Source organism: Clostridium sp. HBUAS56017, from assembly GCF_007115085.1.
Lineage (GTDB): Bacteria > Bacillota > Clostridia > Clostridiales > Clostridiaceae > Clostridium > Clostridium cibarium.
In genome coordinates, this window is the sequence record NZ_SULK01000029.1 from 1 (window position 1) to 41,617 (window position 41,617).

The following is a 41,617-nucleotide window of genomic DNA, read 5'->3' on the forward strand; positions in this document are numbered from 1 at the left end:
GAACCGCCGTATACCGAACGGTACGTACGGTGGTGTGAGAGGTCGGTAGATAAAATAATTATCTACCTCCTACTCGATTATGTAATGAAAGACATTTTAGTTAGATAAATTATTAATTCTTAATTGAAAAATACAACAAAGTTTCATATTAAAGTCATACATCTAGCCTTTTTATGAATATATTTTAGTAAAAGGAGGGAGTGTGTATGAACTTCAAAGAATTTATAAAAAATGATAGAGAAAATAGAAACAAGGAGAAGTTTGAGGGAACTTTTTTAGATTACTTAGAAATTGTAAAGAAAAATCCAGATGTGGCAATGTTATCGCACAAGAGAATGTACGAAATTATTAAGAGTAAAGGGGTTGAAGTTTTAAAGGGGGAGGAAAACCCTAGAGTAAAAAAAATATATGGAAATGAGACAATAAGAAAATACGGATTTTTTAAAGATGATTTCTATGGAATTGATAAAGTTATTATGAAATTGGTTAATTATTTCAATTCTGCAGCTATGAAAGGTGAAGAATCAAGACAAGTGTTATATCTAGTTGGACCTGTTGGAGCAGGTAAATCTTCTTTAGTTGAAAGTTTAAAAAAGGCATTAGAGGATTGTTTACCAGTGTATTCCTTAAAGGGTTGTCCGATGCATGAAGAACCTTTGCATCTTATACCTAAACATTTAAGATCTAAATTTGAAGACTTGCTTGGAGTACAAATAGAAGGAGACTTATGTCCTGTTTGTAGATATAAATTAACCAATGAATATGGCGGAAGATATGAAGAATTTCCTGTTGTGACAAATACTTTTTCTATAAGGTCAAGAAAAGGTATAGGGGTAGTTCCACCTGTAGATCCTAATAATCAAGATACATCTATACTTACTGGATCTGTAGATATATCAAAGATGGATTTGTATTCAGAAGATGATCCTAGAATATTCTCCTTAAACGGAGCATTTAATGTAGGTAATAGAGGACTTGTTGAATTTATAGAAGTATTTAAAAATGATGTAGAATATCTTCATACAATTATTACTGCAACCCAAGAGAAATCTGTTCCTTCACCAGGAAAAGGTTCCATGATTTATTTTGATGGAGTTATAGTTGCTCATTCAAATGAAGCTGAGTGGAATAAGTTTAAGTCAGATCATACTAATGAAGCCATTTTAGATAGAATAGTTAAGATAGAAGTTCCGTATTGTCTAGAGCTTGATGAGGAAAAAAAGATATATGAAAAAATACTTAAAAAGAGTAATTTTAAAGCACATATAGCACCTCATACAATTGAAGTTGCAGCAATGTTTGCTATACTTTCTAGACTTAGTCTATCAGCAAAAGCAGATCCAATGACAAAACTTAAGATATATAATGGGGAAGAAATAGTTGAAAAAGGGACAACTAAGAGAATTGATATTATGGAACTTAGAGAAGAAGCTGGCCCTTATGAAGGAATGAAAGGAATATCAACAAGGTTCATAGTTAAAGCAATAGATAATGCGTTGTCTAATTCTGAATATGACTGTATAAATCCATTGAGTATTATGGAAAGTATAATAAAATCAATAAAGGAAATGGATATAGGTGCTGACGATAAAAAGAAGTATTTGGGATTTGTACAAGATACCATTAGAAAAGAGTATAACAAGGTTTTGGAAAAGGAAATTACAAAGGCATTTATACATTCATTTAGAGAGCAAGCTGAAAGTCTATTTAATAATTATATTGATAATGCAGAAGCATTTGTTAATAAATGTAAGATCAAAGATACTTCAACTGGTGAAGAATTAAATCCAGACGAAGAGTTCATGAGAAATATAGAAGAACAGATAGGAGTATCTGAATCTTCAAGCAAAGGGTTTAGAGCTGATGTTACTTCATATATGTTTTATTTGGTTAGAAAAGGTGTAAAGATAGAATATACTTCCTATGAACCATTAAAAGAAGCTATTGAGAAGAAACTTATGGCCTCAGTTAAAGACCTCTCAAGAATAGTAACAAAATCTAGAGTAAGAGATAAGGAACAAACTGAAAAATATAATGCTATGGTTGATGAGATGAAGAGTAAAGGCTACTGCTTACACTGTTGTGATGTTATATTAAAATACGCTGCAAATAATTTGTGGAAGGATTAATAGGATAATGGCAATCTTTAGGGATAATAGTGAAAATATAGTTGATCACGATAGATCCATTGAAGATAGAAGAAGACATAGGCAGTTAGTAGATAAATCAATCAAAGAAAATTTAGGAGATATTTTATCAGAGGAAAGCATTATAGGTGAAGGTAAGAATAAAAAATTCAAGATACCAATAAGAGGGATAAAAGAATATCAATTTGTTTATGGAAAGAATTCTAAAGGTGTAGTTTCAGGAACAGGTGAAGAAAAAAGAGGAGAAAAAATTGGAACAGATGACCCAAGAGCTGGAAGTGGGAATAAGGGAGCTGGGAATAAAGAGGGAGAGGACATATACGAGACTGAAATCACATTAGAAGAATTATTGGATTATATAACTGAGGATTTAGATTTACCAAACTTAGATAGAAAGAAATATTCTGAAATAGTGACGGAAACATCAGGGAAGAAGCAAGGTTATCAGAGATATGGAATAAATCCAAGATTGGCAAAAAAGAAGACGGTTATGTCTAAGATTGCTAGGAAACAAGGGAAAAAAAGAGCGTTGAAAGAAGAAAATATAGATGAAGAAATTGAGAGATTTCCTTTTAAAGAAGAGGATTTAAGATATTATAGAGTAAAGAAAAAGCCAAAGCGGGAAAGCAATGCGGTTATGATTTTTATTATGGATGTATCGGGTTCAATGGATAGTTCTAAAAAGTTTTTAGCTAGATCGTTTTTCTTTGTGTTATCTAAATTTTTAAGGAGAAAATATAACAATATTGCCTTTGAGTTTATTTCCCATACAACTGTTGCAAAAAAGGTAGATGAATATGAGTTTTTTCATAAGGCAGAATCGGGGGGAACATATATTTCTAGTGGGTTAAATTTAGCATTAGATCTTATAAAAGAAAGTTATTCACCTAATGTGTGGAACATTTATCCTGTTTATGCTTCAGATGGGGACAACTGGACAGAAGATAATGAAAAGGCTATGACAGCTGTAAAAGAATTAAGTAAGGTAAGCAATATGTTTGGATATGCAGAATTATTACCATCAACCTATTCTACAACAATGTATTATAGGTTTTCTAAAGAGATAAAGTTAAATAATTTTGTACCTGTTATAGTAAAGGAAAAAAAGGATTTGTGGGAAGCGTTAAAACTTATGTTATCTAAAGAGCTAAAGGAGGAGTAAAGGTGGATTATAATCTTAATGATTTGATGAAATGGAATGAAAAAATAGAAGAAAAGGTTATTGAACTAGGATTAGACTTTTATCCTCAAGAGTTTGAAATAATAGGATTTAACGAAATGTTAGGATATGAGGCATACCTTGGTATGCCTTCTAGATATCCACATTGGAGTTTTGGAAAGTCATATGAAAAAAACAAAACTTTATATTCATTTAACCTGACTGGTTTGCCATATGAAATGGTAATAAATTCAGATCCCTGTCTTGCTTACTTAATGAGGGAAAATACGTTATTATTGCAAATACTAACAATGGCGCATGTTTATGGACATAATGATTTCTTTAAAAATAATAGAATGTTTAGAGAAGGAACAAAAGCTAGATATTCTTTAGAATTATTTAAGTTGGATGCAGATACAATAAGAAGTTATATTAATACCCCTGGTATTGGATATGAGAAGGTTGAGAGAATTTTAGATTCAGCACATTCTATAAAATTAAATGTAGGACGTGTAATTGGACAAAAACAAAGGACAGATGAAGAAATAAAAAAAGATATTATTGAAAGTTATAAGCAAAAAGTTGAGAATAGAGGGGTATTAGATTCAAATAAAGTTATAGAGTTACCCGATTTAGATAAGGTACCACTAGAGCCGTATGATGATGTGGTAGGATTTATAATTGAACATGGAGATTTAGAAGAGTGGGAAAGAAGTATATTAAAGATAGTGAAAAGGGAAGCTGAATATTTTTTACCTCAAATAGAAACAAAGACTATGAACGAAGGATGGGCCAGTTTCTGGCATTATACCATATTGAAAGAATTAAATTTAGAAGAAGAATTGCATTTTGAATTTTTAAAAAGACATAATGATGTAGTTGCTCCTATAGTTGGAGGGCTTAATCCTTATTTTGTTGGATTTAAGATTTTTAAAGATTTAGATGAGCGGTATGGCAGAGATAAGATATTTGAAGTAAGAGAAATAGAAAGAGATTCTTCATTTATCAGAAGGTATCTAACAAGAGACTTGTGTGAAGAATTGAATTTATTTCAATATGGAAAAAGAAGCTTTGACTATGTAATTGAAGAAGTTTCAGATGAGGATGGATGGGAAGAAATTCGAGATAATTTAGCTTTTAATAGTGGATTAGGTATGATTCCGTATATTAGGGTTGTGGACTTAAATAAGAAGAACAATATGTTAACATTAGAGCATGTATTTGACGGACGTGAGCTTGAACTCATATATGCTAAGGAAACATTAAAGCATATACAATGTCTATGGGGACATACTGTAAGGCTAATTAGCAAATCAAAGGATGGAAAGAACTTTATAATAAATTGTGATGATGGAAAAATAACTATAATTGATAGTAACAAATCTTAAGCTAAGGGAATAATTTATAGATTAGAAGGAATACTTAGGAGAAATGTAATGGATCTAGAAGGAAGTAAAACAGAAAGATGTCTTTATAAGACATTTGCAGGAGAGTCAAGAGCAAGAAATAAATATTCATTCTATGCTGAGCATGCAAGGTGTGAAGGTTATAGATGGGTAGGAGAAATTTTTGATGAAACTGCCAATAACGAGAAGGCTCATGCGAGAGAAGCCTTTAATAGATTCTTAAGAAAAGTAGGCCCTACTGAGCAAAATTTAATGGATGCTGTAATGGGAGAAACAGAGGAGAGCAAAAAAATCTATAAGGAATTTGAAGAAATAGCAAGAGATGAAGGATTTATTGAGATAGCTGATTTTTATAAGGAACTACAAGAAGTAGAAGAATTTCATGGAGAGAGATTTTTAAAATTAGCAAATGAAATAAAAAATGATGCTATGTTTAAAAGTGACGAAGTTTCTTTATGGCAATGTATGAATTGTGGATATATCCATGAAGGAAAAGAAGCTCCAATTGTCTGTCCTTTATGCAAGTATCCAAGGGCGTATTTTAAACCTTTAGAAGAGAAAGAGTAACTATCGGGAGGTCGTATGTTTTATAGAGTTCCTGAAGAATTTTTCTTCCCTGTAGTAATTGAGGATGATTTGGATTTTTTAGATAAGGAAGATAAAATAAATTGTTTTCATGAAGATACAGGAATAAAAGGTGTTTTTGAAGAGGCGGATGAAGAGTATTTACAATCTGAAATAGGTGAATAGAGCTGTTAATAGCAGCTCTATTAATTTTCTAAAATACATATTAATTATAGGGAGAGATTTGATTTGGGATATGATAAAGTTATACATGGACATTATGAAGACTTAAATAACTTAAATACATTGCTTAGAAATTACATAGAGATATATAGATTGTTAGTTAGTAGTACTTCGGAGTTAAATACTATACCTTTAGCAAAAAAAAGTGAGGTTAAGGATGCGTTAGATAGGATAAAAGAAGTGGGAAATTTAATAGATGATCTTTTGGATGTTATTGGAAAGTGTGAGGGGTCTTATGTTAAATATTGCTTTTTAAAGAATGAAGTAATATATGAAAATACTCAAAAGGAAAATATTAAGACAGAGATACATGATGAGTTGGAGTATCATAATTAAAATAAAACTGCCTCATATCTGAGACAGTTCCTTTTCAACTGTATTTAGAGCTTCTTCAATAACATTATGCATGTCATAATATTTATATTGAGCTAATCTTCCACCAAATATCACATTAGTTTCAGAATCAGCTAAAATTTTATATTTATTATATAGAGAATTATTTTTATCGTCATTTATTGGATAGTATGGCTCATCACCTTTTTTCCAGCATGCAGGATATTCTCTTGTAATTATAGTCTTTGGACTGTAGTTATTTTCAAAATGTTTATGTTCTATTATTCTGGTGAAAGGAGTTTCATAATCTGTATAATTAACCACGGCATTACCTTGGTAGTTTTCTAAGTCAAAAACCTCATTTTCAAATTTTAAACTTCTATATTCGAGCATACCGTATTTATATTCATAAAACTCATCAATCATTCCTGTAAAAACAATCTTATTCGCGATTTTTTCTAATTCATTTCTATTATGAAAAAAATTAATATTAAGTTTTACTTCAATGCCTTCTAATAATTTGTCTATTAACAAATTATAGCCTCCAATAGGAATTCCTTGATATTTGTCGTTGAAATAATTATTGTCAAAAGTAAATCTTACAGGTAACCTTTTTATAATAAAAGGAGGTAGTTCGGTAGCTTTCTTTCCCCATTGCTTTTCAGTATATCCTTTGATTAGTTTAAAATATATATCTTCTCCAACTAATTTAATAGCTTGTTCCTCTAAGTTCTTTGGTTCTTTTATATTGGATTTTTCAATTTGTAAAGAGATTTTCTCTTTAGCTTCTAAAGGTGTTTTTGTTCCCCATAGCTGATAAAATGTATTCATATTAAAAGGTAGATTGTATAATTCTCCTTTATAATTAGCAATTGGGGAATTTATATATTTATTAAACTCAACAAAATTGTTAACATAGTCCCAAATCTTTTTGTTACTAGTATGAAAAATATGAGCACCATATTTGTGAACATTAATATCATGAATTTTCTCGCAGAAAATATTTCCGCCAGTAGTATTTCTTTTATCTATTACTAAACAAATTTTTCCTCTTTTTTTTGCTTCGTGGGCGAATACAGAACCAAATAGCCCGGATCCTACAATTAAATAATCATACTGTTTCAAAGCTTTTACTCCTTACATTTAATCTGTTAGTAGTTTTGAAAAAACATTTTCTACAGCTTTTTCAAACTTCATTTCTTCGTTAGAAATAGTTTCTCTATAGTAATTAAATTTATTCGTTTCAGTATCAAAGTTATTAAGCAGAAAATGAATTTTTTCTATTATTAAATCTATATTTTCATCTTTATCTTGAAATTTATATTCCTCTGAAATTGGAATATCCTCATAAAATTGAGCTGAACCTTTTAAATTAGTGAGAATGCAACATCCTGAAATAGCAGCCTCTCTAGGAATTCTGTCTTTACCAGGGTGATTACCAAAATCTATATATACTTTACTTTTTTGCATTAATTCAGCCATTTCAGCTGGAGTATAATTAATTAAAGGTATCCAATTAAGGTCTGGTACTTTTTTTATTAACTTTTTAGTAAATTCCAAACCTTTATTAGGATTATATAAAACATTGTTTTCTCTTATGTAATTAGAATTTTTACATTCATCAATGAAAGTTTTATTTAAGTAATCTGATAAATAATAAATTTTGTTCTTGTCAATTTCAAGTTCAGATAAAAAAGAATTTGCATATTCCGACTGAACGAAATGGATAAGTTCTGTATTTCTGTAGAGATAGGTTATTTCTTTAGAGTATGATCCGCTTGGAGTATCTTCCCAAGTTAATCTGCTTAGGAAATTATCTACGCTTAACCACCAAATAATTTTTTGAGAAAGTGGGAATATGTCCATATATGGAAAATGTATCTCGGGAAGTATTAGTATATTATTTTCGGTATCTTTGATTTTCGTAATATATTTATTATTATAAATTTCATAATTGGGGTGAATTGGATTGCTCTCGATGTCGCCAACATAAAACATTTTTGCATTTATCCCAATTTTATTTAGTTTATAGCAAAGTTGATGTAATAATTCAGGACCTCCAGTTGCAACTTTTGCTGGACATAAAATGTAAATATCTTTCATAAATTAATCCTCTCATTTATAATATATTCAGGTAAATTATAACATTGTTTCAGAAAGTATTACAATGTGAAGTATAAGAATCAATAAATTTTGTTGTAAAACTTTAAGCAGATAAAAAAAATCTTATCTGTTAAAAACAGATAAGATCTTTTGCATTTTTTATAATTTTAAACTTTCTTTAAATGTAACTTACTTACCATTAAATAAGAACCTAAAATCATTAATATTACAGCCACAAACGATGGGATAGATATCCAAATACATATAAGCGCAAATAATGCTAAAAAGCAACCAACTATTGTTATTGGAACTCCAGTGAACACACCATCAAAAGATGAAGTATTAAATCTAGCTAATCTAAATGCTCCACATATTGGAAGTGTTATTAATAGTATTATACCTAATACCCCATATGGGCCAAATGTGTTAAGATTAAAAAGAAGATATATTAACATTGAAGGTGCAACTCCAAAAGATACTAAATCTGCTAAAGAATCCAATTCTTTACCCAATTCACTTGAAACCTGTAAAAATCTAGCAACTCTTCCGTCGTATCTATCTACTAAACCAGCTATAAGTATAAAAATACTTGCTAAAATATAATTACCTTTATGTGTATATAGTAAAGAAATAACTCCACATGAAAGGTTTACAAAGGTAAAGATATTAGGAATACAACTTTTTCTCATATAATCACTCCTAAAAACATTATTACAATGAATAATTATAGCATAGAAATTAGTAGAATATAAGAGTTACATTATATATTAAGATAAACTTAATGTTATTTTTGGATAACTATGGCGAGATAGGGGCAATTGAGATTCTCGACAATATATGGTATTGGTGATATAATCCTTTTAGGATTAATTAATGGAGGTAATTTATGAAGAAGGTTAGATTCATATATAACCCTTATTCGGGAGAAAATATAATTTTACATGAATTAGACAATGTTTTTAAGCTACATCAGGAGAAAGGATATCAAATTGTTCCTTATAGAATACAAAAAGACAAGGATATTTCAGAAGCTTTTGATATTGTAGATGAATCTTACGAGTACATACTAGTTGCAGGTGGTGATGGAACAGTAGATTCAGTTGTAAATGCTATGATGGATAGAGAACTTAATATACCAATAGCTATATTGCCAGTTGGAACTGCAAATGACTTTGGTACTTTTCTAAATATACCTCAAGATATAACTGAAGCTTGTGAACAAATTTTGTCAACTGAGCCGACTCCAGTTGATATAGGTAGAATTAATAATAAATACTTTGTAAATGTAGCAAGTACAGGTTTGTTTACAGATGTATCTCAGAAGACAGATGTAAATCTAAAAAATACTATAGGAAAGTTAGCCTACTACCTTAAAGGGTTAGAAGAGATTCCTAATTTCAGAAAGTTAAAGGTAAAACTTAAATCTAAAGAATTAGAGTATGATGGAGAAATGTACTTGATTCTTGTATTTAACGGACAAACAGCAGGTAGTTTTAAGTTAGCAACTAGAGCTGATTTAACAGATGGATATCTTGATGTTATAATGATTAAGGCAGTGGCAATACGTGAAATACTTCCTTTGTTTATAAAGATACTCAAAGGTGAGCATTTAGATTCGGATAAAGTTATATACTTTAAAACAGATGACATACTAATAGAATCTAATGAAGATATTTTAACTGATATAGATGGAGAAAAAGGACCAGATTTTCCACTACATATCCAATGTATAAAGGGTGGAATTAAAGTTTTAGGAATAAAATAAAATAGAAATTAATAATAATAAGTAACAATAATATATGTTTGGAGGAACTCTTGTGAATTTGGCATATTACACTTTTTTGTTGCTTATTATTTTTTTTCTCTACCTATTAGTAAGAAAGAATATGAAACTTTCACCTAAGAAAATAAGGTTGTACATGGGCGTGGTTAGTATTTTGTTTATATTAAGATACATAGGATTATTTCTGTTATCGCTAATAAAGAGTGGGAGTTTTGTTTATTTTCTAAAACCATTATTATTTTTAAATCATTTAGCTATACCACTAATGGTATTAGCTTTATCATATGTATATTTAAGATGGGATAAACTTAACTTTAATTTTAATTATATAATAGCAGTTGTATTTTCTATCATATATTTTACAGGTATGTTTTTGGTTAAAGGAAGAATTACATTTAATTCAACCTATGGATATGTTATTAATATAAATAATGAGACGTTGCTATATTTCATATCTTTAATTATTGTAGGAACCTTATTAGTTTTTTGCGTGTATTTTTTTGATAAACCTAATAATAATAGGCATGGAATGTTTTATTTAATAGTGGCCCTTACTGTGGTAATAGTAGAGAATATATTATATCTAGGTGGAATTAGATTGTTTCCATATCCTATAATTGGAGATGGGATTTTTATAATGATAATGAATTTAGCAGTAAATACTTTTAAAAAACAAACTATAAAAGCTGTTTCAAGTAAGTAACTTGAGACAGCTTAAAATTATCTTTTTTTATTGTATCTAGAATTTTTACTATGATTTGATCTGTTGCTAGTTTTTTTAGAATAGTTAGTACTTGCATTATGTGAATTAGGTGGTTTTTTATTATTCTTGCTAAACTTAGGGGGAGTAGCAGGAATTAAGCAATCCTTACCATTACCAATCAAATCTTCTCTGCCTGCCATAATTAATGCCTTTTTTACAATTTCATAATTTTTTGGGACTGCAAATTGTATTAATGCTCTTTGCATATTTTTTTCTTCTTGAGTTTTAGGCGTATAAACTTTCTCACCAGTTAATGGGTTAACACCTGTGTAATAAATGGTTGTAGATAAACTACCTGGAGTTGGGTAGAAATCTTGAACTTGTTCTGGAGTATATCCCATCTGTTTTACATACTGTGCAAGTTCTATAGCAGCATTTAAATCTGAACCAGGATGAGATGACATTAAATAAGGAACTAAGAATTGTTTTTTATTTATTCTTTTATTTATCTCAAAATATTTATTTACAAATCTATCATATACTGCTCGTGTAGGTTTTCCCATTTGAGCTAAAACTTTCGGAGCAACATGTTCTGGAGCAACCTTTAATTGACCACTTATATGATGTTCGCATAATTCTTTGAAGAAGGATTCATTTTTATCGTGAATTAAATAATCATATCTAATTCCAGAACGGATGAATACTTTTTTAATACCATTAATAGATCTAATCCTCTTTAATACAGAAAGATACTCAGTATGATCTATTATTAAGTTTTTGCAAGGTTTAGGGAACATACATTGTTTGTTTCTACATGTTCCATGCTCAGCTTGTGTTTTGCAAGCTCTGTGTCTGAAGTTAGCAGTAGGGCCGCCTACATCATGAATATATCCTTTAAAATCAGAAAGATTAGTTAAAAGTTTTGCTTCATCTACTATAGAATCGGCATTCCTAGTTTGAATAACTCTTCCTTGATGGAAAGTTAAGGCACAGAAGGAGCATGAACCATAACAGCCTCTATGACTAGTTATAGAAAATTTCACTTCTTTTATTGCTGGAATGCCACCTTCAGATTCATATGTTGGATGGTAAGTCCTCATAAATGGTAAGTCATATGTGAAGTCCATTTCCTCATTTGTAAGTGAATCTTGAGGAGAGTTCTGAACTAGATATCTGTCCCCATGTTTTTGAATAATCCCTTTTCCTCTAATATTATCCTGTTCATAGTATTGAATTTTATATGCTTCTCCATATGAATCTTTATTATTAGCTACATCTTCATATGATGGACATATTATATAATTATCAAGTTTTTCTATGTCTTTAGTTAAATAACATGTTCCTTTAATGGAAGTCATATTTGAGATAGTCGCACCGTATTTAAATAATTCTGCAATTTGAATTATTGTTTTTTCGCCCATTCCATAAATTAATAGGTCAGCTTTAGAATCTAATAGGATACTCCTTCTGACTTTATTACTCCAGTAGTCATAGTGAGCAAATCTTCTAAGGCTAGCTTCAATACCTCCAATTACTATTGGAATATCCTTAAAGGCTTCTCTAATTCTATTACAGTAAACAATAACTGCTCTATCAGGTCTGAATCCAGATTTGCCACCAGGTGAATATAAATCGTCGTGTCTTTTTTTCTTTGCAGCTGTATAATGATTAACCATAGAATCTATATTCCCAGAGTTAACTAGAAACCCATATCTTGGTGTGCCTAGTTTTTTAAAATCATCAGTATTATGCCAATCAGGTTGAGCAATAATCCCAACAGTGAATCCTTGAGATTCTAAAGTTCTTCCTATAATTGCAGTACCGAATGAAGGGTGATCTACATATGCATCTCCAGTTACAAGGATAAAGTCTAGAACATCTATATTATGTTTTTTCATATCTTCTTTACTAATAGGTAAAAAATCTTTAGCTAAAATCATTTTCTTATACTCCCATTCCTTTTATATTCCGAAAGTTTCATCTTATAGTATCATACAAAAAGTTCATATTCAAATTAATAATATTTCTAATGTTAAGAGAAAAAGCCTTTGCCTTTTAGAGAAGTTAATTATATAATAAAAATATATAATTTATGGAGGCAGACTTAGGTCTGCTAATTTTATGACTAAATTTAGAAAAACAAGGTGGTGTAAATAATGGATGAGGGACCTCATAAACTGAAAAAGAGAAAAATGAATACAACATTTTTGAGGGAAACCATACATTATTTATTGTAGAATAATATTTGCTTCCCTCAAAAGGAAATAGGAGGAAGTTTAAATGAAAAGATTATTAGTTTTTCTTTATACTGAAATTTTAGGGAAGAAGATTTATGATGAATTTAATGATGTACTTGGAGAACTTAAGGATATATATGTAACTACTGAGGAAGGATATCCAAGAGTTATAGGCTACAAAGTTAAAAGAGAAGGTGTTACTTTTCATTATGAATTTAAAAATATAAATTTTTATGAGGATAAGAGTAAAGTTAAAATTAAAACTACAGGAAGTAGAGAAATCCTTCCAAGAACTTACTCATACCTTTTATCTGAACATTTATTGGATAGAAAGATAGTTGATATAAATGGTAAGAAAGTAGTTAGAGTTAATGATTTAAGAATAGCGGAGATTGCAGGAGAATATAGAGTTGTGGCTGTAGAAACAGGTCCAGCAGCTATGTTTAGAAGAATGGGAACTCCAAAGCTTGGAAAATTAATATATAAGACTTTTAGGAAAGAATATGAAGATAGAGTATTAATGTGGGATGATGTTGAGTCAGTAGAAATGGTAAATAATAATCTGCAATTATCTGTTCCATATAAGAAATTATCGACTCTACATCCAGCTGACTTAGCAGATATACTAGAAGAGCTTGATGATAAATCTAGAAAGCAGGTTTTTGAATCATTAGATGAGGATTTAGCTGCAGATACTTTTGAAGAGATAGAAGATGAATACAGAGGAAGTATAATAAAGGATTTGTCAGTAACAAAAACAGCAGAACTTCTTGAGAACATGGATAATGATGAGATAGTTGACCTTTTAGATGACCTAGAAGAAGAAGAAAGAGATAAAGTACTTTTCAACCTAGAAAAGGAAGATGCTGAAGAAGTAGAAGAATTATTGAAGTATGAAGATGAAACTGTTGGAAGTATGATGTCTAAGGATTTTATATCTTTTGGATTAAATTTAACTGTAGAGGAAACAATAGATATATTAAAGGAAATGCAACCAGATGAAGATGTTATGTATTATATATATGTAACAGATGAAGAGGATAAAATAGAAGGTCTTGTAATACTAAGAGATTTGATTCTTAGCAAGGGGACTGTAAAACTTAAAGATATAATGGAAGATAATATAACTACAGTAAGACATGATGAACCAATTGCAGAAGTCATTGAACAAGCAGCGAAATATGATTTGTTATTAACACCAGTAGTAGATGATGAAGGTAGAATCATTGGAGTAATACAATTACATGATATTGTAGATGAGGTATTATATCCTTTATGGAAGAAGAAAAATAGAAAAACTAATAATAATTAATATTATAAAATACTAAGTTAAATTTAAGCAAAATTGTTGACATTTTAAGAGCAAAGAATATAATAATATATAAAGGATAGTAAATTACTCAGAATTAAAAGCTATGAAAAAGGAAAGTAGCATTAATTAAGATTACAGAGAGAAAAGGTAGCTGGAAACTTTTTATCTACAATTTATGTGAAGTGCCCTTTGGAGTTGAAGCCTGAAATGATCAGTAGGGTTTTTCGGTGCCACCCGTTACAGTGGAAGAGTATATTTAGTACTTGCAAAAGTGGGATTAATTATAATCCAATTAGAGTGGAACCACGGATGTTACTTCGTCTCTATAATTATTTATAGAGGGGAAGTTTTTTATTATATAAAATGCTTTAGTTTTAGGAGGAATTAAAATGATATATTATGACGGATTAGATCTTATAGGAAATACGCCTGTATTAAAAGTAAAGAGTTTAACTCAAGAGAATAGCGCAGAGGTTTATGTAAAACTTGAAAAATGGAATCCAGGTGGAAGTGTAAAAGATAGAGCTGCTCTAGGTATGATAGAGAAAGCTGAAAAACAAGGGATTCTAAAAAAAGGTACGACAATAGTTGAACCAACAAGCGGAAATACTGGTATCGGATTAGCTTTAGTAGGCAGATTAAAAGGATATAATGTAATAATTGTTATGCCAGAAACTATGAGCAAAGAGAGAAGAGATCTTATAAAAGCTTATGGAGCTGAACTTATATTGACTGATGGAAGTAAAGGAATGAAAGGTGCTATAGATAAGGCATTAGAGTATGAAGATAAACCAGGATATTTTATACCTCAACAATTTGAAAATATAGCTAATCCTGAAAAACACTATGAAACAACAGCTGAAGAAATATATAAAGATATAAATGACCTTGATTATATAGTAGCTGGAGTAGGTTCAGGAGGAACAATAACTGGTGTAGCAAAGAACTTAAAGAAGAAAATACCGGGCATTAAAGCTGTAGCTGTTGAACCTGCTGCATCACCAGTATTAAGTGGGGGTAATCCAGGAGCTCATAAAATTCAAGGTATTGGGGCAGGGTTCATTCCAGGAAATTATGAAAGTGAATATATTGATGAAGTAATTCAAGTAGATGATTCAAATGCATTTAAAGTTGCAAAAGAATTTGCAGAGAAAGAAGGAATTTTAATTGGAATTTCTTCAGGAGCAGCAATTTATGCAGCATTAGAAATTGCTAAAAAGGTAGGAAAAGGGAAAAAGGTATTAGCAATAGCACCAGATGGAGGAGAAAAGTATATATCAATGGGGTTATACGACTAGTAAATAATTATACAAAGGAGTTGTAGGCTTTGTTCAAAAATTTGAACTATGACTTAAAAAGGGTATTGGAAGATGATCCAGCAGCACGAAGCAAGCTAGAAGTGTTTTTATTATATCCATCTATCCACGCTTTAATTGCATATAGATTTTCACATTTTTTATATAAGAATAAAGCATTTTTATTGGCTAGGATAATATCACAATTTTCAAGATTTTTTACTGGTATAGAAATACATCCAGGAGCAACTATTGGAAGAGGTTTGTTTATAGATCATGGAATGGGTGTAGTAATAGGGGAAACAGCTGAAGTTGGTAATGATGTTACTATATATCATGGAGTAACTTTAGGGGGAACAGGAAAAGATAAAGGGAAAAGGCATCCGACTATAGGTAATAATGTGGTTATAGGAGCAGGTGCTAAGGTTTTAGGTCCTATATATGTAGGAGATGGTGCTAAAATTGGTGCTAATTCGGTTGTCCTAAAGGATGTAGTGCCAAAATCTACAGCAGTAGGAGCTCCTGCTAAAAATATAGTAAAAACAGATGCCACTATAATTGAAATAAAATCAAGAAAAGGCACAAAACAAAAGTTATATAATGATATGATTATTTAATTGAAAAAACAGCAACTTTAAGTTGCTGTTTTTTCAATTAGAATATAAAGGAGATTGTACAAGTTAATATACCGCTTAGAATTAAAGAAAACTTTAAGATACTTAAAGGAAGTATATTTCTTATTGAAGAGACATCTCTTTCATATTTGGTTTTTCCAGAAGTATCAGTAGTTGTAAATTGGGTGTTAGAATTACTATTTGCTTTAAAGTATAAGCCAGTAGAACCTGTTCCAATACAAGAGAATACACCGATAATAGTTAGTATAATACCCTCCATGAACAATATGTCCACAAAAGCATATTTTTTTATATAGTTTATTATCATGCCTATTATAATAGTAAGAACACAAATGCAAATGCTTAATATGAAGCATTTGCATATAGTAATTAAATTATCTCCATTCATTAATCTATCCTCCATTAAATAAAAGTATAGTTTGGAAATTGAAGTTCTTTTACTATATTATACAGGGTATATATGTAAAGTAAAACTGTTAATGGGAAATAAGAGCGTGAAACTAGCTATACATAGACTTTTATATTGAAGTAGAATATAATATAAATGTTAAAAATCAAAAAAGGTAGGTGGAATAATGTTATCGCCATTAGCTGTTAAGTTGATAAAAATAATGCCTGAAAGTTTTGTAATTGCATTTGCAAAGAGAACTGTAAAGAGCTATTTAAATAAATATTGTAAATTTAATATCGAAGGATTTGAAGAAGTTAAGTCTATAAAAGGACCTATTATATTTATAGGTAACCATCTTAGTAATTCTGATGGATTGATTTTAGATAAAATACTAAAAGAAGATTTTGATCCTTTCTTTGTAGCAGGCGTCAAATTATCTGATGATCCTATAACTAATATAGGGACAAAAATAGTTAAGAATATTGCCGTTAAGCCTAATACAGCAGATAAAGAAGCTATAACTAATATGGTTAAGACTGTTAGGGGAGGAAGTAATCTTGTTATATTTCCAGAGGGTACTAGGAGTAGAACTGGTGCAATGATAGAAGGTAAAAAAGGAATATTGTTACTTGCAAGAATGACTAAAGCTAATATTATTCCTATAGGAATGAGCGGAACAGATAAACTTTTACCAATAAATGATTCTGGAGACATGGGAAGTGAAAAGTGGCATAATGCAGATGTGAATGTTAAGTTTGGTAAACCAGTAGTACTTGATAAACGAGAAAAAGATGAGGATAAGCACGATTATGATGAAAGATGCTTAAATAAAATAATGAGGTCAATTGCAGATTTATTGCCTGAAAGCTATAAAGGTGTGTATAAATAAATGAAGCAAAAAACAAAAAAGATACTGGAAATACTGAAGGAAACATATCCAGATGCGAAATGTGAATTAAACTATGAAACACCATTTCAATTATTGGTTGCAACTATTTTATCGGCGCAAACTACTGATAAAAAAGTTAATGAAGTGACTAAGACACTTTTTTGTGATTATCCAGATTTAGAAGCTTTTTTGAAAATTGAAAGTGATGAATTAGAAGAGAGAATTAGGCAGATCGGACTTTATAGGAGTAAAACCAAGAATCTAATTATGATGTTTCATCAGCTAAAGGAAAATTTTAATGGTGAAGTTCCAAAAACAATGGAAGGGATAACTTCACTAGCTGGAGCTGGAAGAAAGACAGCAAATGTAGTATTGTCTAATGCTTTTGGGGTTCCATCTATTGCTGTAGATACTCATGTGTTTAGAGTATCAAACAGATTAGGCCTTGCGGATTCAGACAATGTACTTGAGGTAGAAAAACAGCTTCAAAAAGAGCTTCCAAAGAAAGAATGGTCTCTTGCACATCATTTGCTAATATTTCATGGAAGAAGATGTTGCATAGCTAGAAAGCCAAAGTGCGAGATATGTTCATTGACTGAACAGTGCCAATATTATCGAGAAATAAGCAAGTAGAATAAAACCACTTTAGTAATGATTTAACAATGCAGTGGTACTTAACTAATAAAAAAAGATTGAATATAATTATATAGGATAATAAATGTTATATTAATTAGGAGGCACGGTACAGTATGAAAGTTGGAGTTATAATGGGGGGAATCTCTTCAGAAAGAGAAATTTCATTAAAGAGTGGAGAATCAATAATTGAAAATATTGATAGAAATAAATATGAAATAGTACCTATAGTTATAGATAAAAAAGTAGATGTTGTAGAAAAGGTGAAAGGTATAGATTTTGCTTTACTTGCACTTCATGGGCAATTTGGAGAAGATGGAACAGTTCAAGCTGTACTTCAAACTTTAGATATTCCTTATTCAGGTTGTGGACCATTAAGTAGTGCGGCTTGTATGGATAAGGATATGACTAAAAGCTTATTAAAGGCAGCAGGAATTAGAACAGCTCCATGGATAAATATTAGAAAAGGCGAAAGCATAGACTATGAAGAAATAAATAAACTTGGTTATCCGGTTGTTGTAAAGCCAACTCATGGAGGATCGAGTGTTGCAACATTTATCGTAAAAGAGAAAAAAGATATAGAGAAGTCAGTTAAGGAAGCTTTTGAATGGGATACAGAAGTTATGATTGAAAAGTTTATTAAAGGGGAAGAAATCACTTGTCCTATATTAAACAATGAAATGTTCCCAGTTGTTGCAATAAAGCCTAACGCAGAATTTTTTGACTTCACAGCAAAATATCAAGATGGTGGAGCTAATGAATTTGTTATTGAACTGGAAGCAAAACTTCACAAAGAAGTTCAGGAAATGGCATTAGATACATTTAAAGCTTTGAAATGTGTAGTTTACTCAAGGGTTGATATGATAATAACAGAGGATGGAATACCTTATGTACTTGAAGTGAATACATTGCCAGGAATGACTAAAAATAGTCTTTTCCCTAAGAGTGCTGCTGGAAAAAATATTAGTTTTAGTGGATTATTAGATCTAATAATAGAAGAATCTTTAAAAGAAAAGAGATAGAAAAGGTAAGGATAAACATTTCTAAATGTTTATCCTTTTTTTTAAGAAATAATTAAGAAGTTATAAAACTTTATATTAAGATGTTATATATAGAATAAAATTATCCAATCTGATAATATTTATGATATGAATATTAAGATAATGTGGAGGGTGAGTTAAATGGAAAAGATATTAATTGTAGATGATGAAAAAGAAATAAGAGATTTAGTTGAAATATATTTAAAAAGTGAAGGATACGAAACTATAAAATGCGGAGATGGTGAAGAAGCTTTAGAAATTCTCAGTTGTGAAAAAGATATTGATTTAGTTGTTCTAGATATAATGATGCCAAAGTTAAATGGAATAGAAACGTGTCTTAAGATTAGAGAGGAAAGGGAAATGCCAATCATAATGCTATCTGCTAAATCAGAAGATGTAGATAAAATTTTAGGATTAAATATGGGGGCTGATGATTATCTGACCAAACCTTTTAATCCTCTAGAATTAGTAGCAAGAGTAAAATCACAACTAAGAAGATTTTATAGGTTAAATCCAAGCGTTAATTCAAAGATTGAGGAAGATACAAAAAATTTAATCCAAATTGAAGATTTAGAGGTTAACTTGGAAACTCATGAGGCCTTTATAGATAAAAATGAAGTTAAATTAACTCCTACAGAATTTGATATTTTAGTACTCTTAGCAAAAAATCGTGGAAAGGTATTTTCTATTTCAAATATTTATGAAAGTGTCTGGAATCAGGAATTCATGGAGTCTGATAATACAGTAATGGTGCATATAAGAAAGATTAGAGAGAAGATTGAAGAGAATCCAAGAAAGCCTAGATTTATAAAAACAGTATGGGGGGTTGGGTATAAAATTGATAAATGATAGAAATAAAAAGAGACCACTTATTGAAAGAATTTTGAAGAGGATATATAGGAGCAGAATTTTTAATCCTACAAGAAAATATTTTGATATACTAAGAGAAAAGATAGAGAAAAGCATACGATTTGAGGTTATGGTAGTTGTTGCAATATGTTTTGTCTTGTCATTCATTTTTTATGGATTTCTAAATAGTGCTATGAAAAGTGAAAATAAACAAGCATCAATAAGTTATGATTCTCAAAGTGTAGAAAACTCTGCCAAAAGTTATGTAGATAGATTGCAAAAATCTGATGGGAGTGTAACTTTAAAGAATGAAGAGTTTTTTAAACAATTTTTTGCTACGATCGGGTCAAATGCTGGAACTAAGGCATATATAACCGACCTAGATGGAAATGTAATAAAAAAATCATCTAATGTTGTAGAGGATAAAATAGATTTGTTTTCACTTATGTCTGGGGTGAGTACTGTAAATTATGATAATAATTCTGGAAAACAGCTTAAGTTTGTGTATCCTGTAAGAATAGGTGAGGATAGATGCTATTTTGTATATGAAGATTCGCCAAAATCATATATTAAATACAAGTATTACGAATCTAGTAATTCATTTTTAGCATTAATACTTTCTTGCATAGTTTTTATAGTAGCATTTATTATAATAACAAATAAGAAAATGAAATATTTAGATGAAATAAGCCTTGGATTGAAACAAATTGCAGGAGGCAATTTAGATTATAAAATTCAGGAAAAGGGCAGTGATGAAATAAGAAATTTTGCAGCTAATATAAATTATATGTCTAAAGAGATTAATAAAAAGATAGCAGCAGAAAGAAGAGCAGAAAAAACCAAAACTGATCTTATAACAAATGTATCACATGATTTAAGAACGCCTCTTACATCTATTATGGGATACATAGGTTTAGTCAAAGATGGTAGGTATGATAATGAAAAAACTAAAGATGAGTATCTAGATATAGCATTTAGCAAAGCAGAAAAATTAAAAGTTTTGATTGAGGATTTATTTGAATATACAAAGCTTAATAATGATGGAATAAAGATAAACAAAAGTCAGGTGAATGTAACAGAATTTTTATTTCAGTTAATAGATGAGTTAACGCCACTATTTGAAGAAAATAAGTTATCTATAATAAAGAGTAACGTTGAAGAAAAGGTATTAGTAGATTTAGATACGGATAAGATGCTTAGGGTATTTGAAAATTTGCTTACTAATGCTATTAAGTATTCATATAAGCCAGGAAATATAATTGTTGGAGTATCAAAAAAAGATGGATATGCCACTATTTCAATAAGAAATAAGGGGGAAAATATACCTCCAGAGAAAGTTTCAAAGCTTTTTGAAAGATTTTATAGGTTAGATGAGTCTAGAAATGGGAAGAGTGGAGGATCGGGACTTGGGCTCGCTATATCAAAAAATATAGTAGAATTGCATGGTGGTCAAATTTGGGCTGAGTGTTATGGAGAAGACATAAGCTTTTATGTAAAATTGGAAAGCATAAAATATTAGAAATGTGAGTAACTTTTTTGAAAGAAATAAATATTCTATTATAGAGAGAATAATTTATTACTTTTGGAGGAAAAATGCAAAATAGAAATCCCAATAGCTTATTTGGCATAGATATCAATGAATATTCACAAAATGTAAACTTTACGACTTTAGCTACAAGGATAGATTTTTTATACTTAAGATCTTCAGGGTCAGGAACCGGACGGTTTAGAGTAGATAAAAAGTTTTTAGAGTTTGCGCGTCAAGCAAGAAATTTTGGCATACCAGTTGGAGCGTATCATTTTGGTATACCATCATATGATTTGAATACAGCAGATTTACAGTGTGATGATTTTATTGATATATTACAACGTGGTTTTGGAACTAGAGATTATGGAGATCTTTTCCCTGTACTTGATATTGAAACACCTGTTGATAAAACTATTTCTACAACAGCTTTGGTAAATTGGATAGATAGGTTTAGAAAAAGGTTTGAAAGAAAGACAAGAAGAAGATTAATGCTTTATACAGGAGCTTTTTTTATAGAGATATACGATAATTTTCAGGTTCCGGGAAGAGGATTTCCGTTAAGAAATATGCCTCTTTGGATTGCTATGTATACTAAAATTCCAGGAAATCCACCTTATCCAAAAGATCAGGGAGGATGGACTAGATGGAGAATATGGCAGTATAGTGAAGATGCAAATGTTAGAGGTGTTGGAAACCCGGTAGATGCAAACTGGGGACCAAATAATATTGATTTATTAACACAACCAAGTAATGTAACAGGGCTAACAGCAAGGAGAGATGGAGGGAACATTGTAGTTAATTGGAATAGGGTTCCGGATGTGGATTTATTAGGCTACAACTTATTTGTTAATAATTATTGGGTAGGAACTGTTGATGAAGGAGACACACAATTTGTTATTAAGAAAGGTACTCTTAATGTACCAAGTGGATCTAACATCACAATAACTATTGAAGCTTTTGATTATGATGGTGAAACATCTAAGAGGAGAGCAAGAGTAGTATTGTAAAGAAGCTTATGAGAGGAGTTTTCATAGGCTTCTTTCATTTTTAAAATTAACTATTTAAGATAATAATAATTTTAATATATGCATTTATGAAATAAAGAATTTGATATAAAAGTTTTCCTTATTTTACATAATGATATCTTATAATTTCTTTCGGTATAATATATAATTAAAAGGTAATAATATATATTTTTATATAAACAATCATAGAAGGGGATGAAGTTTTGGGAAGTCAAGTAAAGAATATATCTATGTCGAAAAGTAGAAATTTTCAAATTATCATATTAGGAATTATAGTTATTATTTTTTCGGGTTTTTTAGCATATTCCATGTCTAATCAAGGTCTTATAAAAGACTGGGAGAATAAAGTTTACCCAGGCGTTGATGTCAAAGATGTAGAATTAGGAGGTAAAAGTAAAGAAGAGGCAAGTCAAATATTAAATGATAATTTTAAAACTAAGTTAGGAGAAAAAAAACTTAATATAAATGTTGGAAAAAAGACTTTTAGTTATACCTATAAGGATTTGACAGCAAATTATAATATAGATAAGGCTGTAGAGGAAGCACTTAGCTATGGGAAAGATAAATGGTTTTTTCAAAAAGGTTCTATAATTAGAAATAATAAAAATTATGAAATTGACTTAGATCTTACTTATGATGAAAATAAAACGCAGCAAATAATTGAAGAAGTTAAGAAGAAAGTTAATGTATCGCCTAAAAATGCAAGAATTTCTGTTAATGGTGATAAGATAGAAGTAGTTCCTGATAGTAATGGGTATGAATTAAATACTGATGGAATTGAGGAAAAATTCAAGAATGCTATAAATAATGACATACATGGTGAAACTAATATTTCATTAGACATGAAAGAGAAAAAAGCAGATATTACGAAGGAACAATTATCAAAGATATCTGGAAAAATGTCCACATTTTCAACAAATTATGCTGTTGGAGATAGAGGGAGTAATTTAGAAATTGCAGCATCATTAGTAAATGGTACTATTTTAATGCCAGGACAAACCTTCAGTTATTCAGATATATCCCAAAAAGGTCGTGGAAAATATTCTTTTGCTGGTGGGTATGTAAATGGTAAAGTTGAACAAGTTGAGGCAGGTGGAATATGCCAAGTATGTACTACTTTATACAGGGCAATAATGAGATCAAATATTAGGTCTGTTGAACGTCATAATCATATGATGCTAGTTGGTTATTCAGAACCTGGATTGGATGCAACTGTTTCTTGGGGGTCTTTAGACTATAAGTTTAAAAATACTTATGATTTTCCAATATATATTGAAGGCATAGGTGGGGGCGGAACAATTACATTCAATATCTATGGAAATCCAAATGCTTTGGGTGGAAAGACTTATGAATTAAAAAGTGAGAATTTAGGAACTGATGCAGAAGGGAATATTAGAGCAAAATCTTATCAAGTAACTTATCAAAATGGAAAAGAAATAAATAGAGAACTTATATCCACTGATAGTTATAAGCAACATTCGTAGTATTAAGAAGTATAAGAGGATAATTTATGAATATAAAGATGATATGTATAGATTTAGATGGAACCTTATTTACAAACAAAAAGAAAGTGATAACTACAAATTGTAGACAAGCCATTAAAGAAGCCCATGAAAAAGGAATAGAAATAGTAATAACAACTGGAAGGATATACAATAATGCAGTACAAATATCAAAAAGCATAGGTGTAAATTGTCCAGTAATTGCAGCTAATGGAGCAGTAATAATGGATAGAGGGTTTAAGCGAGAGATATTTTGTAATAAACTTGATTATAAAAAATGTATTGATATTATGAGAATGGCAAAAAAGCATAAAGTTACGGTGCATTTTTATACAAAGGATACCATTATTACAAATGGCTTGCTTGGATATATCATAGGAAGTATATACGTAAACTTTAATAAAGATAAAGAATATGGCATAAATCTTGATAAATGTATAAGTTATAAAAAATCAATTGAAAAGTTTAGAAAGTATAGTGAAGAAATAGTTAAATGCGTCATCTACTCTAAAGATAGAAGAAGAATAATATCATTTAAAAAAGAGATTGAAGAAAAAAGTGATCTAGTTATTTTTGGTTCAGGAGAATATTCTATTGAATTAAGTTCTAATGGAATTTCAAAGGGAAAGGCAGTAGAAATATTAGCTGAAGACTTAAAGATAAAAAGAGAAGAGATAATGTGTATTGGTGACAATGAAAATGATATTTCTATGATTAAATATGCAGGAATAGGTGTTGCTATGGGAAATGCAGTTTCTAAATTAAAAGATGTTGCAGATTATATAACAGATACAAATTATAATGATGGAGTTGCAAAAGCAATAAAAAAGTTTGTTTTAGATTAAGAAGTGATATATGTAAATAAACAAAGGATATAGTGCGTTATTATATTAAGTTGCTTGTAAAAGGTTTTGACTAATTACATATTTATGTAGTATCATTTGAGTAATATTAAATAGACGGTTGTATGGAGGATAGAGCATTGAATTTAAATATAGTTTTATATCAACCTGAAATACCACAGAACACAGGTAATATTGCAAGGACATGTGTATTAACAGATTCAAAATTACATTTAATTAAGCCATTAGGCTTTGAACTAGATGAAAAACATTTAAGAAGAGCGGGTTTAGATTACTGGAAAGATTTAAAGTTAGAAGTTCATGAAAGTTATGAAGACTTTATGGATAAATACGGAGATAATAGAATATTTTTAGCTTCAACTCATGGGGGAGAACATTACGATGAAGTCTCATTTAAGGAAGGAGACTTTATAATGTTTGGAAGGGAATCAGCAGGGGTTCCTGAAGAGGTCCATAATGCACTTGAAAATATTAGAGTACCAATGATTAAGAGTAGTACTAGAAGCTTAAACTTATCAAACACAGTTGCTATAATTGCGTATGAAGCGTTAAGACAATTTGGATTTCCAAACATGAAGTAAGTTGGAGGGGAATGAGGAAAATGGATAAAATTAAAATAATCACAGATAGTTCAGCAGATTTACCCAAAGAAGTTTTCGATAAATTAGATATAGATGTATTACCACTACTTATTAATTTTGGAGAAGATAGCTATAAGGATGGAATAGAAATAAATACTAATGAATTATTCGCTAGAATAGATAGAGGAGATGTTTTTCCAAATACTTCACAAGTAACACCAAATAGGTTTGAAGAAACTTATAGAAAATATTTAGATGAAGGATATAAGATAATTTCTATCCATCTTTCATCTGGAATGAGCGGAACATATCAATCAGCATGTTTAGCTAAAAATATGGTTGAAAGTGAAGATGTACATGTTATTGATTCAAAATCAGTTACTGCAGGGGTAGCTCTATTAGCTTATAGAGCAGCTATACTAAGAGATTTAGGTAAAACCGTGGATGAAATAGTTGCAGATTTAGAGGAGAAAAAAGAATATCTTTGCTCTTCTGTATGTTTTGAATCTCTAGATAACTTAGTCAAAGGTGGAAGAATATCAAAGACAGTAAGTGTTGTAACTGGAGTTCTCGGAATTAAATTAATATTAGAAGTAAAAGATGGATTAATGACAGTAAAAGATAAGGTTAGAGGAAGTAAAAAGGCTGTTAAAAGAATACTTCAAGATTTAAATGAATATGAATGTTTGGAAGGAATGCCAGTAGTGCTTTTAAATTTAAATAATGAAGATGTTCATAGTCCTATAGAGGAATATTTTAATGAACAAGGAATTGATTTTATAAATGCAAAAGTAGGTTGTACAGTTGGAATTCATTCAGGAAACAATGTAACAGGAATATTCTTCTTTTCGAAGAAAAAAACTAATTGATAAATAAGTAGAGGAGCTAAAGTGAAGCTCCTCTATTTATTTAGAATGTGAAAATGTATACATGGGAGAAATAAGCAGAATGATTATATTGTGAAGTTGGGGTGGAGTATGTGAAAATAGATTATTCTTATAATTTGGCACAAGAACAAAAATTAGCATTGACTCAAGAAATGCAATTATCTATTAAGATACTGCAAATGTCAGCTAATGAACTTAGAGAATACATAAATGAGGAGTATGAAGAAAATCCTGTATTAGATATAAAGGATGATTTTATTTCTAGTGAAAATAAGAAAAGTACTGATTTAGATAAGTATGACTATAAAGAAATGATAAAGTATTTGGAATTTGATAATTATGGAGCTCAAAGTTATGGAAATTATGAAGAAGAAGTATCACCTTTTAATTTTATCTCACAAAAAAAATCTCTTAAAGAATATTTGCATGAGCAGGTAATGGAAATAGAGGGAAATGAATTCAAAAAAGAAATTGCTGATTATATAATTGAGAGTTTGGATAATAGAGGCTATTTGGAAATTGGAATTAATGAAATATCAGAAGAACTTAATTTAGATAGTAAACTAGTGGAGGAAGCTTTAAAACTTGTTCAAAGTTTAGAACCATATGGTATAGGTGCAAGAAACTTAAAAGAGTGCTTGAATAATCAATTAAAATATCTAGGATACAATGATGAAAAGCTGTACGTAATGGTAGATAAATTTTTAGAAGAGTTAGCAGATAATAAATTTAAAAATATAGCGTTAGCTTTAGATATATCTCCTAGAGAAGCTCAAAGATATGGAGACATAATAAAAAAGTTGGAACCCAAGCCATCAAGGGGCTTTTATACTGGAGAGGAAGTTAAGTATGTATTACCAGACGCTGAAATAAGAAAGATACAAGATGAATTTTTAGTAATAATGAATGATAAATTAGTTCCCAGTTTATCTATAAGTAATACTTATAAAGAAATAGTTAATAGTGATAAAGAGAGTGATGCTACTGCATATGTAAAAGAAAGATTGGACAAGGCGTTATTTATAATTAAAAGTATAGAGCAGAGAAGAAGTACATTATATAAAGTATTAAAAAAAATAGTTGAAAATCAAGAAGATTATTTCAAATACGGAATTAACTACATAAAACCAATGACGTTAAAGTATATTTCAGAAGAAATTGGGATGCATGAGTCTACTATAAGTAGAGCTATAAAAGATAAATATATCTTAACTGCTTTTGGTACAGTAAAAATTAGAAGTTTATTTACTACAGGAATGACTTCGACCAAAGGCGAGGATGATGTTGCGGTTTTTAGAATAAAAAATAGCATAAAGGAACTTATTAATGGGGAAGATAAGACAAAACCTTTTTCAGATCAATATATCTGTGATTATCTAAATGATAAAAATATAAATATATCAAGAAGAACTGTAGCAAAATACAGAGAAGAATTACAAATCAAATCATCAAGCAAAAGAAAAAGAATATAGGAATAATCTTCAGTAGACTCACATAAAGAGGTTAGTTTACTGAGATTTTCTTTGTATTCCAATAATAAAAATAGCATGAATCTTTATACACAATAAGAAGAATTTTTAAAAAATTCATATAAACTCTTTTAAAATCTATAATATTGCATTATAATGATACATGTGGGACGAAAAAAAAGAGAGTGGGACGTTATAAGCCCAAAGGAGTGTTTACATTGAAGGAAATATTACGACTTCAAAAGAAGATAGTTCCTGAGCTTGTAGAAGTGTTAGAAAAAAGGTACAATATACTAAGAACTATTTACTATAATCAACCAATTGGCAGACGAATACTGGCAAATGAACTAAATCTTGGTGAGAGAATAGTCAGAACAGAAATTAGCCTTTTAAAAGCGCAAGGACTTATTGATATAAATACTCCAGGTATGACTGTGACAGATAGTGGTGAAGAGATAGTTAATGAGCTTAAGGACTTTATACATGAGATAAAAGGATTATCAGAAATTGAAAGCCAAATTAAATCTTTATTACATTTAAGAAAAGTCATCATTGTTCCAGGAGATGTTGATGAGAATCCAATAATTTTAAAAGAACTAGGTAAAGCTTGTTCGAATTATGTTAAAGATATTATTAAGGATAATAGTATAATTGCTTTAACTGGAGGAAGTACGTTGAAAGAAGTTGTTGAAGCCTTTCCAAGGTTAAATAACTTTTCAAATATATTAGTAGTTCCAGCAAGAGGCGGCATGGGAAGAAAGGTAGAAACACAAGCTAATACCTTAGCAGCATCTTTTGCCGAAAAGATAAATGGAAGCTACAAAATGCTCCACATTCCTGAAAATCTTTCTTTAGATATTTTAGATTCTTTATTAAAGGAGAAGGAGATTAAGGAAGTAATTGATTGTATTCATAAAGCAGACATATTAATTTATGGTATAGGTAATGCTAGAGATATGGCAATTAAAAGAGGAGCAGCAGAGGAAGAGATTAATAGACTTATAGACTTAGGTGCTATAGGCGAGGCTTTTGGTTGTTATTTCAATAAAGACTCAAAGGTTGTATCTCAAACTACCCCAATTGGAATTAATATAAAAGAGGCAAGAAAAATTAACACACATATTGCTGTTGCGGGTGGGAAAAATAAAGTCGAGTCAATAATTTCGACTCAACGTAATAATACTAATGGTATTCTTGTTACTGATGAAGCTGCTGGTAGAGAAATCTTAGAGATTTTAAAGAAGACCATGAATAATTTAATTTAGTTTATAAAAAATAATTTTTATAAATACATTTTTAGGAGGTAATTTTAATGGCAAATGTTAAAGTAGCAATTAATGGATTTGGACGTATTGGACGTCTTGCATTCAGACAAATGTTCGGAGCAGAGGGGTATGATGTTGTTGCAATCAACGACTTAACAGATCCTAAGATGTTAGCACACTTATTAAAATATGATTCATCTCAAGGTAGATATGAAGGAACAGTAGAAGTTAAAGAATCTTCTATCGTTGTTAATGGAAAAGAAATTAAGATTTATGCTGAAGCTGATGCTTCTAAACTTCCTTGGGGAGAAATCGGAGTAGACGTTGTACTTGAATGTACTGGATTCTATGTATCTAAAGCAAAATCTCAAGCACATATCAATGCAGGTGCTAAGAAAGTTGTTATTTCAGCTCCAGCTGGAAACGATCTTCCAACAGTTGTATTCAATGTAAACCATGATATATTAACTGCTGATGATAATATAATTTCAGCTGCATCTTGTACAACTAACTGTTTAGCTCCAATGGCTAAAGCACTTAATGATTTAGCACCAATTCAAACTGGTATTATGTCAACAATCCATGCTTACACTGGAGATCAAATGGTATTAGATGGACCACATAGAAAAGGTGACTTCAGAAGAGCTAGAGCAGCAGCTGTAAACATAGTTCCTAACTCAACAGGAGCTGCAAAAGCTATCGGATTAGTTATTCCAGAATTAAACGGAAAATTAATCGGTTCTGCACAAAGAGTTCCAGTTCCAACTGGTTCTACAACTATCTTAGTTTCAGTTGTTAAAGGAAAAGACATTACAGTTGAAAGCGTTAATGCTGCTATGAAGGCTGCTTCTAATGATTCTTTCGGATACACTGAAGAAGAATTAGTATCTTCTGATATCATTGGAATCAAGTATGGTTCATTATTCGATGCAACTCAAACAATGGTTTCTAAAATCGGAGAAGATTTATACCAAGTTCAAACAGTTGCATGGTATGACAATGAAAATTCATACACTAGCCAAATGGTTAGAACTATAAAGCACTTCGCTAACTTCTTAAAGTAATTTAAGTATTTAGTTACAAGTATTTAAAGATTAAAAATAAGTCTGGTTTTGTAGTATAAGGCTATAAAGCCAGACTGTTTTAAAATAAAGAAATATTATGAGGTGAAAATAATGAGTTTTAATAAGAAAACTATCGAAGATATCCAAGTTCAAGGTAAAAAAGTATTAGTTAGATGTGATTTTAATGTGCCATTAAAAGATGGAGTAATAACTGATGAAAATAGATTAAATGGAGCACTTCCAACTATAAAGTATTTAGTAAACAATGGAGCAAAAGTAATTCTTTGTTCACATTTAGGAAAAGATGCTTCTAAATCTTTAGCACCAGTTGCTACAAGACTTAGTGAAATGTTAGGTAAAGAAGTTGTTTTTGATAGAGATGAAGAAGTTGTAGGAGAAAATGCTAAAAAAGCTGTTGCTTCTATGAAGGACGGAGACGTTGTATTATTAGAAAATACAAGATGCAGAAAAGAAGAAACTAAGAATGTTGAAGAATTCTCTAAAGAATTAGCTTCACTTGCTGATATATTTGTTAACGATGCATTTGGTACAGCTCACAGAGCTCACTGCTCAACTGTTGGTGTAACTAATTACTTAGATACAGCTGTATGTGGATACTTAATTCAAAAAGAATTAAAGTTCTTAGGAGAAGCTGTAAACTCACCAGTTAGACCTTTCGTTGCTATACTTGGAGGAGCTAAGGTTTCAGATAAGATTGCTGTTATAAACAACTTATTAGATAAAGTTGATACATTAATCATTGGTGGAGGAATGGCTTACACATTCTTAAAGGCTCAAGGATATGAAATCGGAACTTCATTAGTTGAAGAAGATAGATTAGACTATGCTAAGGAAATGATTGAAAAGGCTAAAGCTAAGGGAGTTAAGTTCTTATTACCAGTAGATCACAGAGTTGCTACTGAATTTAAGGATGTTGAAGCTACAGTTACAGCTGATGAAAATATTCCAGCAGGAAACATGGGACTAGATATCGGACCTAAGACTGATGCTCTTTATGCAGATGCTATAAAAGATGCTAAGACAGTTATATGGAATGGACCTATGGGAGTATTTGAATTTGAAAACTACAACAAGGGAACTATTGCAGTTGCAAAGGCTATGGCTGATGCAGATGCTACAACAGTTATCGGAGGAGGAGACTCTGCTGCTGCTGTAAATATCTTAGGATTTGGAGATAAGATGACTCACATATCAACTGGTGGTGGAGCTTCTCTTGAATTCTTAGAAGGTAAAGTTTTACCAGGAATCGATGCATTAAACGATAAATAATAAGACAGATATAAAATTAAATTTTGAGGTGATTTGAATGAGAAAACCTGTTATAGCTGGAAACTGGAAAATGCATTATACTCCAGAAGAAGCTGTTAAAGTTATAAATGAATTAAAACCATTAGTTAAAGATGCTACTTGTGAAGTAGTAATATGTCCAACTTTTGTTTGTTTAGATGCTGCTATAAAGGCTGCTAAAGGATCAAATATAAAGATTGGTGCTCAAAACATGCACTTTGAAGAAAAAGGAGCTTTCACAGGAGAAGTTGCTCCAGGAATGCTTGAAGCTATGGGAGTAGACTATGTTGTTTTAGGACATAGTGAAAGAAGAGAATACTTCAATGAAACTGACGAAGCTTTAAACAAGAAGGTTAAGGTTGCATTTGCACATAACTTAATTCCAATGCTTTGTTGCGGAGAAACTTTAGAACAAAGAGAAAATGGAACAACTAATCAAGTTATTTCTGCTCAAATTAAAGCTGATTTAGATGGATTAGACAAAAATTTAGCTGAGAAAGTAGTTATAGCTTACGAACCAATCTGGGCTATAGGAACTGGAAAAACTGCTACTAAGGAACAAGCAAATGAAACAATAGCTGCTATTAGAGGAGTTGTTGCTGAAATGTTCGGTGCTGAAGTTGCTGATAAGGTTAGAATCCAATACGGTGGATCAGTTAAGCCAAACACAATAAAAGATCAAATGGCTATGTCTGATATAGATGGAGCTTTAGTTGGTGGAGCAAGCTTAGTTGCTACTGATTTTGCTCAAATCGTAAATTTCTAGAATTTTAGATATTAGTAATAAAGAACCATGCAAATTGTTAAGCTGTTAAAGGTGATTTGCATGGTTTTTATTATTTTGCCATTAACTAAAGTATTCTGATAAGAAAGATAGACTTTGTATTGAGGAAATAAGTGAGTTTATGGTATACTTGAATAAAAATCAAAGGGAAAGAACCCTTTTAGATATGTGGAGGATTTATATATGAAGATATCTACAAAGGTTGAATACGGTCTTGTAGCTTTAATAGACATAGCAACAAATTCTAGTAGTGGTGAAGTTGTTACTGTAATTAGTATTTCTGAAAGACAAGGAATTTCAAAAAATTACCTAGAACAAATTTTAACGCCTCTTCGCCAAGCTGGGATAATAAATGGAACAAAAGGAGCTCAAGGGGGATATAGCTTAACTACAAAGCCTGAATATTTAAAAATTTCAACAATATTAAATGCGTTAGATAGTAATTTGATTAATGTAGTTTTTGACAACAGCATGAAGTGTGATCAAAATGCAATTAACGTAATAAAAAATAACTTGTGGGATAAATTGGATGAAAGTTTTAATAAACTTACAGATAATATTACACTTGCAGATCTTGTTGAGGAATATAAAAATGGGACTTTAGATTCGGCTATGTTTTATATTTAGGTATACCTTTACAAAGTTGCAAAGGTATTTAAAAAATAATATAATAAAATTGTGTTAAAGAATAAACAATAACAGTATAGAGATAAATATAATGGAGGTATAGGCATGGCAAAGAAACCAGTTATGTTAATGATAATGGACGGTTTTGGAATAGCACCAAAATCAGAAGGAAATGCAGTAGCATTAGCAAAGAAACCTAATTTCGATAGATTAATGAAAGAATATCCAAATTCTGAACTTCAAGCGAGTGGAATGGCAGTTGGTCTTCCAGAAGGACAAATGGGAAATTCAGAAGTAGGACATTTAAATATAGGAGCAGGAAGAATAGTATATCAAGAACTTACTAGAATTACTAAATCAATTGCAGATGGAGATTTCTTTAGTAACGAAGCTTTACTAAAAGCAATGAAAAATGCAAAAGAAAATAACACTTCATTGCACTTGATGGGATTGTTATCAGACGGTGGGGTACACTCACATGTTGATCATTTAAGAGGTCTTTTAGAGTTTGCTAAAAAAGAAGGACTTCAAAAGGTTTATGTTCATGCATTTATGGATGGTAGAGACGTACCTCCATCATCAGGAAAAGATTTTGTTGAAAAGACAGAAGCTATGATGAAGGAAGTTGGTGTAGGAGAAATAGCTACAATAAGTGGTAGATACTATGCTATGGATAGAGATAACAGATGGGAAAGAGTTGAACTTGCTTATAATGCATTAGTATTAGGTAAAGGTGAAACTGCTTCTTCAGCTGTTGAAGCTATGGATAAGTCATACCATGACAATAAAACAGATGAATTTGTATTACCATGTGTAGTTACAAAGGACGGAAATGCAACAGCAACTATAAAAAATGGAGATTCAGTTATATTCTTTAACTTTAGACCAGATAGAGCTAGAGAGTTAACTAGAGCTATAAACGATAAGGTTTTTGAAGGATTTAAGAGAGAAACTTTAAATCTTACATTTGTAACTATGACTCAATATGATAAGACTTTAGAGGGAGTTAATGTAGCATTTAAGCCACAAACTCTTGCTAATACTTTAGGAGAATATATTTCTTCAAAAGGATTGAAGCAACTTAGAATAGCAGAAACTGAAAAGTATGCTCACGTTACTTTCTTCTTTAACGGTGGAGTTGAAAAAGAAAATGAAGGTGAAGATAGAAAAGTTATTCCATCACCTAAGGTTGCAACATACGATCTTAAACCAGAAATGTCAGCATATGAAGTTACAGATGAACTATTAAATAGAATAGATGAAGATAAGTATGATATGATTATACTTAACTATGCTAACCCAGATATGGTTGGTCATACAGGAATTGTTGATGCTGCAGTTAAAGCAGTAGAAACTGTAGATGAATGTTTAGGAAAGGTAGTAGATAAGATACTTGAAAAGGATGGTACATTATTTATTACAGCTGACCATGGAAATGCTGAAACTATGATAGATTTCTCAACAGGAAATCCATTTACTGCACACACTACAGATCCAGTTCCATTTATTTGGGTAACAAACAATGTTAATGGAAGAAATCTTAAAGCTGGAAAGCTTGCAGATATTGCTCCAACAATGTTAAATGTTATGGGAGTTGAAGTGCCAGCAGAAATGACTGGAGAATGTTTAATTTCTGAATAAGATAAAGCATGTAAATTAGAAAGCTATCTCTGAAAATGAGATGGCTTTTTTATTTTGCTATAAAAAGAGCAGAGAGATATATACCATAATCAAATTATTGGGAATCTGTATTAAAAAAGTGTTGGTAATGTTTAGAAGTGATCAATATGGATAGTATTAAAATGAGGTGATTGTTTTGATACAGTTTGATCCAAACTTGATAAAATTAGAATATAAGATAGATTTGATAATAAAAAAGGATTTATTTAATAAGAAACAGATAAAGTGTTGTCCAATTTGTGGATCTACAAATTATATAAAGTATGGAAGTTATAAAGAAATTCAAAGATTTAAGTGTAAATCAAAAAGTTGCGGTAAAACTTTTTCATTAACAACTAATTCAATATGGAGTTATTCGAAGAAGAGCTCTAAAAAGTGGATTGAATTTATGGAGCTGATGATGGAAAAAAGATCATTAAGATATTGTGCAGAAAAATTGAAAATTAGTTTAGGAACTGCATTTTACTGGAGGCATAAGATACTAAATGGATTTATGAAAGAAGTAAATCCAAGTGAGCTTTGCGATAATGTTCATATTGGAAAAGGTGCAGTAAAAGAAAATTTCAAGGGAAAACGAAATATAACGACTTCAAAAAGAGAAGATATTTGGATAATAGCAGCTAGAGGAAACAAGGATTCAATATTAGTAACTCCTATATGCAAAAAAGTTTGGAATTTCCGAAGTTTTCAGGAAAAGATATATTCAAAAATATATAAGAATTCATACATTACTGCATATGGAGATAGATATTTACAAGCAATAGCTAAAAAACATAACAATGGAATGAAAAAGAAAAAGGGTAAAGTTGATAATTGCATTAAATATTTCAGAAGTAACTTAAATATATGGATGAGTTGTTTTCATGGAATAGGAACAAAATATTTAAAGAAATATTTAAGTTGGTTTATACTATTTTATTTAGAAAAAAAGATTGATTATATGGATATAACATATGAGTTATTAAAAGAAAATAATTTCCTTACAACCAAAAAAATCAGAGATATAAAAGAAAATATGTAAATGCTAAAGAAACAACATTTTTTTCATACAGAGCTTTAGTAATATTAGTAAGGTATCACTTCTTGAGGGCTTTATTACAGAATTGTAATAATTTATTATACCTTTTTGTAATATTGAAATATTATTATCTATGTATAGTAAGTAATATTTGAGAGGGGAAATAGTAATGATAGTAATAAAAACAGAAAATTTAAGTAAAGTCTATGGAAAAAAAGACAATAAGGTTGTTGCATTAGATAATGTAAATATAGAGATTGAAAAAGGAGAGTTTGTGGCCATAATTGGAGCAAGTGGATCAGGGAAAAGTACACTTCTTCACCAAATCGGAGGGGTAGATGGGCCAACTGGCGGAAAAGTAATTATAGATGGTAAAGATATTTATAGTTTAAATGAAGGAAACTTAGCAGTTTTTAGAAGAAGAAAAATTGGTTTTGTATTTCAATCATTTAATTTAATTCCAGTGTTATCAGTAGAGGAAAATATTAAGATGCCAGCACTTTTAGATCATCAAAAAGTCGATGAAGAATATTATAAAGATTTAATTAAAACACTTGGACTTGAAGATAGATTAAATCATTTACCATCAGAACTTTCAGGTGGACAGCAACAAAGAGTAGCAATAGCTAGAGCATTAATTAATAAGCCAGCAATAATATTAGCTGATGAACCTACAGGAAACTTAGATAGTGAAAATTCAAAAGAAATTATGGAGATGTTAAAAGTATCTATTAGAAAATATAATCAAACAGCAATAGTTATAACACATGATTTGAGTGTTGCTGAAAATACAGATAGGATTATCAAAATAAAAGATGGAAAAGTAGTTAAATAGGAGGAGAATGCTATGAAGAACTATAGTGAAATATCTAATAGATATATGCAAGAAAATAAAAAAAGATCAGCATTAACTATCCTAGGTATAATTTTAGCAACTGTATTAATATTTGCAGTTGGAACCTTTTTACTAAGTTTTAGAGATTCAATGATTGCAAGTGAAAGAGCTCAAGCTGATTATGAATTTAAAATTAAAAATATAAATTCAGAACAAATGGATAAGATTATCAATAATGCAGAAATTAAGGATAGTTCCATATATGAATCTGGAGATCAATATTCTATTTCAGGTAGTGATAAAATAGTTTCGTTAGAAAAAGGAAATAAAGATTATTTTGATAAGATATATACAAATAAAATTTTGGATGGAAGAGAACCAGAGAAACAAGGAGAAGTAATAGTTGATGTTAATGTGAAAAACATTTTAAAGGTTAAAGTTGGGGATAAGATCACATTAGCAAATAAAGATGGTAGGACTACAAATATTAATATAGTAGGTGTATCAGAGCAAAAACTTTATATTTCAGATGGACCATTAGTTTTCACTGGATATACAGATAGTTTCGATAGTAGTAAGAATTATAATGTTTATGTAAATTTAAAATCATCTAAAAATAAACAGGATATAATAAATAAAGTTATAAAAGACGCAAGTATAGAGTTGAAAGACGGAACTTTAGCAAATAATAATGAGTTGCTTTATCTAACAGGAAATGGAGCTTCAGAAGGCATTACTTCATCTTTATATAAGATGGCTGCATTTGTAATAGTTGTAATAATGATATGTACAATTACAGTTATATATAACTCATTTAATATATCAGTTATAGAGAGAATAAAATATTTTGGAGTGCTTAAGGCTATCGGTGCAACACCTAAACAAATAAAGAGGATTATACTAAAAGAAGGAGCAATAATGGGAGTAATTGCACTGCCTTTAGGCTGCTTAATAGGATATTTTTCTCTTGTAATAGGAGTTAAGTTATTTATCGGTGATAGTTTAATGTTTATGGATAACTTTAAAGTGCAATTTTATCCAAGCATTATAGCTGTGACAGTAGCTTTAGTATCATTAACAATATGGATTTCTATATTGGGACCAGCTAGAAAAGCGAGAAAAGTTTCAGCAGTTGAAGCTATGAGGAATAAAAATGAAATAAAGCTTGGTAAATTAAAGAGACGAAGAGGAAGACTTATAGAAAAAATATTTGGTATTGAAGGAAGTCTAGCATATAAGAATATTAGAAGAACGCCAGTAAGATTTATAATAACAGTTATAGCTTTAACTATATCAATTATAATGTTTAATGTATTTTATGGATTTTTGGATTATGCGAAACAATCTGTAAATCAAATGTATGGAGATATATTTTTTGATTCTCAATTAGGGAAAGTAAATCAAGAAGGATTTACCCAAAATGAAGTAAATGAGATTAAAGAAAAAGAATTTATTAAAGATACCTATGAATTCAATATGCAAGATACTAGAATGCCTATTTCAAAGGATTCATTAAATAAGGATTTTGAAGAGAAAACAGAATTTAAGTCTATGAATAAGGAAATAGATAATTTCAGTATACTAAATAATACTAGCACATATATATGTGGAGACAAGGAGATTAAACTAGCAGAAAAATATATATCAGAAGGAAAGTTTGATTTAGAAAAACTAGAAAGTGATGGAATAATTTTAATTGATGGTAGAAGTGTAACACATAAAGATGGGACTAAGGAAATAGTAAGGGTTACTAATTACAAAGTTGGAGATAAGATAAAGGTACCAAAATTAAAGAACTATAATAATAAAAACCCGGAAGCAAGTGATGAAAAAATAAATGAAGCTATAAAAAATAATCAATATTATGAGGTGCCTATAGTAGCAATATTGGAAAAAGACCCTTTAGAAGGACAATTTTTATATGGTGATAAAATTGAATTTATGATGCATAAAGATATTTATACTAAGTATTTTGGAGAGTTTTCACCAAATAAACTATTTTTCACTTTTAATGGGGATAAGGAAGCTAGAGAAAATGCTGTGAAGTATTTTGATGAAGTAAAAGATAGTAAAGGATATAATTATGCTGATATTGGAAATGAAATGAAAAAGGTTGAACAATTATATGGACAAATAGAATTCTTTGTATATTGTTTTATAATTATAGTAACAGTTATTTCAGTAGTTAATATATTTAATACAATTTCAACTAACTTATTATTAAGAAAAAAAGAATTCTCTACCCTTAGGGCTATAGGAATGAAGGAAAATCAGCTTAGAAAGAGCGTAATGCTTGAAGGAACTCTTTATGGAATAATAGCTTCCATAGTAGGCGGAATAGTTTCAGCACTATTACTTGGCTTATTAATAAAACTTGGAGGAGGTATTGCAGATATCAAGTATAATTTTGCAGTAATACCATTTGCAGCTTCTATAGTAGTAGCTATTGCTGTAACTTACCTTTCAACATTAGTTCCACTAAGAAGACTTAAAAAACTTACTATCGTTGAAGGTATAAGTGATGATGAATAAATAGAAATTTGTAAAAGGACTTTTTTAAGTCCTTTTTTGCTGTGAAAATAATGTATAATATTAGTAAAGAACTATAAGGAGAGGGTAAAATGAAGATTTTATTAGTAGAAGATGATATGACGTTAGCCATGGGCATAGAATATTCGTTAAAAAATGAAGGCTTTGAAGTAGTTCATGCTTCAACATTAAAAAAAGCAAGAGAAGATTTTCAAGATTTAGATATAGATATGATATTGTTAGATGTAACTTTACCAGATGGAAGTGGATATGATTTTTGTAAAGAGGTAAGAGGAAGTAATGAAACCCCTATAATCTTTTTAACAGCTTGTGATGAGGAAGTTAATATAGTTTTAGGATTAGATATGGGGGCAGATGATTATTTAACTAAGCCAGTTAGGGTTAGAGAACTTATTGCAAGGATTAATGCTGTAGCAAGAAGAAAATCAGTAGGAACAGAAGAAAAAATTACTTATAGAGATTTAATAGTATTTCCACTTAAGTATGAAGTATATAAGAGTGGTGAGAAGATTTTTTTAACTTCAGCTGAATATAAACTTTTATTATTGCTATTAGAAAATAGGGGCAACGTATTAACAAGAAAGCAGCTTTTAGAAAAACTTTGGGATATAGAAGGTGACTTTATAGAAGAGAAGACATTAACAGTTTATATAAAAAGATTAAGAGAAAAGCTTTTAGAGGATAAAAGTAATCCTTATATTGAAACTGTAAGGGGAGTAGGATATAAATGGATTCATTAAAATTTTATAGAAATCCAGAAGCTAGAAAAGTAACAGGTAAGTTCATGATTATTTTGATTATTGGGATAATTGCTATAGGGCTAGCTTCATTTATTATTGCTAAAAATATAAGTAAAACTCTCATTAGTCAGAATGCTGTTATTTTATCTAATATTTTAGAAGGTAAAAAAGATACTGATATAATAAAAAATTTCTATGAGAAAGGAAGCTCAGAAGAAATAAGTAAGGCTAAAGAGTTTTTAAGTAGTTATGGATATGATGAGAATATTACTTTAGATTCAGATGAAATAGTACAAGGAATATTAAAGAACATGTTGTTAATATTTATTCCAATATTAGTAGTGTTTTTAGTAATATTGTATTTTTGTTTTGTAAAAGAATTAAAGAGAATTTATATAAAGATAAATGAGATAGTTGAAAGTACTGGAGCTATGTCAAATGGGGAGTTTAGAGAGATTGATGGAGACTATAAAGAAGGGGAGATGGCATTATTAATATCATCCCTTAATTACATGGGAGATAGGGTAAATAATTCAATTGAACTCTTAAGATATGATAAAGAAAAGTTAAAAGACTTTTTATCAGATATATCACATCAATTAAAAACACCACTAGCATCCCTAGTCATGTTTAATGACCTTTTAAGAGAAAATGAAAATATGCCTTATGAAGATAGGGTAAAGTTTTTAGATAAGTCAGAGGAACAACTAGGAAGGATGGAATGGCTTATTATGAATCTTTTAAAGGTAGGAAGAATAGAAGCAAATGCTATTAGATTTGAAAAGGAAAGACAACCTTTAAAAGAGACTATAGAACTAGCTATTTCTTCATTATTGCAAGAGTCCAAAAAGAAAGATCAAGAGCTGATTGTGGAAGGCGAAGTAAATGCAGAAGTCATTCATGATAAGGAGTGGCTAGCAGAGGCTTTATCCAACATAATAAAAAATGCTATAGAGCATACAGACATTGGGGGAAAGGTGAAAATACAAGTAAATAAAGGACCATTGATAACAAAGATATACATTAAAGACAATGGAAGAGGAATCTCTGAGGAATTACAGAAAAAAATTTTTAAGAGGTTTTATAAAGGAGAAAATAGTAGTAATCCTAAAAGTATTGGGATTGGCTTATCTTTATCTAAGAGTATTATTGAAGAAATGGATGGAGAAATTAAACTTATTAGTGAAGAAGGAAAGGGAAGTACATTTATTGTTAGCTTTTTTAACTAGTAATAACAAGTAGGCTGCATAGGCGATATTCTTATAGCATACAAATATAATGAGAGCAATAATTAGGTATAGAGGTATATGAAGAAGTATCATTGTTATTCTGCTCCTTTTGACGAGAAAACAGAAGAGCTCTTTAAAGAAGCTGTTTTTTTAGGACAAGGGAATAATGGAGTTGTTTATAGTTTGCCTGAAGACAAAGTCATAAAGCTTTTTGTAGAAGAAAAGGTATGTCTAGATGAATCTAAAGCCCTTGCTAAAGGAAATGGCTCTAAGTATTTTCCAAAAGTATATGAGTTAGGTAAGTTATATATTGTTAGGGAAAAGGTTGATGGATTGCAGCTTGATAAATACATAAAAAAATATGGCTTAAATAAGGATCTTGTCTATAATATATATAAACTAACTAAAGAGTTTAAAAAATTAGGGTTTTCTAAAATAGATACTAGATGTAAAGATATTATGGTAGGGGAAAGAAATAATGTGAAGATTATTGACCCTAAAAAATGTTTTTCAAGACATGTAGATTTCCCAAGGCATCTAATGAAGGGACTTATGAAACTTGAAGTGCTTGATGAATTTTTTATATTTATGTATCAAATAGATATAAAGGTTGGAAAAGAGTGGAGATATAAATTCGATAAGTATTGGGCAAAAGAAAAGTTAAAATCAAAGTATAAGAGAAATAACGAAGAAGACTTTCTTTAATTTTATCTAAAGAAATTTTTGCAATAAATAGAGAATAGATTAATTAAGTTTTACAAATACTATTCTTGTTATTAAACTAGATAATTTTAGGTAATATAAGAAATTAAAGGAGGGACTTTTGTGAAAAGTTATGTTGAAATTGTTGATATCGTAGGAAGACAAATATTAGATTCTAGATGTTTTCCAACAGTTGAAGTTGAGGTTTATTTAGATGATGGAACTATAGGTAGAGCAG

40 protein-coding genes and 1 other annotated feature are annotated in these 41,617 nt (G+C 30.0%); of the genes, 36 read left to right on the top strand and 4 right to left on the bottom strand.

Annotated features, from left to right (window positions below):
- The first annotated feature begins 206 nt into the window (after window positions 1-206).
- The 6 genes from FAY47_RS17970 (at window position 207) to FAY47_RS17990 (ending at window position 5,855) form a co-directional block, all read left to right on the top strand.
- Window positions 207-2,129: a PrkA family serine protein kinase gene (locus FAY47_RS17970; protein WP_143318307.1), complete on the top strand. Its 1,923-nt coding sequence runs from the start codon at window positions 207-209 to the stop codon at window positions 2,127-2,129.
- Between the two features lie 7 nt (window positions 2,130-2,136).
- Window positions 2,137-3,309, top strand: a complete 1,173-nt coding sequence (gene yhbH / locus FAY47_RS17975; protein ID WP_143318308.1) for a sporulation protein YhbH — start codon at window positions 2,137-2,139, stop codon at window positions 3,307-3,309.
- A gap of 2 nt (window positions 3,310-3,311) precedes the next feature.
- Window positions 3,312-4,694: a SpoVR family protein gene (locus FAY47_RS17980; protein ID WP_143318309.1), complete on the top strand. Its 1,383-nt coding sequence runs from the start codon at window positions 3,312-3,314 to the stop codon at window positions 4,692-4,694.
- A 48-nt stretch (window positions 4,695-4,742) separates the two neighbouring features.
- On the top strand, window positions 4,743-5,279 hold the full coding sequence (locus FAY47_RS17985) for a rubrerythrin family protein (RefSeq protein WP_143318310.1): 537 nt from the start codon (window positions 4,743-4,745) through the stop codon (window positions 5,277-5,279).
- A 15-nt stretch (window positions 5,280-5,294) separates the two neighbouring features.
- Window positions 5,295-5,462, top strand: coding sequence for a hypothetical protein (locus tag FAY47_RS20475; RefSeq protein ID WP_185966893.1), 168 nt, complete (start codon window positions 5,295-5,297; stop codon window positions 5,460-5,462).
- Window positions 5,463-5,525: 63 nt separating this feature from the next.
- Complete coding sequence (locus tag FAY47_RS17990; RefSeq protein ID WP_143318311.1) at window positions 5,526-5,855, top strand: hypothetical protein; 330 nt, start codon at window positions 5,526-5,528, stop codon at window positions 5,853-5,855.
- 12 nt (window positions 5,856-5,867) lie between these two features.
- Here FAY47_RS17990 and glf read toward each other — a convergent pair whose 3' ends face one another.
- The 3 genes from glf to pssA all read right to left on the bottom strand — a co-directional run bounded on the left by glf (window position 5,868) and on the right by pssA (window position 8,644).
- Window positions 5,868-6,977: a UDP-galactopyranose mutase gene (gene glf, locus FAY47_RS17995; protein ID WP_143318312.1), complete on the bottom strand. Its 1,110-nt coding sequence runs from the start codon at window positions 6,975-6,977 to the stop codon at window positions 5,868-5,870.
- 18 nt (window positions 6,978-6,995) lie between these two features.
- The gene (locus tag FAY47_RS18000; protein ID WP_143318313.1) at window positions 6,996-7,955 is read right to left on the bottom strand and encodes a hypothetical protein; all 960 of its coding nucleotides are present in this window, start codon (window positions 7,953-7,955) and stop codon (window positions 6,996-6,998) included.
- A 167-nt stretch (window positions 7,956-8,122) separates the two neighbouring features.
- Complete coding sequence (gene pssA, locus FAY47_RS18005; protein WP_143318314.1) at window positions 8,123-8,644, bottom strand: CDP-diacylglycerol--serine O-phosphatidyltransferase; 522 nt, start codon at window positions 8,642-8,644, stop codon at window positions 8,123-8,125.
- Window positions 8,645-8,841: 197 nt separating this feature from the next.
- On the opposite strand from pssA, the gene FAY47_RS18010 reads away from it, so the two are divergent.
- Both FAY47_RS18010 and FAY47_RS18015 read left to right on the top strand, forming a co-directional pair.
- A complete protein-coding gene (locus FAY47_RS18010; protein ID WP_143318315.1) occupies window positions 8,842-9,720 on the top strand; it encodes a YegS/Rv2252/BmrU family lipid kinase in 879 nt (292 codons plus the stop codon).
- 121 nt (window positions 9,721-9,841) lie between these two features.
- Window positions 9,842-10,441, top strand: a complete 600-nt coding sequence (locus FAY47_RS18015) for a hypothetical protein (protein ID WP_143318316.1) — start codon at window positions 9,842-9,844, stop codon at window positions 10,439-10,441.
- A 17-nt stretch (window positions 10,442-10,458) separates the two neighbouring features.
- Here the strand turns inward: FAY47_RS18015 and FAY47_RS18020 are convergent, their stop codons facing one another.
- Window positions 10,459-12,381 (bottom strand): YgiQ family radical SAM protein, encoded by a 1,923-nt coding sequence (locus tag FAY47_RS18020; protein WP_143318317.1) that lies wholly within the window; start codon window positions 12,379-12,381, stop codon window positions 10,459-10,461.
- A gap of 340 nt (window positions 12,382-12,721) precedes the next feature.
- Here FAY47_RS18020 and FAY47_RS18025 point away from each other — a divergent pair, with 340 nt between their 5' ends.
- The 28 genes from FAY47_RS18025 to FAY47_RS21300 form a co-directional block, all read left to right on the top strand.
- Complete coding sequence (locus FAY47_RS18025; RefSeq protein WP_143318318.1) at window positions 12,722-13,990, top strand: CBS domain-containing protein; 1,269 nt, start codon at window positions 12,722-12,724, stop codon at window positions 13,988-13,990.
- A 94-nt stretch (window positions 13,991-14,084) separates the two neighbouring features.
- Window positions 14,085-14,318 (top strand) — a binding site (T-box leader).
- A gap of 61 nt (window positions 14,319-14,379) precedes the next feature.
- Window positions 14,380-15,288, top strand: a complete 909-nt coding sequence (cysK, locus tag FAY47_RS18030) for a cysteine synthase A (RefSeq protein ID WP_143318319.1) — start codon at window positions 14,380-14,382, stop codon at window positions 15,286-15,288.
- Window positions 15,289-15,317: 29 nt separating this feature from the next.
- Window positions 15,318-15,902 carry a serine O-acetyltransferase EpsC gene (gene epsC, locus FAY47_RS18035; RefSeq protein WP_143318320.1) on the top strand — a complete coding sequence of 195 codons (585 nt, stop codon included), beginning with the start codon at window positions 15,318-15,320 and terminating at the stop codon, window positions 15,900-15,902.
- Between the two features lie 146 nt (window positions 15,903-16,048).
- The gene (locus FAY47_RS20675; RefSeq protein WP_207706264.1) at window positions 16,049-16,216 is read left to right on the top strand and encodes a hypothetical protein; all 168 of its coding nucleotides are present in this window, start codon (window positions 16,049-16,051) and stop codon (window positions 16,214-16,216) included.
- A gap of 279 nt (window positions 16,217-16,495) precedes the next feature.
- Window positions 16,496-17,200, top strand: a complete 705-nt coding sequence (locus FAY47_RS18045; protein WP_143318322.1) for a lysophospholipid acyltransferase family protein — start codon at window positions 16,496-16,498, stop codon at window positions 17,198-17,200.
- Entirely contained in the window at window positions 17,201-17,833 is a 633-nt protein-coding gene (nth, locus tag FAY47_RS18050) for an endonuclease III (RefSeq protein ID WP_143318323.1), read from the top strand.
- A gap of 116 nt (window positions 17,834-17,949) precedes the next feature.
- A complete protein-coding gene (locus tag FAY47_RS18055; RefSeq protein ID WP_143318324.1) occupies window positions 17,950-18,855 on the top strand; it encodes a D-alanine--D-alanine ligase in 906 nt (301 codons plus the stop codon).
- 159 nt (window positions 18,856-19,014) lie between these two features.
- Window positions 19,015-19,722: a response regulator transcription factor gene (locus FAY47_RS18060; RefSeq protein ID WP_143318325.1), complete on the top strand. Its 708-nt coding sequence runs from the start codon at window positions 19,015-19,017 to the stop codon at window positions 19,720-19,722.
- The gene (locus tag FAY47_RS18065) at window positions 19,712-21,241 is read left to right on the top strand and encodes an ATP-binding protein (RefSeq protein ID WP_143318326.1); all 1,530 of its coding nucleotides are present in this window, start codon (window positions 19,712-19,714) and stop codon (window positions 21,239-21,241) included. Before FAY47_RS18060 ends, FAY47_RS18065 begins: the two co-directional genes overlap by 11 nt.
- A 74-nt stretch (window positions 21,242-21,315) precedes the next feature.
- Window positions 21,316-22,257 carry a glycoside hydrolase family 25 protein gene (locus FAY47_RS18070; protein ID WP_143318327.1) on the top strand — a complete coding sequence of 314 codons (942 nt, stop codon included), beginning with the start codon at window positions 21,316-21,318 and terminating at the stop codon, window positions 22,255-22,257.
- 221 nt (window positions 22,258-22,478) lie between these two features.
- Window positions 22,479-23,759 (top strand): VanW family protein, encoded by a 1,281-nt coding sequence (locus FAY47_RS18075; protein ID WP_185966895.1) that lies wholly within the window; start codon window positions 22,479-22,481, stop codon window positions 23,757-23,759.
- 26 nt (window positions 23,760-23,785) lie between these two features.
- Window positions 23,786-24,622 carry a Cof-type HAD-IIB family hydrolase gene (locus FAY47_RS18080; RefSeq protein WP_143318329.1) on the top strand — a complete coding sequence of 279 codons (837 nt, stop codon included), beginning with the start codon at window positions 23,786-23,788 and terminating at the stop codon, window positions 24,620-24,622.
- Window positions 24,623-24,759: 137 nt separating this feature from the next.
- Window positions 24,760-25,221, top strand: coding sequence for a tRNA (cytidine(34)-2'-O)-methyltransferase (locus FAY47_RS18085; RefSeq protein WP_143318330.1), 462 nt, complete (start codon window positions 24,760-24,762; stop codon window positions 25,219-25,221).
- Between the two features lie 20 nt (window positions 25,222-25,241).
- Window positions 25,242-26,090, top strand: coding sequence for a DegV family protein (locus FAY47_RS18090; protein WP_143318331.1), 849 nt, complete (start codon window positions 25,242-25,244; stop codon window positions 26,088-26,090).
- Between the two features lie 116 nt (window positions 26,091-26,206).
- The gene (rpoN, locus tag FAY47_RS18095) at window positions 26,207-27,580 is read left to right on the top strand and encodes an RNA polymerase factor sigma-54 (RefSeq protein WP_185966896.1); all 1,374 of its coding nucleotides are present in this window, start codon (window positions 26,207-26,209) and stop codon (window positions 27,578-27,580) included.
- Window positions 27,581-27,795: 215 nt separating this feature from the next.
- Window positions 27,796-28,842 (top strand): sugar-binding domain-containing protein, encoded by a 1,047-nt coding sequence (locus FAY47_RS18100; protein WP_143318333.1) that lies wholly within the window; start codon window positions 27,796-27,798, stop codon window positions 28,840-28,842.
- A gap of 47 nt (window positions 28,843-28,889) precedes the next feature.
- The gene (gene gap / locus FAY47_RS18105; protein WP_143318334.1) at window positions 28,890-29,906 is read left to right on the top strand and encodes a type I glyceraldehyde-3-phosphate dehydrogenase; all 1,017 of its coding nucleotides are present in this window, start codon (window positions 28,890-28,892) and stop codon (window positions 29,904-29,906) included.
- A 111-nt stretch (window positions 29,907-30,017) separates the two neighbouring features.
- The gene (locus FAY47_RS18110) at window positions 30,018-31,196 is read left to right on the top strand and encodes a phosphoglycerate kinase (RefSeq protein WP_143318335.1); all 1,179 of its coding nucleotides are present in this window, start codon (window positions 30,018-30,020) and stop codon (window positions 31,194-31,196) included.
- 37 nt (window positions 31,197-31,233) lie between these two features.
- Window positions 31,234-31,980: a triose-phosphate isomerase gene (gene tpiA, locus FAY47_RS18115; protein ID WP_143318336.1), complete on the top strand. Its 747-nt coding sequence runs from the start codon at window positions 31,234-31,236 to the stop codon at window positions 31,978-31,980.
- A gap of 201 nt (window positions 31,981-32,181) precedes the next feature.
- Window positions 32,182-32,625, top strand: a complete 444-nt coding sequence (locus FAY47_RS18120; protein WP_143318337.1) for an Rrf2 family transcriptional regulator — start codon at window positions 32,182-32,184, stop codon at window positions 32,623-32,625.
- A 105-nt stretch (window positions 32,626-32,730) separates the two neighbouring features.
- Window positions 32,731-34,266 carry a 2,3-bisphosphoglycerate-independent phosphoglycerate mutase gene (gene gpmI, locus FAY47_RS18125; RefSeq protein WP_143318338.1) on the top strand — a complete coding sequence of 512 codons (1,536 nt, stop codon included), beginning with the start codon at window positions 32,731-32,733 and terminating at the stop codon, window positions 34,264-34,266.
- Window positions 34,267-34,441: 175 nt separating this feature from the next.
- On the top strand, window positions 34,442-35,326 hold the full coding sequence (locus FAY47_RS18130; RefSeq protein WP_143318339.1) for an IS1 family transposase: 885 nt from the start codon (window positions 34,442-34,444) through the stop codon (window positions 35,324-35,326).
- 166 nt (window positions 35,327-35,492) lie between these two features.
- A complete protein-coding gene (locus FAY47_RS18135) occupies window positions 35,493-36,158 on the top strand; it encodes an ABC transporter ATP-binding protein (protein WP_143318340.1) in 666 nt (221 codons plus the stop codon).
- A gap of 12 nt (window positions 36,159-36,170) precedes the next feature.
- Window positions 36,171-38,690: an ABC transporter permease gene (locus tag FAY47_RS18140; RefSeq protein ID WP_143318341.1), complete on the top strand. Its 2,520-nt coding sequence runs from the start codon at window positions 36,171-36,173 to the stop codon at window positions 38,688-38,690.
- An 89-nt stretch (window positions 38,691-38,779) separates the two neighbouring features.
- The gene (locus FAY47_RS18145) at window positions 38,780-39,448 is read left to right on the top strand and encodes a response regulator transcription factor (protein WP_143318342.1); all 669 of its coding nucleotides are present in this window, start codon (window positions 38,780-38,782) and stop codon (window positions 39,446-39,448) included.
- Window positions 39,436-40,677 carry a HAMP domain-containing sensor histidine kinase gene (locus tag FAY47_RS18150; protein WP_143318343.1) on the top strand — a complete coding sequence of 414 codons (1,242 nt, stop codon included), beginning with the start codon at window positions 39,436-39,438 and terminating at the stop codon, window positions 40,675-40,677. Before FAY47_RS18145 ends, FAY47_RS18150 begins: the two co-directional genes overlap by 13 nt.
- A 78-nt stretch (window positions 40,678-40,755) precedes the next feature.
- Window positions 40,756-41,382 (top strand): serine/threonine protein kinase, encoded by a 627-nt coding sequence (locus FAY47_RS18155; RefSeq protein ID WP_143318344.1) that lies wholly within the window; start codon window positions 40,756-40,758, stop codon window positions 41,380-41,382.
- Between the two features lie 120 nt (window positions 41,383-41,502).
- On the top strand, window positions 41,503-41,617 hold a 115-nt coding region (locus FAY47_RS21300), incomplete at its 3' end, for a hypothetical protein (RefSeq protein ID WP_143318345.1).

Bases quoted from the DNA above. Each gene is read 5' to 3' on its own strand.
- FAY47_RS17970 (WP_143318307.1), top strand. From the start codon at position 207: ATGAACTTCAAAGAATTTATAAAAAATGATAGAGAAAATAGAAACAAG.
- yhbH (WP_143318308.1), top strand. From the start codon at position 2,137: ATGGCAATCTTTAGGGATAATAGTGAAAATATAGTTGATCACGATAGA.
- FAY47_RS17985 (WP_143318310.1), top strand. From the start codon at position 4,743: ATGGATCTAGAAGGAAGTAAAACAGAAAGATGTCTTTATAAGACATTT.
- FAY47_RS20475 (WP_185966893.1), top strand. From the start codon at position 5,295: ATGTTTTATAGAGTTCCTGAAGAATTTTTCTTCCCTGTAGTAATTGAG.
- FAY47_RS18000 (WP_143318313.1), bottom strand. From the start codon at position 7,955: ATGAAAGATATTTACATTTTATGTCCAGCAAAAGTTGCAACTGGAGGT.
- pssA (WP_143318314.1), bottom strand. From the start codon at position 8,644: ATGAGAAAAAGTTGTATTCCTAATATCTTTACCTTTGTAAACCTTTCA.
- FAY47_RS18010 (WP_143318315.1), top strand. From the start codon at position 8,842: ATGAAGAAGGTTAGATTCATATATAACCCTTATTCGGGAGAAAATATA.
- FAY47_RS18015 (WP_143318316.1), top strand. From the start codon at position 9,842: ATGAAACTTTCACCTAAGAAAATAAGGTTGTACATGGGCGTGGTTAGT.
- FAY47_RS18020 (WP_143318317.1), bottom strand. From the start codon at position 12,381: ATGATTTTAGCTAAAGATTTTTTACCTATTAGTAAAGAAGATATGAAA.
- FAY47_RS18025 (WP_143318318.1), top strand. From the start codon at position 12,722: ATGAAAAGATTATTAGTTTTTCTTTATACTGAAATTTTAGGGAAGAAG.
- cysK (WP_143318319.1), top strand. From the start codon at position 14,380: ATGATATATTATGACGGATTAGATCTTATAGGAAATACGCCTGTATTA.
- FAY47_RS18045 (WP_143318322.1), top strand. From the start codon at position 16,496: ATGTTATCGCCATTAGCTGTTAAGTTGATAAAAATAATGCCTGAAAGT.
- nth (WP_143318323.1), top strand. From the start codon at position 17,201: ATGAAGCAAAAAACAAAAAAGATACTGGAAATACTGAAGGAAACATAT.
- FAY47_RS18055 (WP_143318324.1), top strand. From the start codon at position 17,950: ATGAAAGTTGGAGTTATAATGGGGGGAATCTCTTCAGAAAGAGAAATT.
- FAY47_RS18060 (WP_143318325.1), top strand. From the start codon at position 19,015: ATGGAAAAGATATTAATTGTAGATGATGAAAAAGAAATAAGAGATTTA.
- FAY47_RS18070 (WP_143318327.1), top strand. From the start codon at position 21,316: ATGCAAAATAGAAATCCCAATAGCTTATTTGGCATAGATATCAATGAA.
- FAY47_RS18080 (WP_143318329.1), top strand. From the start codon at position 23,786: ATGAATATAAAGATGATATGTATAGATTTAGATGGAACCTTATTTACA.
- FAY47_RS18090 (WP_143318331.1), top strand. From the start codon at position 25,242: ATGGATAAAATTAAAATAATCACAGATAGTTCAGCAGATTTACCCAAA.
- gap (WP_143318334.1), top strand. From the start codon at position 28,890: ATGGCAAATGTTAAAGTAGCAATTAATGGATTTGGACGTATTGGACGT.
- FAY47_RS18110 (WP_143318335.1), top strand. From the start codon at position 30,018: ATGAGTTTTAATAAGAAAACTATCGAAGATATCCAAGTTCAAGGTAAA.
- tpiA (WP_143318336.1), top strand. From the start codon at position 31,234: ATGAGAAAACCTGTTATAGCTGGAAACTGGAAAATGCATTATACTCCA.
- FAY47_RS18120 (WP_143318337.1), top strand. From the start codon at position 32,182: ATGAAGATATCTACAAAGGTTGAATACGGTCTTGTAGCTTTAATAGAC.
- gpmI (WP_143318338.1), top strand. From the start codon at position 32,731: ATGGCAAAGAAACCAGTTATGTTAATGATAATGGACGGTTTTGGAATA.
- FAY47_RS18135 (WP_143318340.1), top strand. From the start codon at position 35,493: ATGATAGTAATAAAAACAGAAAATTTAAGTAAAGTCTATGGAAAAAAA.
- FAY47_RS18140 (WP_143318341.1), top strand. From the start codon at position 36,171: ATGAAGAACTATAGTGAAATATCTAATAGATATATGCAAGAAAATAAA.
- FAY47_RS18145 (WP_143318342.1), top strand. From the start codon at position 38,780: ATGAAGATTTTATTAGTAGAAGATGATATGACGTTAGCCATGGGCATA.
- FAY47_RS18150 (WP_143318343.1), top strand. From the start codon at position 39,436: ATGGATTCATTAAAATTTTATAGAAATCCAGAAGCTAGAAAAGTAACA.
- FAY47_RS18155 (WP_143318344.1), top strand. From the start codon at position 40,756: ATGAAGAAGTATCATTGTTATTCTGCTCCTTTTGACGAGAAAACAGAA.